Origin of the sequence: Geobacter sp. DSM 9736 (genome assembly GCF_900187405.1) — a bacterium.
In the GTDB taxonomy this organism is placed as follows: domain Bacteria; phylum Desulfobacterota; class Desulfuromonadia; order Geobacterales; family Geobacteraceae; genus DSM-9736.
Map to the genome: position 1 here is coordinate 745,811 of NZ_LT896716.1, position 57,043 is coordinate 802,853.

At 55.2% G+C, this 57,043-nt stretch carries 54 protein-coding genes and 1 tRNA gene (2 of these 55 cut by a window edge); 34 read left to right on the forward strand and 21 right to left on the reverse strand.

Annotated elements, in window-relative coordinates:
- From CFB04_RS03475 to CFB04_RS03510, 8 genes are all read left to right on the forward strand, one after another.
- Positions 1–1,955, forward strand: partial view of a bifunctional diguanylate cyclase/phosphodiesterase gene (locus CFB04_RS03475; RefSeq protein ID WP_172825430.1) — the 3' portion only. It extends 373 nt beyond the left edge of the window; only the last 1,955 of its 2,328 coding nucleotides appear in the window; its start codon lies beyond the left edge, outside the window; the stop codon is at positions 1,953–1,955.
- A 184-nt stretch (positions 1,956–2,139) separates the two neighbouring features.
- On the forward strand, positions 2,140–3,456 hold the full coding sequence (locus CFB04_RS03480; protein ID WP_088533987.1) for a hypothetical protein: 1,317 nt from the start codon (positions 2,140–2,142) through the stop codon (positions 3,454–3,456).
- A gap of 93 nt (positions 3,457–3,549) precedes the next feature.
- Positions 3,550–3,909: a hypothetical protein gene (locus tag CFB04_RS03485; protein WP_088533988.1), complete on the forward strand. Its 360-nt coding sequence runs from the start codon at positions 3,550–3,552 to the stop codon at positions 3,907–3,909.
- 224 nt (positions 3,910–4,133) lie between these two features.
- The gene (ettA, locus tag CFB04_RS03490) at positions 4,134–5,810 is read left to right on the forward strand and encodes an energy-dependent translational throttle protein EttA (protein ID WP_088533989.1); all 1,677 of its coding nucleotides are present in this window, start codon (positions 4,134–4,136) and stop codon (positions 5,808–5,810) included.
- 53 nt (positions 5,811–5,863) lie between these two features.
- Positions 5,864–7,102 carry an exo-beta-N-acetylmuramidase NamZ domain-containing protein gene (locus CFB04_RS03495; protein WP_088533990.1) on the forward strand — a complete coding sequence of 413 codons (1,239 nt, stop codon included), beginning with the start codon at positions 5,864–5,866 and terminating at the stop codon, positions 7,100–7,102.
- Positions 7,103–7,264: 162 nt separating this feature from the next.
- A complete protein-coding gene (locus CFB04_RS03500; RefSeq protein WP_088533991.1) occupies positions 7,265–8,209 on the forward strand; it encodes a class 1 fructose-bisphosphatase in 945 nt (314 codons plus the stop codon).
- 11 nt (positions 8,210–8,220) lie between these two features.
- Complete coding sequence (locus CFB04_RS03505; RefSeq protein WP_088533992.1) at positions 8,221–8,493, forward strand: hypothetical protein; 273 nt, start codon at positions 8,221–8,223, stop codon at positions 8,491–8,493.
- 130 nt (positions 8,494–8,623) lie between these two features.
- Positions 8,624–10,075: a sigma-54 dependent transcriptional regulator gene (locus CFB04_RS03510; RefSeq protein ID WP_088533993.1), complete on the forward strand. Its 1,452-nt coding sequence runs from the start codon at positions 8,624–8,626 to the stop codon at positions 10,073–10,075.
- Positions 10,076–10,143: 68 nt separating this feature from the next.
- Here CFB04_RS03510 and CFB04_RS03515 read toward each other — a convergent pair whose 3' ends face one another.
- Together CFB04_RS03515 and CFB04_RS03520 are read right to left on the reverse strand one after the other, a co-directional pair.
- A complete protein-coding gene (locus CFB04_RS03515; RefSeq protein WP_088533994.1) occupies positions 10,144–10,617 on the reverse strand; it encodes a hypothetical protein in 474 nt (157 codons plus the stop codon).
- A 28-nt stretch (positions 10,618–10,645) separates the two neighbouring features.
- On the reverse strand, positions 10,646–11,236 hold the full coding sequence (locus CFB04_RS03520) for a cytochrome c3 family protein (RefSeq protein ID WP_088533995.1): 591 nt from the start codon (positions 11,234–11,236) through the stop codon (positions 10,646–10,648).
- A gap of 361 nt (positions 11,237–11,597) precedes the next feature.
- Between CFB04_RS03520 and CFB04_RS03525 the strand changes: the two genes are divergently transcribed.
- From CFB04_RS03525 to hisS, 4 genes are all read left to right on the forward strand, one after another.
- Positions 11,598–12,761: a hypothetical protein gene (locus tag CFB04_RS03525; protein WP_088533996.1), complete on the forward strand. Its 1,164-nt coding sequence runs from the start codon at positions 11,598–11,600 to the stop codon at positions 12,759–12,761.
- Between the two features lie 7 nt (positions 12,762–12,768).
- Positions 12,769–15,159 (forward strand): DNA internalization-related competence protein ComEC/Rec2, encoded by a 2,391-nt coding sequence (locus CFB04_RS03530; RefSeq protein ID WP_231934356.1) that lies wholly within the window; start codon positions 12,769–12,771, stop codon positions 15,157–15,159.
- A 102-nt stretch (positions 15,160–15,261) separates the two neighbouring features.
- Complete coding sequence (locus tag CFB04_RS03535; protein ID WP_088533997.1) at positions 15,262–16,671, forward strand: diguanylate cyclase; 1,410 nt, start codon at positions 15,262–15,264, stop codon at positions 16,669–16,671.
- A 5-nt stretch (positions 16,672–16,676) separates the two neighbouring features.
- Positions 16,677–17,939 carry a histidine--tRNA ligase gene (hisS, locus tag CFB04_RS03540; protein WP_088533998.1) on the forward strand — a complete coding sequence of 421 codons (1,263 nt, stop codon included), beginning with the start codon at positions 16,677–16,679 and terminating at the stop codon, positions 17,937–17,939.
- A gap of 47 nt (positions 17,940–17,986) precedes the next feature.
- On the opposite strand, the gene CFB04_RS17780 is transcribed toward hisS, so the two are convergent.
- Positions 17,987–18,250 carry a hypothetical protein gene (locus tag CFB04_RS17780; protein ID WP_157698703.1) on the reverse strand — a complete coding sequence of 88 codons (264 nt, stop codon included), beginning with the start codon at positions 18,248–18,250 and terminating at the stop codon, positions 17,987–17,989.
- 292 nt (positions 18,251–18,542) lie between these two features.
- Between CFB04_RS17780 and acnB the strand changes: the two genes are divergently transcribed.
- Together acnB and CFB04_RS03555 are read left to right on the forward strand one after the other, a co-directional pair.
- Positions 18,543–21,092 carry a bifunctional aconitate hydratase 2/2-methylisocitrate dehydratase gene (acnB, locus tag CFB04_RS03550; RefSeq protein WP_088533999.1) on the forward strand — a complete coding sequence of 850 codons (2,550 nt, stop codon included), beginning with the start codon at positions 18,543–18,545 and terminating at the stop codon, positions 21,090–21,092.
- 128 nt (positions 21,093–21,220) lie between these two features.
- Complete coding sequence (locus CFB04_RS03555) at positions 21,221–21,688, forward strand: aminoacyl-tRNA deacylase (protein ID WP_088534000.1); 468 nt, start codon at positions 21,221–21,223, stop codon at positions 21,686–21,688.
- Between the two features lie 31 nt (positions 21,689–21,719).
- Here CFB04_RS03555 and CFB04_RS18285 read toward each other — a convergent pair whose 3' ends face one another.
- Positions 21,720–22,265 (reverse strand): hypothetical protein, encoded by a 546-nt coding sequence (locus CFB04_RS18285; protein ID WP_088534001.1) that lies wholly within the window; start codon positions 22,263–22,265, stop codon positions 21,720–21,722.
- A gap of 153 nt (positions 22,266–22,418) precedes the next feature.
- Positions 22,419–23,135 carry an MBL fold metallo-hydrolase gene (locus tag CFB04_RS03565; protein WP_088534002.1) on the reverse strand — a complete coding sequence of 239 codons (717 nt, stop codon included), beginning with the start codon at positions 23,133–23,135 and terminating at the stop codon, positions 22,419–22,421.
- A gap of 324 nt (positions 23,136–23,459) precedes the next feature.
- On the opposite strand from CFB04_RS03565, the gene CFB04_RS03570 reads away from it, so the two are divergent.
- A complete protein-coding gene (locus CFB04_RS03570; RefSeq protein WP_088534003.1) occupies positions 23,460–23,972 on the forward strand; it encodes a lipocalin family protein in 513 nt (170 codons plus the stop codon).
- A gap of 112 nt (positions 23,973–24,084) precedes the next feature.
- On the opposite strand, the gene CFB04_RS17785 is transcribed toward CFB04_RS03570, so the two are convergent.
- Entirely contained in the window at positions 24,085–24,237 is a 153-nt protein-coding gene (locus tag CFB04_RS17785) for a hypothetical protein (protein ID WP_157698704.1), read from the reverse strand.
- 245 nt (positions 24,238–24,482) lie between these two features.
- Here CFB04_RS17785 and CFB04_RS03575 point away from each other — a divergent pair, with 245 nt between their 5' ends.
- Positions 24,483–26,180, forward strand: coding sequence for a TrkA family potassium uptake protein (locus CFB04_RS03575; protein WP_088534004.1), 1,698 nt, complete (start codon positions 24,483–24,485; stop codon positions 26,178–26,180).
- 46 nt (positions 26,181–26,226) lie between these two features.
- On the opposite strand, the gene CFB04_RS03580 is transcribed toward CFB04_RS03575, so the two are convergent.
- The 9 genes from CFB04_RS03580 to CFB04_RS03620 all read right to left on the reverse strand — a co-directional run bounded on the left by CFB04_RS03580 (position 26,227) and on the right by CFB04_RS03620 (position 32,984).
- A complete protein-coding gene (locus CFB04_RS03580; protein ID WP_088534005.1) occupies positions 26,227–26,658 on the reverse strand; it encodes a pyridoxamine 5'-phosphate oxidase family protein in 432 nt (143 codons plus the stop codon).
- 90 nt (positions 26,659–26,748) lie between these two features.
- Positions 26,749–27,624 (reverse strand): AraC family transcriptional regulator, encoded by an 876-nt coding sequence (locus CFB04_RS03585; RefSeq protein ID WP_088534006.1) that lies wholly within the window; start codon positions 27,622–27,624, stop codon positions 26,749–26,751.
- Positions 27,625–27,708: 84 nt separating this feature from the next.
- Positions 27,709–29,232, reverse strand: coding sequence for a tetratricopeptide repeat protein (locus CFB04_RS03590; protein WP_088534007.1), 1,524 nt, complete (start codon positions 29,230–29,232; stop codon positions 27,709–27,711).
- A 71-nt stretch (positions 29,233–29,303) separates the two neighbouring features.
- Positions 29,304–29,465 (reverse strand): alpha helical protein, encoded by a 162-nt coding sequence (locus CFB04_RS03595; protein ID WP_088534008.1) that lies wholly within the window; start codon positions 29,463–29,465, stop codon positions 29,304–29,306.
- A gap of 112 nt (positions 29,466–29,577) precedes the next feature.
- On the reverse strand, positions 29,578–29,829 hold the full coding sequence (locus CFB04_RS03600) for a peptidoglycan-binding protein (protein WP_088534009.1): 252 nt from the start codon (positions 29,827–29,829) through the stop codon (positions 29,578–29,580).
- 46 nt (positions 29,830–29,875) lie between these two features.
- A complete protein-coding gene (locus CFB04_RS03605; protein ID WP_088534010.1) occupies positions 29,876–30,709 on the reverse strand; it encodes an alpha/beta fold hydrolase in 834 nt (277 codons plus the stop codon).
- Between the two features lie 186 nt (positions 30,710–30,895).
- Positions 30,896–31,300, reverse strand: coding sequence for a hypothetical protein (locus tag CFB04_RS03610; protein WP_088534011.1), 405 nt, complete (start codon positions 31,298–31,300; stop codon positions 30,896–30,898).
- A gap of 177 nt (positions 31,301–31,477) precedes the next feature.
- Positions 31,478–32,545 carry an ACR3 family arsenite efflux transporter gene (gene arsB, locus CFB04_RS03615; protein WP_088534012.1) on the reverse strand — a complete coding sequence of 356 codons (1,068 nt, stop codon included), beginning with the start codon at positions 32,543–32,545 and terminating at the stop codon, positions 31,478–31,480.
- A gap of 100 nt (positions 32,546–32,645) precedes the next feature.
- Positions 32,646–32,984: a metalloregulator ArsR/SmtB family transcription factor gene (locus CFB04_RS03620; protein ID WP_088534013.1), complete on the reverse strand. Its 339-nt coding sequence runs from the start codon at positions 32,982–32,984 to the stop codon at positions 32,646–32,648.
- 70 nt (positions 32,985–33,054) lie between these two features.
- On the opposite strand from CFB04_RS03620, the gene CFB04_RS03625 reads away from it, so the two are divergent.
- The 6 genes from CFB04_RS03625 to CFB04_RS03645 all read left to right on the forward strand — a co-directional run bounded on the left by CFB04_RS03625 (position 33,055) and on the right by CFB04_RS03645 (position 41,342).
- The gene (locus CFB04_RS03625) at positions 33,055–33,369 is read left to right on the forward strand and encodes a cytochrome c3 family protein (protein ID WP_231934358.1); all 315 of its coding nucleotides are present in this window, start codon (positions 33,055–33,057) and stop codon (positions 33,367–33,369) included.
- A 141-nt stretch (positions 33,370–33,510) separates the two neighbouring features.
- A complete protein-coding gene (locus CFB04_RS18010) occupies positions 33,511–33,678 on the forward strand; it encodes a hypothetical protein (RefSeq protein ID WP_172825431.1) in 168 nt (55 codons plus the stop codon).
- Positions 33,679–33,703: 25 nt separating this feature from the next.
- Positions 33,704–34,477, forward strand: a complete 774-nt coding sequence (locus CFB04_RS03630; protein ID WP_088534014.1) for a 4Fe-4S dicluster domain-containing protein — start codon at positions 33,704–33,706, stop codon at positions 34,475–34,477.
- Between the two features lie 170 nt (positions 34,478–34,647).
- Positions 34,648–37,884, forward strand: a complete 3,237-nt coding sequence (locus CFB04_RS03635; RefSeq protein ID WP_088534015.1) for a molybdopterin-dependent oxidoreductase — start codon at positions 34,648–34,650, stop codon at positions 37,882–37,884.
- Between the two features lie 137 nt (positions 37,885–38,021).
- A complete protein-coding gene (locus CFB04_RS03640) occupies positions 38,022–38,789 on the forward strand; it encodes a substrate-binding domain-containing protein (RefSeq protein WP_088534016.1) in 768 nt (255 codons plus the stop codon).
- Positions 38,790–38,861: 72 nt separating this feature from the next.
- A complete protein-coding gene (locus tag CFB04_RS03645; protein WP_088534017.1) occupies positions 38,862–41,342 on the forward strand; it encodes a methyl-accepting chemotaxis protein in 2,481 nt (826 codons plus the stop codon).
- Between the two features lie 170 nt (positions 41,343–41,512).
- Here the strand turns inward: CFB04_RS03645 and CFB04_RS17790 are convergent, their stop codons facing one another.
- Positions 41,513–41,680, reverse strand: coding sequence for a hypothetical protein (locus tag CFB04_RS17790; RefSeq protein ID WP_157698705.1), 168 nt, complete (start codon positions 41,678–41,680; stop codon positions 41,513–41,515).
- A 174-nt stretch (positions 41,681–41,854) separates the two neighbouring features.
- Between CFB04_RS17790 and CFB04_RS03650 the strand changes: the two genes are divergently transcribed.
- Positions 41,855–42,952 (forward strand): AAA family ATPase, encoded by a 1,098-nt coding sequence (locus CFB04_RS03650; RefSeq protein WP_088534018.1) that lies wholly within the window; start codon positions 41,855–41,857, stop codon positions 42,950–42,952.
- Between the two features lie 124 nt (positions 42,953–43,076).
- Entirely contained in the window at positions 43,077–43,580 is a 504-nt protein-coding gene (locus tag CFB04_RS03655; protein ID WP_088534019.1) for a hypothetical protein, read from the forward strand.
- Between the two features lie 29 nt (positions 43,581–43,609).
- Here the strand turns inward: CFB04_RS03655 and CFB04_RS18015 are convergent, their stop codons facing one another.
- A complete protein-coding gene (locus tag CFB04_RS18015; RefSeq protein WP_172825432.1) occupies positions 43,610–43,774 on the reverse strand; it encodes a hypothetical protein in 165 nt (54 codons plus the stop codon).
- A gap of 237 nt (positions 43,775–44,011) precedes the next feature.
- Positions 44,012–44,296 carry a hypothetical protein gene (locus tag CFB04_RS03660; protein WP_088534020.1) on the reverse strand — a complete coding sequence of 95 codons (285 nt, stop codon included), beginning with the start codon at positions 44,294–44,296 and terminating at the stop codon, positions 44,012–44,014.
- A 408-nt stretch (positions 44,297–44,704) separates the two neighbouring features.
- Between CFB04_RS03660 and CFB04_RS03665 the strand changes: the two genes are divergently transcribed.
- Positions 44,705–45,199 (forward strand): response regulator, encoded by a 495-nt coding sequence (locus CFB04_RS03665; RefSeq protein WP_088534021.1) that lies wholly within the window; start codon positions 44,705–44,707, stop codon positions 45,197–45,199.
- A 24-nt stretch (positions 45,200–45,223) separates the two neighbouring features.
- Here CFB04_RS03665 and CFB04_RS03670 read toward each other — a convergent pair whose 3' ends face one another.
- A complete protein-coding gene (locus CFB04_RS03670; protein WP_088534022.1) occupies positions 45,224–46,948 on the reverse strand; it encodes a SulP family inorganic anion transporter in 1,725 nt (574 codons plus the stop codon).
- A 56-nt stretch (positions 46,949–47,004) separates the two neighbouring features.
- Positions 47,005–47,511, reverse strand: coding sequence for a MarR family winged helix-turn-helix transcriptional regulator (locus tag CFB04_RS03675; protein WP_088534023.1), 507 nt, complete (start codon positions 47,509–47,511; stop codon positions 47,005–47,007).
- Positions 47,512–47,776: 265 nt separating this feature from the next.
- Here CFB04_RS03675 and CFB04_RS03680 point away from each other — a divergent pair, with 265 nt between their 5' ends.
- Positions 47,777–48,289: a VOC family protein gene (locus CFB04_RS03680; RefSeq protein WP_088534024.1), complete on the forward strand. Its 513-nt coding sequence runs from the start codon at positions 47,777–47,779 to the stop codon at positions 48,287–48,289.
- A gap of 53 nt (positions 48,290–48,342) precedes the next feature.
- Here CFB04_RS03680 and CFB04_RS03685 read toward each other — a convergent pair whose 3' ends face one another.
- The gene (locus tag CFB04_RS03685) at positions 48,343–48,843 is read right to left on the reverse strand and encodes an Hsp20/alpha crystallin family protein (RefSeq protein WP_172825433.1); all 501 of its coding nucleotides are present in this window, start codon (positions 48,841–48,843) and stop codon (positions 48,343–48,345) included.
- Positions 48,844–49,134: 291 nt separating this feature from the next.
- Between CFB04_RS03685 and CFB04_RS03690 the strand changes: the two genes are divergently transcribed.
- The 8 genes from CFB04_RS03690 to pheT all read left to right on the forward strand — a co-directional run.
- Positions 49,135–50,265, forward strand: coding sequence for a glycosyltransferase family 9 protein (locus CFB04_RS03690; RefSeq protein WP_088534026.1), 1,131 nt, complete (start codon positions 49,135–49,137; stop codon positions 50,263–50,265).
- Positions 50,266–50,298: 33 nt separating this feature from the next.
- A tRNA-Val gene (locus CFB04_RS03695) sits at positions 50,299–50,373 on the forward strand.
- Between the two features lie 72 nt (positions 50,374–50,445).
- Complete coding sequence (gene thrS, locus CFB04_RS03700; protein ID WP_088534027.1) at positions 50,446–52,356, forward strand: threonine--tRNA ligase; 1,911 nt, start codon at positions 50,446–50,448, stop codon at positions 52,354–52,356.
- A gap of 11 nt (positions 52,357–52,367) precedes the next feature.
- Positions 52,368–52,883 carry a translation initiation factor IF-3 gene (infC, locus tag CFB04_RS03705; protein WP_088534028.1) on the forward strand — a complete coding sequence of 172 codons (516 nt, stop codon included), beginning with the start codon at positions 52,368–52,370 and terminating at the stop codon, positions 52,881–52,883.
- Positions 52,884–52,903: 20 nt separating this feature from the next.
- Entirely contained in the window at positions 52,904–53,101 is a 198-nt protein-coding gene (rpmI, locus tag CFB04_RS03710) for a 50S ribosomal protein L35 (RefSeq protein WP_088534029.1), read from the forward strand.
- A gap of 73 nt (positions 53,102–53,174) precedes the next feature.
- Positions 53,175–53,528, forward strand: coding sequence for a 50S ribosomal protein L20 (gene rplT, locus CFB04_RS03715; protein ID WP_088534030.1), 354 nt, complete (start codon positions 53,175–53,177; stop codon positions 53,526–53,528).
- 74 nt (positions 53,529–53,602) lie between these two features.
- Positions 53,603–54,619, forward strand: coding sequence for a phenylalanine--tRNA ligase subunit alpha (gene pheS, locus CFB04_RS03720; RefSeq protein ID WP_088534031.1), 1,017 nt, complete (start codon positions 53,603–53,605; stop codon positions 54,617–54,619).
- A gap of 56 nt (positions 54,620–54,675) precedes the next feature.
- A protein-coding gene (gene pheT, locus CFB04_RS03725) for a phenylalanine--tRNA ligase subunit beta (RefSeq protein ID WP_088534032.1) crosses the window boundary here: on the forward strand, positions 54,676–57,043 show its 5' portion. The gene runs 38 nt beyond the window's last position; only the first 2,368 of its 2,406 coding nucleotides appear in the window; the start codon lies at positions 54,676–54,678; its stop codon lies beyond the right edge, outside the window.

Below are 57,043 nucleotides of genomic sequence, written 5' to 3' on the forward strand. Positions count from 1 at the left end.
TGCAGAACCTTCTGGGAAACCATGTAGGCAAACACTGTTTTCAAGCCTATCGCGGCAAAACTGAGGTTTGCGGAGACTGCGTTCTCGGAGATATGTTCAGGGACGGCAAGACACGAAGGATCGAACGCACCGCGATCATCGGGAATAAGAAATTCTATCTCGACAATACCGTCTCCCCGATCCGCAATGCAGAGGGTAATATTGTCGCGGGTCTGGAGCTGATCAGGGATGTAACGGATCGCCGTAATTCCGATGAAAAGCTTCGCACGACCCAGGAATTCCTTGCTAACCTCATGGAACTCGTGCCTATGCCCATATACGTGACCGGCACCGACGGAAAGCTCCGCATGGTCAACGACGCATGGGAGAAATTCACCGGAATTTCACGAGAAGAAGCGGTTGCAAGCCCCATCGGCCGCTTCTTTCAGAACGAGGTCGCACAGCAGTTCATGAGGACAGAGCCGGCTACGGGTGACGGAACCCTGCCTGTGACTACCGAGCAGTTCGTGAATTCCGGGGCCGGCCGGCAGTATTTCCATACGGTGAAGTTTCCTCTGCACGACTCGGCCGGATGCGTCGAGGCAGTAGGAGGTATCCTCGTCGATATAACAGAGCGCAAGAGGTTCGAAGAGCAGCTGGTATATCAGGCTACCCACGATTACCTGACGGGGCTCCCCAATCGCAACCTTCTCCATGAGCGACTCGATCAGGCCCTCGAATTCGAGTATCACAACAAGGGGCTGTTGGCGCTTCTTCTGCTCGATCTCGATAACTTCAAGATGATCAACGACACTTTTGGCCATCCGGCCGGCGATCTGCTCCTCAAGGATGTTGCAGACAAGTTGAAGCACAACCTGCGTCAGTACGACACTTTTGCGCGGCTCGGAGGGGACGAATTCGTAATACTCATCCGCGATACCGAACGGAATCTGGACATAGGCAGAATAGCCGCCCGCATCCTCTCCATGTTCGATCATCCCATTACCCTTAAAGGGCAGGAGGTTTTCGTTACCGCAAGCATAGGGATAGCAATGTTCCCTGAGGATGGTGAGAGTGGGGAACTGCTTCTCAGAAACGCCGATGCCGCCATGTTTCATGCTAAGAAAAAAGGAAAAAACAACTACCAGTTCTTCACCGAGGCTATTAATGCGGACGTTCACGAGCGGCTTGCCATGGAAACCAAGCTGCGTCGGGCACTTGAGCGGGAAGAATTCTCATTGCACTACCAGCCGCGGATCGAGATGTCTTCGGGGCGAATCAGCGGCATGGAGGCGCTCCTCAGATGGCAACCCGACGGCGGCAAGTTAGTCTCCCCTGCAGAGTTCATTCCGCTGCTAGAAGAAACCGGACTTATCGTACCGGTGGAAGAGTGGGTGCTGCGGACCGCTTGCAGCCAGGCGAAGGCATGGCAGGATGCCGGGATGCAGAGGCTGCGGCTTGCCGTCAATATTTCCGCCCGCCATTTTTCCCAGGAAAACCTCCCTGACAAGATTTCGCAGATTCTGTTCGAAACGGGGCTGGAGGCTGAATCTCTTGAAATCGAACTGACTGAGAGCATCATCATGAAGGATGTTGCCGAGTCCGTCCGCAAGCTCGATGCACTCAAGCGGATGGGGGTGACCTTTTCCATCGACGATTTCGGCACCGGCTACTCTTCTCTCAGCTACCTCAAGCGCTTTCCCATCGACGTACTTAAAATCGACCGTTCCTTCGTGGACGGAATACCCCATGATTCCAGCGACACGACCATCGCAACGACCGTCATCGCAATGGCCCACAACCTCAACATGTCGGTTGTGGCCGAGGGGGTCGAAACCATGGAGCAACTCGCCTTCCTCGCCGAGAACAGCTGCGACGAATACCAGGGGTTCTATTTTTCCAAGCCACTCACCGCGCCGGACTTCGCACGATTTCTCACCACTCGGAAGCCTGTAATGCGTCACGCCGCTACCTAAGCCTTTCCAGCTCCTTTCTTTCCATCCAGACTTTACGCCCTTTCGCTTTAACCACGGCCCCAGCGTTGACAATCGCCATTCCTTTCGACTACATTGCTGCCACCTGACGCTTCGCCAACGGTACGGAGTTAGTGGACCGGACCAAATTCCAGAGGGCCGCGGCACCGCCGCCACGTGATCTTCAATGAAATCAAGGTACATACATACGCAGATTACTGAAATCGAGCGGAGGCGTAAGGAGTTCCATGCCGCCGAACGCCACCTTGTCCGGGCGGAGCGTGAGCTTGAGGAGCTGCGGGAGGAGATAGCCGAATTCGAACGATCATATGTCGAGAGGATGAAGGAGCGCCTCGCAGAGCTGGAAGCTCTTGAGCGAGAGATCAGGAAGCTGCCTGTTACAGATGCCGATAAAGGGAGTGCGGAGCGAACTTCAAGCCGCCGGCAGAGCCGGGTGCTCCTTGGTGACGATGCTGACGAGGAAATGCTCGTGCAGCGGCCTCATCGCAGGGAGGAGAACCTAAAGGAGCTCTATCGGCGGGTAGCGAAGACCATTCATCCCGATCTCTCATTGCAGGATTCCGAAAGGAAGAGACGGCAGAAGCTGATGGCCGACGCGAATCGTGCATACGCAGAGGAGGACATGGCTACCCTCCTGTGCATCCTCGACGAGTGGGAGAACCTTTCGGAGGAGGACATTCCCCCTTCTGAAGAAAGCGTCCTAGCCATGCGGACCTCCAGGGTAAGGGAAAGGATCCGGGAGGTAGAAGCTGAGATCCTGGGGCTCAGAAAAAGCGATGTATATACGCTGCTTAGGCAGGTCAAGCAGGGGAAGGCACAGGGACAAGAAGTGCTGTCACATATGGCCGCGAAGATCGAGGCCGATATTCTGGCTGCCTGCAGGAAGCTCAACCACGCAGCTAGAAGGCGAGAAGCGATCCAGTGTCCAGAAGGGGTGCGGAGCATGCTTTTTCCGTTTCTCAGCCCGATGGGATCGGTGTTCGTCCGCACTGCAGGATCCCGCAGCTTTCTCGACTGGCGTAGGTTGGGGGATGCGGTGGGGAGAGTGACGCTGCCTGCCGACAAGTCGGTGCGGCTCGATGTAGTGCCGGGGAGGGCGGCTGACCTTCATGCTGTAGAATGCGTGCCTGCCACGGGACTGAATGCTTGTTTCCTGTATGGTGCCTGCGATGGCGATGTACCTCATCTTCTCAAGTTTAAGGGACTGGAGGAGGTGTACCTGTCAGGATCGGATATTTCTGGTGACGGGCTCATTCACCTTCTGGAGCTAACTAAACTGGAGAGGCTGTATCTCTACGATTCAGGGGTGGATCAGGAAGGGGTGCAATGCCTCAAGTATCTGAAGATGCTCAAGCACCTCACCATCAGCAATGGCCCTGCCGGGAATCTTTCAGTAGCTGAGCTCCAGAAGCTACTTCCCTCCTGCTCCATAATAAATCTTACTTTACAAAGACAGGCCGCTCCGGCAGTTGCAAAATCCTAGTTTTGAGCTACATTTTTCATGAGTGGAGCGTTCGGATGGAGCTCTCAGGGCTCTATGCCGCATGCTCACAGCGCGAAGAGAAGGAGGCGCGACATGAAAGGGTACGAGATAACTAGAGAGTTAAGGGAGCGCCGCACCGGGAATGACCAGTTCATAAAATGGTGGCGCAAGGAAAACGACTTCCTGGATTACGACCTCATCGACAGATTCACTACCAATTTCCGTGACAGCGAGGAAATCTACGGTTTCGATCTTCTCGATACGGAAGAGATGTGGAATGAGGTAAAAAAGATCTGCGGGAACAGAGTGACCCGGATTACCCGTGACGGCAGTGATTATCTGTCGTGGCAGCCCCCCCGGCCCGGGAAACAGAGACAGGAGTGTCTGTTCACTCCACAGTCGCTGATCAACATCTTCGACGCCGAGACAAAGGGTAACCCTGTGGATTCCTGATATGCGTTAAGGCCGGCCGGACATTTCCGGCCGGCTTCTCATTATAACCCCCTCCATAAATGCCGCTTTACGGGAAACAGCTGTTGACACCGCCTCGCCGGTAAGTGTACAAAAGGGCGACTTTCACTTCAAACAACGCCGTGAGAACATTGCACCCCCAAGCGCATGTGCGGGCCTGTTCCGCAGCAGTTTCTCACAGCCTGTATTTTCCCGGGAGGCGGCACATGAGTACCGAACCGAACAAGATCATCTATACCATGATGCGGGTTTCCAAGTATTACGACAAGAAACCGGTCATAAAGGACATTTCACTCTCCTATTTTTACGGGGCGAAGATCGGTGTCATCGGACTTAACGGCTCCGGTAAGAGCTCGCTTCTCAGGATCATGGCAGGGGTGGATAAGGATTTCAACGGCCAGGCCGTTCTCTCCCCCGGTTACACAGTTGGGTTCCTGGAGCAGGAACCGCAGCTGGACGAGAAGAAGACGGTGCGGGAGGTGGTCGAGGAGGGATGCCGGGAGACGGTAGATCTGCTTCGGGAGTTCAACGAGATTACAGAGAAGTTCTCCGATCCGGATGCGGATTTCGACAAGCTCATGGAACGTCAGGCGCAGGTGCAGGAGAAGCTCGATCATCTCGATGCCTGGGATCTGGACTCCCGGCTTGAGATGGCCATGGACGCTCTTCGGTGTCCTCCTGCCGATACGCAGGTGAGCGTTCTGTCGGGGGGAGAAAAGAGGCGGGTTGCGCTGTGCCGGCTCCTTCTCCAGAAGCCGGACATTCTGCTTCTCGACGAACCGACCAACCATCTCGATGCCGAGTCTGTAGCTTGGCTGGAGCATCACCTTCAGAGTTACGAGGGGACCATTATTGCCGTCACCCATGATCGTTACTTTCTGGACAATGTTGCCGGGTGGATCCTGGAACTCGACAGGGGTGAGGGGATTCCCTGGAAGGGTAACTACTCGTCCTGGCTCGAACAGAAGGAAAAACGCCTGGCGACGGAAGAGAAACAGGAAAGCGAGCGGCGAAAGACTCTCCAGCGAGAGCTGGATTGGATCAGGATGTCCCCAAAGGGTCGTCATGCCAAGAGCAAGGCACGTATTGCCTCGTACGAGCAGCTCCTCACCCAGGAGAGCGAAAAGCGTGCGCGGGACCTTGAAATCTACCTTCCGCCCGGGCCAAGGCTCGGGAATGTGGTTATCGAGGCTGAAGACGTAAGCAAAGCCTATGGCGATCGTCTGCTCGTGGAGGGGATGTCCTTTCGCCTGCCTCCCGGGGGGATTGTCGGCGTTATCGGCCCTAACGGTGCGGGTAAGACAACGTTGTTCAGGATGATAACCGGTCAGGAAAAGGCGGATTCCGGAGCGATACGTGTGGGAGATTCGGTAAAGCTTGCTTATGTGGACCAGAGCAGGACGCTTGATCAGGATAGGACCATCTGGGAGGTTATAACCGACGGTCAGGATACCCTTCAACTCGGGAAGCAGCAGGTAAATTCGCGTGCCTATGTCGCTCGGTTCAACTTCTCCGGCAGCGATCAGCAGAAGAAAGTGGGACTCCTTTCGGGGGGGGAGCGGAACCGGGTGCATCTTGCCCGGATGCTAAAGGAAGGGGCAAACGTTCTGCTTCTCGATGAGCCGACCAATGATCTCGATGTCAACACCATGCGGGCACTGGAGGAGGCTTTGGAGAATTTCGCCGGATGTGCTGTGGTGATCAGCCACGACCGCTGGTTCCTTGACCGGATCGCCACACACATCCTCGCATTCGAGGGGGAGAGCAAGGTTGTATGGTTTGACGGCAACTACTCTGAATATGAAGCCGACAGGAAAGCGCGGCTTGGGGTGGACGCGGACCAGCCGCATCGGATAAAGTACCGGCAGCTGACGCGGGGTTGAGAGGAGCCGGCACTTGGTGCCGGCTCCTTTTTTAACTTTATGAGGTTAGGTTGATGTACAAAGTCCTGTTGGTCCTGTTTACCTGGTTCCTTTTCAGCTACCCGCGCAGTGCTGCCGCGGGAGTTAGGACTGGTGCCGAAATTCTTGCTGACAGCGGGTTTGCGGAACTTGCCGGGAAGCGCGTAGGGCTGGTCACGAATCACACAGCCATGGCAGGGGGCCGGCACCTGATTGATCTGCTGGCGGATAGCGGAAAGGTGACGCTTGCGGCCCTTTTTGCCCCGGAACACGGCCTGCGTGGGCTGCAGGAGGATGGCGTCGCCATTGCGGAGGGAAGAGACGAGCGGACCGGGGTGAAGATATTCAGCCTCTATGGGAAGGACAAGAAGCCCACGCCTGAGATGCTCAAGAATGTTGATATTCTGCTGTTCGACATACAGGACATAGGCGCTCGTTTCTATACCTATATTTCCACTATGGGGCTTGCTATGCGGGCAGCTGCCGAGGCCGGCATCCCCTTTGTCGTTCTGGACCGTCCGAACCCCCTCGGCGGTCTTTACGTCGGCGGTCCTGTGCTGGAGAAGCGCTTCAGCTCATTTGTCGGTCTCTATCCCATTCCTGTAGCACATGGCCTCACGTCCGGAGAACTGGCCCTGATGATTAAAGGGGAGGGCATGCTCGAAGGTCTGGCAGGGCTCGATGTGCGGGTAGTGAGGATGGCCGGATGGCAGAGGGAAATGCAGTGGCCTGATACGGGCCTTCCCTGGATCCGAACGAGCCCCAATATCCCTGATTTCGAGACTTCGCTTCTTTACCCTGGTCTTTGTTTCATTGAGGCCACCGCAGTGAGCGAGGCGCGAGGAACCACTGAGCCTTTCAAGATGAGCGGAATCCCTCGACTTGATTCCACCGCGGTAGCAGCGGCTCTCAACGGAAAAGGCCTCCCAGGTGTAAAGTTCGAGCCTGTCAGCTTTACTCCCCGTTCACTCCCGGGAATGAGCAGCAGACCGAAGTTTTCCGGTACAGCTGTAAACGGCGTTCGTCTGGTTGTCACGGATCGACGTCTGTTTCAGCCGGTGGAGACGGGCGTCTATCTGCTAGAAGTAATGCATGCGAGTACAGCTGTTAACAAGGAGAAATTTTTTCAGCTTCCGGGCTTCGATCTGCTGGCTGGAACGGACCGTTTGCGATTGTCCCTTAAAGACAAGACACCGGCAGGGGAGATTGTCGCAAGTTGGAGGAGTGGACTCGTGAAGTTCGGTGAAATGCGGCGCAACTATTTACTCTATTGATCTTTCTCAGCTTTACCCTGTACGACAGCTTGCTTTATTTAATAAATAAAAAATAACAATATTGCCATCACTAGGCGAATGCGGATTTTTTCTTGCGTTGGCGTTATTCTTACATTAACCTTAAAAACGCCTTGTCATTATAGTCTTTTGGGAGGGAACACAATGCCATATGCCGAGCCGGGAAAAACAAAATTCCAGATTGATCTCCGTAGGCATCTGCGCGATCAGGACATATGTGACAATCTTGTACATCTGATCTGTGAAATTGCAGAGGCGAGCAAATACGTGATCAACGCGGTGAGAACCGGGGATCTCGGCGTCGCTGGTACCTCAAATCTTTATGGTGAGGAGCAACTGGCCCTTGACGTACTGTCGGATCGCATAATAAGGAAGCGTCTCATTCATTCAGGGGTGGTCTGCAACATTGCGTCGGAGGAAATGGAGCAGATCTATGAGGTCAAGGGAAATGCGGACGGCCTTTACTCGGTGGCATATGATCCGTTGGACGGATCATCTCTCGTGGACGTCAATCTTGCTGTAGGTACCATCGTGTCGATTTACCGGGGGTGCGAACTCCTCCAGGAGGGGCGTCACCAGGTCGCCGCCATCTACATCCTCTACGGTCCAAGGGTGTCAATGGTTTATTCCGTCGGCAACGGAGTACATGAGTTTACGATGAATCACTTGATGGAATACACCCTTACGCGGGAAAATGTCAGGATGAAACCGATGGGAGACATCTATTCTCCCGGCGGTCTGCGGAACAAGTACACTCCCGGGAACGAGAGCTTCATACGTCACCTGGAGGAGAAGGGGGCGAAGTTGAGATATTCAGGAGGATTCGTCCCTGACATAAATCAGGTGCTTATGAAGGGGAAGGGGCTTTTTATGTATCCGGCGCTCAAAGGCTCCCCGAACGGGAAGCTTCGTCTGCTGTTCGAGCTTAATCCCATGGCGTTTCTGGTTGAAAACGCCGGGGGTGCCGCCAGTAACGGCCGATGCCGAATTCTGGACATCAAGCCGGAGAGTCTTGACCAGCGAGAGCCGGTTTACATAGGATGTAATGATGATGTAAATAAAGCAGTGGAATTCGTTGCCAACGGATAAAGGAAAGGTTCATGGAAAAGGAAGAAAAGAAACCGCAACGGCTGTGTAGCGAGATTCAGCTGTTCGATCTCTGCACGAAAGATGTGTGTAATCATCGGGATGGCCGGTACTGCACCAAGGGTGACATCCTCGCAAGGTTCGAGGCCATCAGCGAAGAAGAAGAACGTTCTCCAGAAATGATAATGGCTGACGAACTCGATGAAGTCGAAGGCGCTGATGAAATCGGATATGACGAAGCATTCGGTGTCGATGAGTACGGCGAGGAATCAGACGAAGAGTACTGACATCAGAAATAGTCATGGATGTGTAAAAGCCGCTTTTAGAGCGGCTTTTTGCTTGATGGAGCCGGGCAAACTAAAGGTGCCTTATTCGATGCCGATATGAACATGAACTCTCATCGAAACGGGGTGCCTCATGAAACCTAAACTACTCATACTCGATGACGACACGGCAATCTTGCAGATGCTGAAGGCAGTTTTCTCGGGAGACGATCTGGAGCTCATCCTCGAGAGCGACAGCGACTCCGCCCTCAAACGTGTCATAACCGAGCATCCGAACGCAGCCATTTTCGATATCGGACTTCCGGTGAAGTCCGGGATCGAGGTCCTGCGGGAAGCGAAGAAGATGGACCCGGCATTGTCGGTGATTGTCGCAACGGGAAACAAAACGACGCAAAATGCTATCGAGGCGATGCGCCATGGGGCTTATGATTATGTCACAAAGCCCTTTGATCTCAAGAAGCTTAAGACTCTCGTCTCCAAAGCCGTAGAGTGCAACCTCCTCAACCGGAAAGTGAGGTTCACTAAAGATCGAGAGCAACTGACTGAATACAGCGCAGAAGAAGATATCATGATCGGTTCATCTCCCGAGATGATCGAAATCTGGAAAATGGTGGGTAAAGTCGCTGATTCCGATGCGACGATTCTGATTCAGGGGGAGAGTGGCACTGGGAAGGAACTCCTGGCACGGGCGATTTATGACAATTCACGCCGCAGGAATCGTCCCTTTCTTGCGGTGAACTGTGCTGCCATGCCTGAATCTCTTCTGGAGAGCGAACTCTTCGGGCACGAGAAGGGGGCCTTTACCGATGCTCACTCCCGTCGGATCGGGAAATTCGAGCAGTGCAATGGGGGCACCATCTTCCTGGATGAAATAGGGGAGATGAGTATGGCGAATCAGGGGAAGCTTCTTAGGGTGCTAGAGAACCAGGAGTTCGAGCGCGTAGGTGGAAACGAGACAATCAAAGTCGACGTGCGTGTCATTGCCGCTACCAACCGCACACTCGTAAATTCGATCAAGGAAAAGACGTTCCGGATGGACCTGTTTTATCGGCTCAGGGTCGTCTCTTTTTATCTGCCGCCGCTGCGTGAGAGGGTAGAGGACATACCGCTGATGGTTGACCTATTCATCCGCAAGTTTTCCACAAAGTACGGAAAGAAGATCAAGGGAATTGCACCCGACGCTCTCGACATGCTCATCGCTCACCCATGGGAAGGAAATATCCGCGAGCTTAAGAATGTCATCAACTCCGCAACTGTTTTCTGCAAAGGCGACATTCTGATGCCCGATGACTTCGAATCGTTTCTTCAGGCGAAGGCAGGTTTCAAGGAGGTCGATCTCGATTCGGCGGGCGAAGACTACTATGCCGTCTTCTGGAACATGCTGGAGCCGGTGTTCGACGGGATCTGCATGAAGAACAAGGGGGCCATTTACGAGCACATCAACATGGGACTGGAAAAGGCGCTGATACATATGGCGATGGAAAAAAGCAACAACAACCAGGTTCTGGCTGCCAAGCTGCTCGGTATCAGCAGAAACACCCTGCGAGACCGGCTTGAACGATACAAAATCGGCGCTTCAGCTTAACTTCGATTAAAGACTTAAAAAAGGCAGGCTCTCAGGGGGCCTGCCTTTTTTTCTTACATTTGTGCAACTCATGCGGCTTGGCGGTGTATCTTTAATCCACAGAGGTTCATCTCCCTTTCCAGCTTGTCCTGCGTTATCCCTAGCGCTTTGCAGATCGATTCAGTGTCACTCTTGTAACGATCCATCGCCATGAGGATCAAGGCCTTCTTCAGAGAGTTTGAAAGCTTGTCAAGAATGTGCGTCTTTGATGTCTCTGAAATGATGGAAAAGAGCGGCTGCAGGTTCTTTTCGAAAAGTTGCGCACTCTCATCGATTTTTCTGCTGGTATCTCTAGTCATCTTGTTCACCTTGATCATGTTGCTTACGAAATCGTTCATGTGCTCCTGAACGTATCGCAGTGTATCCCAATGGTTATCAACAAGCATTACCCTTGATGTGGAAGTTTCCTTCCCTCCACCCATTTTTTCGACCATCACCACTTCCATCATGCGGAATGAATAGTCGCCGTCTCTCTCAGTAGGAATTACGTATCGGTGTCCCATATATGTATCCTTTCCGTCTGCTCCGAACCTAAACCTGATGGCAGGCATAGCAGAGTTTGCTACGTTCTTTATCTATAGCCAGATGATTTTTCTTCTTGTTAAGAGGGTTGTGACAGGTCAGACAGCCTATTTTGCCGTCAACAAGAACCATGTTGGGGTCCAGTTTTTCCAGGCGCTTATACTGGGGACTCGCATAGGCATAGCTACCGTAGTCCATACCTATCGGATGGCTCCCAAGGACGCTGTTGAGGTCGATCCTGCGGTTGACACTATCGTTTTTATAACGTATCTCGCGCCCAGGAGCATTGATTCCGTCGTGACATGCAATGCAGTCAACTGTAAAGGTATCGAGTTCCATCACTTCACCAGTCCGGAGTCGGGCTTGAACGGTATTAACGAATATCTCACCGTATGGGGATTCTGATGCTTCTTTGGCCATCCGCAGTTTGTTGATGTAATCCATCTTTTCCTGATTGTCTTGAAGTTGTGTAGAGAAGGCGCAGTTTCCGTACTCTTCATCCTGTTGGTCGTCATAGGCCAGCACGGTGCTGCAGCCCAGCAGCAGGGTCGATATGACAATCATTGTGAGGTTCTTGTTCCGATATCGCCGTGGTGACATGCCCTTCTCCTTCCCTATTCTTTTGCTCTTGATGTTACAATACTGATACCAATGGGAGGCCTCATAGAGGTAAAAGATGAAAGTGGCCGATATCTTTCATTTTAATCTTCAAGATGAAAGGTGCTTAAGGGGTGATTCAGGCAGGGTGTTTTGATGGAACTCTGAACATCAAATTTCTGCACATTCGAATAATTGGTGAAATTCCGGACGCTTGGACATAAGGAAGAGATGCTGAACATGGTGGCGAAATTGAACAGGGGGAATTCGCTCGAAGGAAGCTTCCAACATTTGTGATGCTATGGTATAAGTACGACCTACCGTGCATGCTGCATGGTGGCTCCATTCCTGGAAGGAGGACTAGATGAAAATCCGTCAGATCCGAACCCTGCCATGGCTGTTCATATTATTGATGTTCATACCTACCCACCTCCTGGCGGCTGTTAAATCCACCACCGGCATCACACAGGGCCAATTTGCGGCTATGCTCGTATCCACATTCCGCTGGGAACAGGCTTTGCCGGATGTACCGCGGGAGGCTGACTATCTTTCCATCCTTGAAGGACGACGCATATTTCGTATGGAAGCAGAAGAGTATTATGACAAAAGAAAAGATAATGCATCTGTGAAAGAATATCCTCTTTACGGTTCATTTACAGGTTCGGGTTGGGTAAGCGGTGTCTCTACCCCCACAACGGTACACTTTCACCTGATACTTCCAAACGAGGGAGACTACATGCTGATCGTCTCCAGCAAAGGTGAGAGCCAGCAATGGAAAGCGGGAGGAAAGACGTTCTTAGTGAATGCCGGGGACCGTCTAAAGGAGAACGTTGCAGGGACTGTTCATCTGAAGGCGGGTGCACAGGAGATTTCCGTGGTATTGCCGCCGGAAGGAGCAATAGATTATCTGGTTCTCGAAGCTCCCCCCCTGGCACCGATTTCTCCGCTGAAGGGGTGGAAGTTCAACGAGCCTGTTACCATGGGAGATGTGGCGGAGGTAGCGGCTTCCCTGCTCGGGTGGGAGGGCCTGCTCCCCGACGACGGGAACAAACCTGTTGATATGGCAGTAGCGGAGGCAGCCAAGCTTCCCCCTGCGGCGACTACTACGGATGTCCAGTATCTGGGGCCGTTTCATGCAAAACAGTGGGTGCGGGCGGGGTTTGCGCCCGTATGGCTGCACGTGCCGTTTACAGTCGAGGCACCCGCCGTATACCGTATAAAGCTAAACGCCCTCGGCGAGAGGCTGGCGGTAGAGCTGGACGGAAACAGAATGGTTAAGGAAGGAAAGCCTTATCTTGACTGGATCGATCTCGGCCTGCACCGTCTTTCCGAAGGAACCCATACAATTGGCATCGATCTCGGACCGCGAGGAGGAGCAGACGTGGTAAGGCTGGAGAAGAAGAAATCATCCCCCGCCGATTATCTTGCCGCAACCGGACTGCAGGGAAAACCGTCAGACCCCGTCACCAGGGAGCAGGCGGACAAGATACTTACATCCCTGGCGGAACGTTTTACAGAACGAAAGTAACCTCCTGATGGAGAGGCCGCTTCTTCTTCCCCTGCTGTCCGTGATTGCCGGCCTCTCCCTTGCTTCATTCTCGTTTTTCATCCCACCTCTAGTGTCGTTGCCGCTCCTGGTTGTTGGAGTGGCAGCGCTTTTTCCCAAGAGCCGCGTACCGTTTTCAATAGTGATCTCCCTCCTGTTTCTCCTATGGGGAAACCTTACGCTCATTCCGTTTTTGAACCCCCAGTTGCCGCCGAGACACATTTCCCATTTCATTACGGATCAGGAGCAGATTGTCGAAGGGGTGGTAGACACCCGCCCGCAACGCACCGAGTACGGAAGCAGACTGTTCATTCAGGCTGAGAAAATATGCAGAAGAGACGGTTACTTCCCGGTTTCAGGGCGCCTGCTCGTTACGGTTGAGGAGGGAGGTATACCCTATATTTCCGGCGACAGGGTCAGATTTTTTGCACGTTTGCGCGCACCCCGGAACTATGGTCTGCCTGGTGAATACGATTACGTCCGGCATCTCGCCCTACGCGACGTCTTTGTCACAGCATTCGTGAAACGACACGACCAGATAATCCTTATGCAGCAGGAGGCGGCGTTTCCCCTTCAGCGTCTTTTAGACCGAGTAGCCGCTCGGATCGGCGGCTTCTTGGACACTCATGCTCCTCCTGTGGAGGCCGCAGTGCTAAGAGCGCTCCTGATCGGCGAGCAGGGGGCTGTCCCGAGGTCCCTCAATGATGCGTATGCACGTAGCGGCGTCAATCATATTCTTTCGATATCCGGTTTTCACATGGGTATCATTGCCCTCGTTTCGTTCCAACTCCTCTTTCAGCTCGCTGCCAGGTCCGAATATCTGCTCCTTCACTGCAACCTGCGCCGCTTCATACTGCTCAGTACGCTGCCTGTGATGATCTTCTACATGCTGCTGAGCGGCGGAGCTCCAGCTACACTCCGTTCGGTCATAATGCTTGCTGCTTTAATGTTAGGCCTTGCGCTGGAGAGGCACACCGAGCCGCTCGACTCTTTTGTGCTGGCTGCTTTTACCATTCTTCTTCTAACTCCTGCCGCGCTTTTCGACATCTCATTCCAGCTTTCCTTTGCGGCCCTCTGGGGATTGCTGGTGCTTACGCCCATGCTGATGTCTCCTTTCCATAATCTACAGGAAGGGGCGCCGCGGAGACTCCTTCTTTTTCTTGCGGCTTCTGTGGCGGCTACCGCCGCCACCATGCTTCCCGTCGCTTACTACTTTCACAGAGTTTCTCTAGCCGGGTTACTTTCGAACTTTTTCATCGTGCCTCTCATGGGTTATGGTGCCGTGGTTACGGGGTTTCTGGCACTTCCCCTGATCTGGATCGCGCCTCCGCTTGCTTCATCGCTCGTTACCGTGGCCTCCTTCTTTGTCTGGCTTTCAAACGTGATCATAGGCCGGCTCGCTGCTCTTCCCGTTATCAACTCTCTTAATCCCACGCTCCCTGTGCTGCTCCTCTTTTTTCTCTTCGGACTAGCGCTGACTTTTCTCAGAGGTTGGGCCAGAACCGCCTGCTGCACTTTCGCCGGTGGGGCCTGCATCTTTTTTCTCACCGCCGGACATTTTCGTGGCCAGGGAGAGATGCAGATCGCCTTCCTCAGCGTAGGGCAGGGAGAGGCTACCCTCATCACTCTTCCCGACGGGAAGCACATGCTTATCGATGGCGGAGGGCGGCCTATGGGTGGCTCTTCTGACGGGAGGTCCGTGGGAGAGCGCCTGCTGGCGCCGGCTCTCCGTTCGCTTGGAGCAAACAAAATTGATTACCTTGTGCTCACTCACCCTCACCCGGACCACACGCAGGGGCTTCTTTACGTTGCGGAAAACTTTAGTATCGGGGAATTTTGGGAGGGGGAAGCTTCGGTTCCATCTTCCGAGTACCTGGAGCTTAAGCGAATTTTGGAGGTGCGCAGTGTACCTGCGCGGAGGCTTAATTCTGCTTCGGGAGCTCACCGCCTGGGTGAGGTTCTCATAGAGCCGCTTTCGCCGTCCCCACGTGTGCTCCGGGGGGATATAAACGAGGATTCCCTGGTTTTCCGGCTTTCATGCCGCGGCGTCAGCGTGCTTTTCACCGGAGATATCGGTTTCTCCACCGAAGAAAAGCTTCTACTTCGCCCGGAGCTGCTGAAGTGCACTGTGCTCAAGGTAGCGCACCATGGAAGCAGGCACTCAACCTCGGAGAAGTTTCTGGATGCCGCAGCACCTAAAGCCGCACTGATCTCGGCGGGATACCGTAATGTGTTTCATCTTCCCTCTCAGCAGACCGTCGACCGTCTCAGCCGGAAGGGGGTTACCATCTGGCGGACTGATCGTGACGGCACCGTATACCTGTCCTGCGACGGCAGCAGCGGCCGGTGGACGCTTGGCGGCACCCGGCAATTTGATTGACACTCCCTCACCCATCTGTTATTTCCATAGCAGGTTTGACGCAGGCACTTTGGTTCTATAAGCTTGTATAGCCGCTTCACCAGCCGATTCATGGAGTCTTCTATGGAAAGGATACTGATAGTCGACAGCGATCCCTTCTTCCGGGATGTTTTTTCAGGACTTCTCCGACACGAAGGGTATTCTACGGATACAGCTGCGTCCGGTGCCGAGGCATTCGCGAAGCTTCAGGGCGGCGATTATCAGGTCGTGGTAACAGAGCTGGTGCTTCCGGACGTCACGGGGCTGGATATCCTTTCGCGCGTCAAGGAGCATGATCGCTCCATTGAAGTCGTAGTAGCCACCGGCCATGCAAATGTCGAAACGGCGATCCAGGCCCTGAAAAACGGTGCCCGGGATTATCTAGTAAAGCCCGTGAACCATGATGAGTTCAGGCACAGCGTCAGCGTCTCACTTGAACAGCGCCGGCTTCTCGACGAGAACCAGGAACTGAAACGCCTCGTGAGCCTCTTCCAGGCGAGCCAGGCGATAGCCAATTGTCTGGACGTCGAGCGGATAGGCGAGATGGTTGTTAGCGCGCTTTCCAGAGAAACAGGGGTCGAGCGCGGGCTTGCTTTTTTTCCCGACGATGAAGGTTACTTATCGCTCAAGGGACTCAAGGAGCTGGACGAGGCGGCCGGCCGTGCCCTCGCGGAGCTGGTGGCGGCGGCTTTCGGGCGCAGAAGCGCCAAGTCCGATCCGATCCTTTTTCTCCGTGACTTCCTGCCGCAGGATGATCATCTCGCCCCGGCCCGGCAGGCGGATTTGCGCGAGGCTCTCCTGCTAGCGGTGAGGACCAAGGGGAAGCTGCTGGGGGTTGTGGCGCTTTTCAATGACCGGGGCAAGACGCTTCCTTCGGACGTGGAGCGGAAGAACCTGAACTTCCTGCTTGACCAGTCCTCCCTCGCTTTCGAGAACGCGGTGCGCTATACCACCGCCCGCAATCTCGTGAACATCGATGAGGTCACAGGGCTTTTCAACTACCGGTACCTGGAGACCGCCCTTGACCGGGAGATCAAGCGGGCAGAGCGGTACCGCTCCTCACTCTCCGTGGTTTTTCTCGACATCGACCAGTTCAAGGATGTGAACGACACCCACGGGCATCTTATCGGCAGCTCGGTGCTCAGAGAAGTGGGTGCTCTGATCAAAAGACTCGTACGAGAGGTGGATACGGTAATCCGCTATGGAGGAGACGAGTACACGATAATCCTGGTGGAGAGCACCAACGTGGGAGCTGCCAGCGCGTCCGAGCGTGTACGTAAGGCCGTCGAGGAACATGTCTTCATGGCGGAAGAGGGATACAACATCAGGCTCACCGCGAGCCTCGGCTACGCCTGTTATCCCGATGACTCGACATCTTACCGGGAGCTCCTCGAAATGGCCGACCAGGCGATGTACAAAGGTAAGTTCAGCGGAAAGAACGTAGTGTTTCATATCGGGCAGCAGACGGGCGGGGATAACGAGCAAGGAGAGTGACGGGCGTGGCGATTACTGGCATCAAGGGATTCAACGACATACTTCCGGGGGAAGTGGAGAAGTGGCAGCACATCGAGGCGACGGCGCGGCGGATTTTCGAGCTGTACGGGTTCGCCGAGATCCGGATTCCCATCCTGGAGAAGACGGAGCTGTTCGCCCGCTCCATAGGTGATGCCACCGATATCGTCGAAAAGGAGATGTACTCCTTCGTCGACAAGGGCGAGAACCGCGTCACCATGCGCCCCGAGGGGACGGCGAGCGTGATGCGCGCCTTCATCGAACACAAGCTATACGCGGCGGACCAGGTTGCGAAGCTCTACTACATGGGTCCGATGTTCCGATACGAGCGCCCGCAGAAGGGGCGCTACCGCCAGTTTCACCAGATCGGCGCCGAGGTGACCGGAGTCACCGACCCGAAGATCGACGCCCAGGTCCTCTCCATGCTCTGCCACTTTTTCGCGGAACTCGGGCTCAACGAGCCGCGGCTGGAGATCAATTCCCTGGGGTGCAAGGAGTGTCGCCCTGTTTACCGCAACGCTCTCAAGGAATTTCTCGCAAGAAAGATCGACCAGCTGTGCGAAGACTGTACGAGGCGCTACGACACGAACCCGCTTCGCGCCCTCGACTGCAAGTCCGCCGGGTGCAAGGAGGCGACCGCAGGAGCGCCTTCCGTCCTCGACCACCTCTGCCAGGGGTGCGCCGACCACTTCGCCTCCACCCGCCGGTACCTGGAAGGGGTGGGGACCGCCTACGCCATCAACCCGCGTATGGTGCGGGGGCTCGACTACTACACTCGAACCACTTTTGAACTCGTCACGGGACTTCTCGGCGCCCAGAGCGCTGTGGCCGCAGGCGGGCGCTACGACGGTCTCATCTCCGAGCTAGGCGGTCCGCAGCTTCCCGGGATCGGCTTCGCAATGGGGGTCGAGCGGGTAGCCCTTCTTCTTGACGGGCGCGAGTTCCGCAGACGCCCCGACCTCTTCATCGCCGCCATCGGCGAAGCGGCACAGTTCGAGGCGTTCCGGCTGATGAACAGCCTCCAGCAGTTGGGGGTGTCAGTTGAGATCGACTACGAGGGGAAGAGCCTCAAAAGCCAGATGCGCCGCTCCGACAAGTTCAACAGCCGCTTCACCCTTATCATCGGGGAGGACGAACTAAGTCGCGGGACGGCGGTTATCAAGAACATGGACGCGGGGGTGCAGAAGGACGTCGAGCTAGATGCCGAGCGGGTGGCGGAAACTATAAGTAAAGGGTCAGCGGCTTGTTGATGCTATGAGAAGAGGGGGCCGCAGCCCCCTCGCGACACTCGGTAATCCTACTTCTCCTCCTGCGGCCCTTTCGGGTGCGGCGTCCACGATTCGGTCTGCTTGGTGTCCACCATGTCCGCCCCGTCCCCCATCCATGCGATATCGGGTAGCTCCCGCGGGTCGCAGACGTTTTCGGCGGCCTTCGCCTTGGCTAGGCAGATGTTGCACTGCACCGTAGGCTCGGACGAGAGGGCGTGGACCAGATCGATCTTGTTCTCTGCGTTCAGCACGCACATGTGTTGATTGTGATGTTCCTGGTCGCTGCAGTTCATGAGCTCCTCCTTCCGGGAATTTCATTTCTTCCCTTCTTCAGTTAACCACATATCCTCCTCTTTTCAACGATTCCGCTCCTCGCAAAGCAGCTCATTATAGGCTGTCCACGTCCGATCACCTCTTCGGATGGATTGTTGAAAGATTAGGTTCTTATTAGGTAATATTTATTCTTCCGAATTGACAAATGAGGGGGAAGAGTGTATACAGTATGCACCCGTGGACCGGGTGAAATGAGTATTTAAGTCCCTTATTGCGGTAATTTCAGGGAACCATACAGGAGGAGGATGAGAGATGATTGAAGCGTATCTGCAGCACGAAGCCGAAAGAAAGGCGCAGGGTATCCCGGCGCTCCCTCTTAACCCGGAGCAGACAGCGGAGCTGTGCAAGCTGCTCGAAAATCCCCCGGCAGGGAAGGAAGCATTTCTTCTCAACCTGCTCAAGGAGCGCGTTTCCCCCGGCGTCGACCCCGCCGCCGAAGTGAAGGCGAAGTTCCTTGCCGAGATCGTGAAGGGCGCCAAGAAGTCCCCCCTCGTCTCAAAAAAGGAAGCGGTCCAGATCCTCGGGACGATGATGGGCGGCTACAACGTGGCACCGCTGGTCGAGGCGCTGAAGGATGCCGAGCTGGCCGACGAGGCTGCCTGCGCTCTCTCCGGAATGACGCTCGTCTATGACGGTTTCGATGCCGTTGTCGCGCTCTCCAAGTCCAACGCCGCTGCCAAGAAGGTCGTCGAATCGTGGGCCAACGCCGAGTGGTTCACCAAGCGCCCGGCCGTTCCCGAGACAATCAAGGTGAAGGTCTTCAAGGTCGAAGGGGAGATCAACACCGACGACTTCTCGCCTGCAGGCGACGCCTGGAGCCGTCCCGACATCCCCCTCCACGCTCTTGCCATGGGCAAGACCCGCTTCCCGAACCGTCTTGCCCAGATCGCCGAGTGGCGTGCAGCAGGCAACCAGGTTGCCTTCGTGGGCGACGTGGTCGGCACCGGTTCCTCCCGCAAGTCGGCCTGCAACAGCGTGCTGTGGCACATCGGCCAGGAGATCCCGGCCGTTCCCAACAAGAAGACCGCAGGCGTCATCATCGGCGGCGTCATCGCCCCGATCTTCTTCAATACTGCCCAGGATTCCGGCGCCCTCCCCATCAAGGCGGACGTGACCAAGATGAACGACGGCGACGTGATCACCATCAACACCAAGAAGGGTGAGATCACCAACGAGAAGGGTGACGTCATCTCCACCTTCAAGCTCGCCCCCAACACCATCGCCGACGAGTTCCGCGCCGGCGGCCGCATTCCGCTCATCATCGGCCGTGCAGTCACCGAGAAGGCCCGCAAGGCTCTCGGCCTCGGCGACACCGACGTCTTCACGCTGCCGGTCAACCCGGCTCCTAAAGCAGGCCAGGGTTACTCCCTTGCCCAAAAGATGGTCGGCAAAGCCTGCGGCGTAGCCGGCGTTCTCCCCGGCAGCGCCTGCGACCCGATAATGACCACTGTAGGAAGCCAGGACACCACCGGCCCGATGACCGCCGACGAGCTCAAAGAGCTCGCCTGCCTCAAGTTCCTCTCGCCGATGTTCATGCAGTCGTTCTGCCACACCGCGGCCTATCCGAAGCCAGCCGACGTGAAGATGCACAAGAACCTGCCGAAGTTCATCACAGAGCGGGGCGGGGTGCCCCTCAAGCCCGGCGACGGCGTCATCCACAGCTGGCTCAACCGTCTCCTGCTCCCCGACACCGTGGGGACCGGCGGCGACTCCCATACCCGTTTCCCGATCGGCATCAGCTTCCCGGCAGGTTCCGGCCTCGTTGCCTTCGCCGGCGCGATGGGGTTCATGCCCCTCGATATGCCGGAGTCGGTCCTCGTCCGCTTCAAGGGCAAGCTCAACCCGGGCATCACCCTGCGTGACGTGGTGAACGCCATCCCCTACTGGGCGATCAAGCAGGGCAAGCTCACCGTGCCCAAGAAGAACAAGGTCAACATCTTCAACGGCCGCATCCTGGAGATGGAAGGTCTTCCCGACCTCTCCGTGGAGCAGGCCTTCGAGCTCACCGACGCCGCCGCCGAGCGCTCCGCCGCAGCCGGCTGCATCCAGCTCTCCAAGGAGTCGGTTGCCACCTACCTGCGCTCCAACGTGGCCCTCATGAAGAAGATGATCGCCGAGGGTTACCAGGATGCCAAGACCCTCCAGAACCGCATCGACGCGGTGAACGAGTGGCTCAAGAACCCGCAGCTCCTGGAAGCCGACAAGAACGCGCAGGAGACCGGCGCTTACGCCGACGTGATCGAGATCGATCTCGCCGAGATCACCGAACCGATCCTCGCCTGCCCCAACGATCCGGACGACGTGAAGCTCCTCTCCGAGGTGGCCAACACCCCCATCCAGGACGTCTTCATCGGCTCCTGCATGACCAACATCGGCCACTTCCGCGCCGCCGCCGAAATCTGGCGTGGCCAGAAGTTCAACCCGGCCGTACGCACCTGGATCTGCCCGCCGACCCGGATGGATCAGGCCCAGCTCAAGGACGAGGCATACTTCGCCGTGTACAGCGCCATGGGCGCCCGCGTCGAAATCGCCGGCTGCTCGCTCTGCATGGGTAACCAGGCACGCGTGCCCGACGGGGTGAACATGTTCTCCACCTCCACCCGTAACTTCGACGACAGGATCGGGGACGGCGCGAAGGTCTTCCTTGGCTCCGGCGAGCTCGGCGCGATCATCACCAACCTTGGCCGCATCCCGACCAAGGAGGAGTATTTCGCAGCGATCAAGGAGAAGGTCGAGCCGAAGAAGGACGCGATCTACAAGTACCTGCAGTTCGACGAGATGCCTGAGTACGCGGGTGCCTAAGCACCGCGTGTGAGACGCTAGGTATAATCTGAGATGCAATCGACCCCCGTCCGGGCTTTCCCGGCGGGGGTTCTTTTTGATTTGCTAGATGCTGCGTCTAACGCTCAATGCATTGAAGGAATATCAATATGAACTATGAAGAGAAGCTGAATATTTTCATCGCCGCGCAAGGCCTTGCGGCGGAGCACCTTGTATTCGAGGCCTCCTGCCATTCGGTGGCCGAAGCGGCGGTGGCCGCCGGGATAACGGAGCGCGACCTGGTGAAGAGCATCTGCATGATCGGGCGCACCGGTCGCCTTATCGTTGCGATAGTGAAGGGGGAGGACCGGGCCGACCGGCGGCGGGTCGGGGACCTCCTGGGGGAGAAGGCGCCGCGGCTGGCGAAGAGCGAGGAGATTCTGGAGCGCACCGGCTACCCGTGCGGCGGGACTCCCCCCTTCGGATTTGAGGCGACCTTCATTGTGGATGAAAGGGTGATGGAGATGCCGCTGGTCTATGCTGGTGGCGGTACCGCAACGTCGCTTGTCAGGGTTGCACCGGCGGAGATTGTTCGGCTGGGCGGGATCGTGGGGGCGGTCAGGGTGCGTGAGGTGTAGCAACCGAGTGGCTAATTCTTGAATCTTGATCTCAACGTACCTCCGGATTACCTCCGGTACTAGTCCCAGCGCCCCCGTTGCCGGTGCCGCCTGTTCCGGTCCCGGTGCTGCCTTCGGAGGCCGTACCGGTGCCTGGCTGCTGGGGTTCGGTGCCGCCGGTACCGCTATCGGTCCCGGTGCTGCCGGCTTCTGTATCCTCGCTGCCGCCAGTGTCTGTGCCCTTGTCGCGGTTGTCTGTTTCCTTCTCCTTGGTGCTTTTTGCGGGTCCGGTGCCGCCAGCTCCCGTACCAGTGTCACTTAAACCGGTGCTCGGCTCGATCTTGCCGGTACTGGGGTCTTTTTTTACAGGGCCAGTTCTGACGGTGGGACTTGAAGCAGGGCCGGGCGGGGTGGTCCCAGTGGTTACACCAGGTGCAGGCGCGGGTGGTGGGTTCGTTCCGCCACTGGTGGTCCCGCTAGTGCCGCTGCCGGCCATAATGCCCCCCCAGGTCCCACTGTTAGCACCCGCGTCCAAGGCGAGCCCGGATAATGCTACCAGTGCCATGGTACTGAATATGATTCGTATGGCATTGAACATCAGGTGCCTCCTTTCGCAGGTCTTCCGTAAGAATAAGTATAGGCCGTAATCCTTAAGCTACAAGAATCCATCGGTGGTGGTTGAATGGATGTCACCGCCGCGTGCGTTCACCGATCACAATTGTCCAGTTCCTTATCCGTAGTTCCCCGCCCCTCAGTAACCCCCAAACAGCGGCCCCTCATCGAACCTGCGTTTCCAGTCGTCGTACCCGATGACGTAATTGTAGCCGCAGACGGTGGAGAGTCGCCGTCCTTGGAGGCAGTCGCGTATCCGCATGCCTCCTGCGACGGTCTGCCCCGCCAGGCCGAAGGGGTTGTACTTCATGGCGTCGCCATCGAGAAAGACGTAGTCGCAGATGAAGAGCACGTCTTCGAAGACGTACAACGTGAAGCCGGGGGTATGGCCACCGATGTGGAAGGCTTCGATGCCGTTGTGGGTGAAATTCTGTTCGAAGGTGACGTCGAAAGGGAAGGGGCGGCTGATGTCGTGGAGCGAATCTTCGCGGTGGATATGCACCTCCGCCGAAAAGTGCTCCCGGTAGAGGTTGGAGGCGCCGAGAAAATGGTGGTGGGTGAACAGGATCGCATCCGCCCGCTTCAAGGAGCTGTCGAACGATGAGGGACAGTCGACCCAGCAGGGACCGTGTGCTGTCTCGATGTGATAGGCCGCGTGCTCGAGGCCGAGCGGCGGCTGGGAGTTCAGTCGGGTTACCTTGTCGGTCACCGGCGTCCCTATGACCTTATACCGGCCGGAGCACTCCTCGGCAGTGATGAAACGGCTGCTCGCCGCACCGCAGAAAGGACAGCGGTCGGGATGAAAGCCGATCATGTTGAATCCGCAAACGAGGCAGACATACTGCTCGACCTTCATACGACCTCCTCTGCAACCGCGTCTTTCCCAGTTTTATTGCAGTTTCCCGACAACTCCTCTGAATTCCTCCTCCGTAAAGGCCCGCATCGTCTCCGCGCGAACGTTTCCGAGAGCCCCGAGCGCCAGAGAGCAAGGGAAAGTGTTGTCAAAGCAGCGGCAGAGCAGAGCCGCCAGTGGCCTGCCCCGGAACCGGTTTTCCAGCGTCACGTCTGGGCCTGACACCCTCCACCCTGAACACAAAGTATGGTGGTCAGGCTTTGCATTTGCCGTTTGGCCGCTATACTCTCTAAACTGTAATTTATCCTCCTGAAGGCAGAGGCTCCGATGCAAAAAATCCTTTTTCTTTCCCTCCTCCTTCTCACAAACGATCTTCTGGGTTCCGATCTCCCTGAGGTGCGCACCGTCCCCAGCGTCAATGTTTCCCGCTACATGGGAGAGTGGTATGAAATTGCGCGGTACCCCGCCAGGTTCCAAGAGGGATGTCTCGCTTCCAGCGCCACGTACAACCTCCGTCCCGATGGTGAGATTGATGTAATCAACAGATGTCGGGATGAAGAGGACGGGAGGCTGCGGGAGGCGAAAGGGAAGGCATGGGTTGTTGATTCGACGAGTAATGCCAAGCTCAAGGGCTCCTTCTTCTGGCCGTTCCGCGGGGATTACTGGATCATTGATCTGGGGAAGGAGTACGAGTATGCAGTTGTCGCCACCCCTGATCGAAAATATCTCTGGATCCTCGGAAGGAAGCCTGCTTTGGGAAAGGACGTCCTCGATGGAATCCTGCAGCGGCTGAAGGAGCAGCGGTTCGATCCGGAGAAGCTTATTTGGCGTAGGGATTAGGGGAGGGGAGGTATCTCCTGCAAGCGCGAGTTTGCGCGAACTCGTAAAAGGACAGGCTGCCTTGCCTGTCCTTTCGACTCCGTCTCGCGTTACATTTCACGCTTACGGTTCATCATTTCTTGAGAACTCCCCCGAGGATCTTAAGCCTCAGGATCTCGTGCTCCTCCATCCAGTGCAGGCGATGCGCCTTCACCGGGGCCGGGTGCCTTTCATCCTTTGGATGCCTTTTGAATAACCTCTGCAGCGATTTTACGAAAGATGCCATGGTGCTACTCCTTTTCCTTCCTCTCCGAGAGGCTTGCCCTGTTACTATTCTGTTTGAATTGTGTTCCTATTCTACCCCTCCTTCTCCTCCGAATTCCAGTTGTTTCAGCGGAGCGTGTCTGGAAAGTAAGATATGTCGGCTATAATTATTCCAGCCAATACTGTCGTTCCCTCGCTCCTTAAGCGCCGCCGACGTCATGTGCAGGGGCCTGGACGTCAACGCCTGCATCCTCAACAGGAGAGGCCGTGAAAACAATTGCCGGCGAGTTTGCGTTTTTCATGCGGGGAAAGGCACGTCAGAACCTGAAGGTTCTGCTCCTGTACTGCCTGTTTCTGCTTGTGATGGCCCTTACGTATGCAAAACTCTTCCAGCATTTCATGTGGACCCTGGAAGGGCGCCATTACTCCTACATTGCCGGAATCTACTGGGTGATCACGGTGATGACGACCCTCGGCTTCGGGGATATCACCTTCCATACTGACGAGGGGTACATTTTTGCCGGGATCGTGACGGTTTCAGGAGTTGTCTTCCTGCTGATTTTGCTGCCCTTCGGAATCGTCAGCATGTTCCTTGCCCCATGGATCGAGCATCGCTTGAGATTTCGTCCGGCATTGACGGTTCCGGAGGGGACAAAGGGTCACATTCTCATATTCGGAATGGATTCGGTGACGAGGGCTTTGATTCGAAAGCTTCAGGCACAGGGCATACCTTTTTTCATTACGATGGAAAAGTTCGAGGAGGTGCAGCGCCTGGAGGAGGACGAAGGGATACGGGCGGTGTACGGCAACCCTTCGGACGCGGAGGTGTTGAAGAGGCTCCTGGTTTCGCAGGCGCGGCAGATAATTGCCAATCTCGGAGATACGGATAATACCAACCTCATCCTCACCGTTCGAGCCCTCTGTGCGACGCCGATTGCGGCGATTGTGGAAGAACCGCGCTATGCGGATATTCTGAAACTGGCGGGAGCGGATCAGGTGATCCCTCTGAAACAGATTCTCGGGCACTACCTGGCTATCCGGGCTACCACGAAGGGGGCATCAGCGCACGTTCTCGACTCGTTCGGCGAACTTCTCATTGCCGAACTTCCCGTGTACGGCACCCCCTTTGCCGGTCTCCGGCTGAGCGATGCGCGCATCAGGGAAGATACGGGCATGACGATAATCGGCGTGTGGGAGCGGGGCAAAATGGTTGTTCCTACGGCGGAGACCCTCCTTCCGGAGGATGGGGTGATCGTGCTGCTGGCAAAACAGGAGCAGTTGGATGCGCTGGAGAAGATGGTGGGGGGGAGGGCCGAGGATGACCTCGTCGTGATCCTCGGCCATGGCCGTATCGGCTGCTCTGCCGCAACGTTCCTGGACAACAGGCAGATCCCGTTCGTTCTGGTGGACAAGATTGCGAGCACCGACTGCACCGAACATATCGTGGTCATGGGTGATGCTACGAGCCCTTCGCTCCTCAAGGGTGCGGCCATCGAGGATGCCAAGGGACTGATCGCCACGACGAATGACGACGGAGTGAACATATTTTTCACGCTCGCTTCACGTCACATCAATCCCCACATCCGGATCGTCGCGCGTGCAAACAGGGAAGAGAACGTGGACGAACTCTACGCGGCGGGCGCCGACTTCGTCGTTTCCAACGCCTCTGTGGGGGCTACCATCCTGATGAACATCCTCGAGAAGAAGGAGTCGGTGTTCCTTTCCGAAGGCATGCAGATCTTCCGCTATCGTGTGCCTGCCGCCATGGACGGAATGACCCTTGCCTCGTCTCGCATCCGCACGCTTACCGGGAGCACCGTCATAGCAATCCTTCCATCCGATGACACCGAAGCCGCAATTCTGCCTCCTCCGGAGACGGTGCTGAGGCAGGGGATGACATTGATGTTCGTCGGCACCTCGGAACAGGAAATTCGCAGCCGGACGCTCTTCAGGGGGAAGAGCTGAAGCAGAGATCTCTGCCTTTCGTTGCCGTCTCAATGCAGCTTTTTTATCACGGTGACGAGAGCGGCACAAACTCCTTCGGCTCGAAATTCGTCTCCATGCTCCAGGTCTGGGCGAGACATCCCTCCACCCTGAATACAGCCAGGATGTCCTTCCCCATCTGCTCCACCCATGGTTTCAGAAACTCCCGGCCGGGGCTGTTGATGATTTCTTCCGTAAAATGCGGATCCTTTATCTGTGCGGCCCTTCCTCTTACCCGCACCTGTATGTTCTTCTGCCAGTCATTGAAGCACAACTCGACCGCAGGGTTGGCGACGAGCTGGTTGCAGAGGTCTTTCATCGTTCCTGTATGGAAGACGATGCCCCTATCGTCGGCGCGGTATAGGAGCATCCCGCGTACCCGCGGTTCTCCATTTTCGGTGGTGGCGAGGAAAAACGCTGGATTTCTGTTGATGAGGTCGAGCAGTTCGTTCCGGTTCACAGTCTGCCTCCTGGTCTGTTTTTGCATCAGGATATGACGGCGGTCCGGAATTGGCTTTCGGTATTCTGCCCGATTTTTACGGAATGCTGCTCAACCTCGAGTCCTGCGGTATTCGGAGGGGGTGGTGGCGTAATGCTGCTGAAAACAGGTGGCGAAATGTGAGGGGGTGGCAAAGCCGCACCGCAGGCCGATTGCAGTGATGTTCTCGTTTCCGGCGAGAAGCAGCAGGCGGGCCTTCTGGAGACGGAGGCGGATCAGGTACTCGAGCGGAGGGTGCCCGGTCTCCTGCCGGAAGACGCGGCTGAAATGGGCGGTGGACATGGCGGCGATTCGGGCCATGTCGGCCACTTGCAGTTTTCTGTCGTAGTGGCGGTGGAGGTGCTCGATGACCCGGTGGATGTCGATGCGCTCGCCGATCCGGTCGGCCTTCTCCGGAAGGGGAAATGCCGCCCGGATGATGGAGTGGACGATCCTTGTCCCGATGGCGTCGAGCAGTACGTCGCGCCCCGGCAGCCGGGCGTCGGCTTCCTTCATGAACTCCTTGAGGAGGATGATCAGTTCCGGCCCCGGGGAAAAGCTGCGAAAGTCGAAAGGCTGTCGCGGGATCGCGGGATACCGGTAAAGTTCTTCCTCGAAGTGCTCCCGTTCCACCATTATGGCGATGTAGCGTGGGGGCGTGTCGGAGATGATTTCCTGGTGCTCCGCATCCGGGTCCATTGCCATGACCTGCCCCGCTTGGAGGATTCGTACCTCTCCGCCTGCCACCATCTTCGTCTGATCGTCGAAACCCATTACGAAAGAGTAGGCGGGATGCGAGTGGTCGGGGGTGACCGCGTAGAAACAGGGACCGACGGCGGGGACGAAGAGGGCGACCCGGCGCCCGACGAAGCACTCGACGTAGCGGAGCTGTTCCGGCGAAACGTCCCCCACGAGACTCCTGATGCAGTTGATCTCTTCGGCAATCATGCAACCCTCCAATAGTACAAACAAGCCGAACGGAACATCCCGATATATCTGATCGGGAGAATCCGAAGGCACCGGCTAAGCGATCTACCGCTGTTCCTGCGCCCTGCGCTTGAGTTCCTTTGCCACCTCGATATTCGCTCTCGCAGGCGCGGAGGTCGGATCGATCCTGAGCACCGTATCGAAGAGCTCTATCGCCCGGTCGTACTGCTCCTTGCGTCCGTAACAGATTCCCAGCTCGTTGTATGTCTCGACATTCCTGGGATTGAGTTCGAGGGCTCTTGTCAGTGCCGTTATCGCCTCGTCCACCTGATCGTCCTTCAACAGTGCGCATCCGAGGCCGTGGTGGGGGAGGTAGTGGCCGGGGGCCTTCCCCGCCGCGTCCCGCCAGAGGGTGACGCTGTTTTTCCAGACGCCGTTTCGCTCCACCGTCAAGGCTCCCCAGAAGAGGATCAGAATTGCGAAGACGGCTCCTGCAATCGTCTGTCGGTTCACCTTTGTCTGGGCCGGTGCGGAAGGCGGCGGCATGAGGAGGGCGCACAGGAAGGGGGCCGCGCCGAGGAGCGGAAAGTAGAGGTAGCGATCGTTCATCAGCGTCATGAGGGGCACGATCTGGGAGACGGGGATGAGTCCGATGAAGAAGATCGCGTACCAGAAGAAAATGGTGCGCCTGTGCAGCCACAGAGCCAATCCGACGGCGGCGAGAGCCGTGAGCAGAAGGAAGGAGAGGGCGACTTCCGCATCGATGCCGGTGCGCACGGGGGGGGCGTACCAGGCGCTCAGTTCGGTCGGCCAGAAGATCATCCCCAGGTAGCGGGCTAGTACAGGCAACATGGTGAGGGCGGTGGTGTAAAGGCTCCCTCCCGGGTAGTGGTACGCCTTGCCTCCGTCGAACTCAGGGTTCTGTGACTGCATGGAGAGGAGGGCGACAACCCCGGCGGCGGCGATGTAGGGTATGAGGTCGATCCATACGCTCCTGGATCTGTCCCTGCGGAAACAGAGGTTGTAGAGGAGCAGGATCGGCGGGAGGATCACTGCCACCGACTTGGCGAGGAGCGCGAGTATGAATGCCGCGATTGAAAGCAGGTACCAGGCGGTTCCTTTCCTTCCCCGTTGGTCGCGGTGAAGCACGTACCAGTAAATGGCGGGGAGAAAGAAGAGCATGGCCAGCACGTTCTTTCTCTGGGAGATCCACGCCACCGATTCCACCTGGAGGGGGTGGACGAGGAAGATGAGTGCGGCGAAGAAGGCCCAGAGGTGGCGGCTGTGCAGGCGGGTCAGCAGCAGGTAGAGAAGGACCCCGTTTCCCGCGTGGAGTAGGATGTTCGTGAAGAGAAAGCCCGACGCGTTCATCCCGAAGAGGGTGTAGTCGAGCATATAGGAAAGGATCTGGATCGGCGCGTAGTTCCCCGCATAATAGGTCGTGAAGGCGGTGCGTATGTTGTCCCAGGAGAAGCCGCGGACAGCCTCGTTTTTCGTGACGTAGGTGGGGTCATCCCACCCGGTGAGGAATTCGTGGTCGAGAAGCGAGCCGTAGATGGCGAAGGAGACCGCCACTAGGAGAAGGGGGGGCAGGAGCAGGCGGAGGAGTTCATAATGCTTTTCACGCATGCCGAGAACTATATTTCCGCCTGCGGAAACAATCAATCAATTTGTGCGTAAGATTCGAAGACGATAAGGGTTCAGTGGCCTTTCGGTGGTCTGTCCCGCCAGCTGAAGGTAGTGTTGCCGCAGCCCGGGCAGTTCGGTACCGTCAGTCCCTCTTCCACATGAACAAGCTCACCGCAGCGCTGACATCGAAAATCGCCGCTGTTATGGATCTCTTCACCGGCCTTTACGGTCATTGGTGTCACTCCTTCCCACGTATCAACGTGATGTCGTAATAACCTCTGCGCCGGCCCCTTCCCGGCGTGCAGGTCCGTTCTTCACCGACTTGCCGCGATGGAATTTCCCGCACTATTCGCCGAGAGATCGCTGCTGCACCTCGGCGAGCTTTCTCCAGGTGGGGCCTTCGGCTTCTATCAGGCCATTGGGGTTAGCGCTGAAGCGGCTCTGAAAATCTTTTATGGCCCTGATAGTTTCGTTCCCGCAGAGGCCGTCATCAGGTCCGGGGTCAAGGCCGGCGGTTTTAAGAAGTCGCTGCACCCTCATGACATCCTGTTTCAGGTTAGCTCCATTCTTGCCCACAGAATCCGTCAATGCGCCCATTGTATTCCTCCTGATAATCTGCAAGGGGAAGGACCGCGGGTATAGTCTAACCCTTCAGGAAATCCAGCAGTGCCCGGTTGACCTCCTCAGGGTGTGTCCAGTTAAGGCCATGGGGACCTCCCGGCACAACGACGAGCCGACTCTCTTCCGCGAACTGTTTCATCCTTGCCGCTGTGGCAGCCAGCGGCAGAGTGCGGTCGTCGTCCCCATGTATTACGAGTGTTGGAATCCGGATTTTCTTCAGATCGGACCGGAAGTCTGTCAGCCAGGAACGCACGCACTCGAAGGTACCCACAGGGGATGCTGCAGCAGCGATGTTCCAGCTGAGGTGAAGCGCTTCTTCGCTGATCCGCGTGCTCCCCAGGGATTCGGCACTGTAGAAGTTCTCCAGAAACGTGGAGAGAAAAGCGGGACGGTCCTCGATGATCGACTTCTGGATTCCGTTGAATACGCTTTCTTCTATACCCTCCGGGTTGTCCGAGGCTTTCAGCAGGCAGGGTGTGATGGCCGCCATGAAGACGGCTTTGCTTATCCGGTCGGAGCCGTGGGTGCCAAGATAGCGGGCCACTTCACCTCCTCCCATTGAGAACCCCACCAGGGTTACGTCCCGGAGATCGAGCTTCGTGATGATGGTGTGGAGATCGTTGGTGAGGGTGTCGTAGTCGTAGCCGGAAGTCGGCTTGGACGAATGGCCGAACCCTCTACGGTCATAGGTAATGACCCGGTAGCCCGAGTTCACCAGGATCGGCAGCTGCCTCTCCCAGGAGGCGCTGCTGAGCGGCCAGCCATGAATTAGCACCACCGGTTGCCCCGAGCCGTGGTCTTCGTAGTAGATGTCGATGTTGCAGGAGTTTTCCCTGCCGACCGTTATGAAGTTCATAGGCATCTCCTTTCCTTTACCCTACCTCAGAAGGGTATCACCTCCCAAGGGGAGTTCAAATGCGTCCCGGCATAGAGTCGGTGTAGGAGGTTCAACCGATCAGCCGCCGCTGCGGGTGCCGGTCGGGAGAGACGAAAAAGGGACAGGTTTTCGCCCGTCCCTTTTTTCACCCTCATTTCTTCTCGCTCAACCGCAGTTGCAGGCAGCGCACGTTCCCGTAGCGCATTTGTCGGGAATCATCCCTTCCTTGGCCCATTCGGTGATGTCTGCGGCGAAATGGAGGTATAGCTCTTTACTTCCGGAAAGAGGGATCCAGTAGGAATCGAGGACACCCCCGGCGAAGTCGAAGTAGCCGACGACCCGCTTGGCCGTCTGCTCCGAAAGCGCCTGGTTGGCCAGGCACCCTTTGTGATGTTTTTTCTCTCCCATGTCGACGCAGCGGATGCCGGTGGGATAGCCGGCGGTCTCGCCGGCGCGGTTTACGGCAAGAATCGTCCGGTCCTTGTGGACGAGCATTACGGGGAAGGGGAAGTTGTCGGTGAAGAGGTGGAAGTTACTGCGGATTTCCTCGGTGATTTCGTGTGCTGCCATGAGTGCTCCTTTTGAAGCCTTCTTTTGTACACGGGGGTACCCCGCGGTGGAAGGTTACGGTTTTGTGAGGACGGTGGAGAAATGCAGATAATTCAGGAGCACCTGATGGGCAGCTGCCTGGGGCTTAGTCGTGATGCCAGAGACGAAGAGCCTACAGGACAACTTCTTGCTGTCGATTCAAGGTTCGACTTTCAGTCCATGCGGACTGAAATGCCGGCGCTGGAACCAGAAGGCGACGTTCACGAGCCCTATCATCACAGGAACCTCCACGAGAGGCCCGATGACGGCGGCGAAGGCAGCTCCGGAATTGAGCCCGAACACAGCCACTGCCACGGCAATTGCCAACTCGAAATTGTTGCTCGCGGCGGTAAAGGCAAGGGTCGTAGTTTTGGAGTAATCCGCTCCGAGTTTTTTTCCCATCCAGAAGGAGACGAGGAACATGACGACGAAGTAGATCAGCATCGGGATTGCGATCCGGATTACGTCGAGAGGGAGCTGGACGATGAGGTTCCCCTTGAGGCTGAACATCACGACGATCGTGAAGAGGAGTGCAATCAAGGTTATCGGGCCGATGCGCGGGACGACTTCGCGGTGGTATCGATCCACGCCCATAGCCTTGACGCCAACGAACCGCGTCACCGCTCCCGCAATACATGGGATGCCGAGATAGATGAAGACGCTTTCGGCGATCTGGCCAATGCTGACATCCACGACAGCCCCGGAAACCCCGAGCAGCGGCGGGAGGATGGTTATGAAGAACCATGCATAGATGCTGTAGAAGAGGACCTGGAAAATGCTGTTGAAGGCAACAAGTCCGGCAGCGTATTCGGTGTTACCTTTGGCCAGTTCATTCCATACGATGACCATGGCGATGCAGCGGGCAAGGCCTATCATGATGAGGCCGACGAGGTACTCCGGCTTGTCATGGAGAAAGACAATGGCGAGGATGAACATCAGGACCGGACCGATCAGCCAGTTCTGCACGAGCGACAGTCCGAGAATCTTCTTGTTGTGGAATACCTCGGGCATTTCCTCGTACTTCACCTTGGCAAAAGGGGGATACATCATAAGAATGAGGCCAGCTGCGATAGGTATGTTCGTAGTCCCAACCTGAAAGAGGTTGATGAAGTGTTCAATGCCGGGGACGAAGTAGCCGAGGCCGACACCGAGAGCCATGGCTGCGAAAATCCAAAAGGTCAGCCAACGGTCAAGAAAAGACAGCTTTCGCGAGATACTTTCAGACATTACACTTCCTCCCAAATTGTCACGTAATTATATTTATTCAATGAGCTGTTTTTCCTTATTGCAATATTCGTCTGGGCGAATATACTGGCGCAAAAAAAATTCAGGCGCACCTGTTGTCGCTGCCGAATCCCGCTAACGTTTCGCGGTCTGCGATGGTTGTCTTGTTCTTGAGGAGCTGCTTTTTCAGGATGGGTATGAGCTCCCTCTGAATATCCCCGCTGCCTGCAATCGAATAATAGATCCAGAGTCCGCAACGGCGATCGTTAACCCAACCAGCCTTCCGGAGATGGCCAAGGTGGCGCGATATGGTTGGCTGAGGGAGTTTGAGCGCCGCAATGATGTCACACACACATAACTCCCCTTCCGCAAGAAGGAGAGCCAGTATTCGAAGCCGTGTCTCATCGGCCAGACTTTTGTAGAGTTGAGCGTCCTGTTTCATGGACGGAAATATATTCGCATAAGAGAATATAGTCAAGGCTATTGGGCAGCCGGATAAGGGGGAGACTAAGATGAAAGGCCTTAGGTCAAATATTGCGGGAGTGGGGTTTTTGATGTTTGCGGTCACTGCGTTTGCGGTCGTTGGCGGGGGAGACATCGTTCTCAAGGGAGGCAAAGCTGGGCCTGCGCATTTCAGTCACAGTGTACACGTCGAAGCGGCTAACACAGGCTGCAAGGAGTGCCATCCCAAACTCTACTTGGACGTGAAACAGCACAAGTCCGTAAAGATGGCAGATATGCAGAAGGGAAAATCCTGCGGAGCCTGCCACAACGGCAAAAGGGCGTTCGGCGTCAAGGGAGACTGCGCCAAGTGTCATAAAAAGTGAGGAGGAACATATGTTATCCAAGAGACAGCAGGAAGCTTATGTAAATTTTTATGATTCCGCTCGAAAGAATACTTCCTTGAGCCAAAGGTGACCTTGATGGTCCATTTTGCAGCCGCTATTTCTCAAGGATGCTACCCGTGAATGGAGCACTACCTTGGCGTTGCCAAGGAAGAAGGGTTAACAGAAGATGAGATCGGTGCGGTCCAGGCAATTGTGATGGCAGTTTCTGCAGGGAAAGTTAATGCCCAGGTGCGAGAGGCCGCGACTCGGCAGGCCGCTAAAGAAAAGAAAAGATCATTGCAGTCATAGATAAGAAAACAACCAGGAGGGCTTCATGGAGAAGGATGTTTTGGTCAGGATGCAGGAAGACCTGGAGCGGGCTCTGAAAAAACCTGCCGAGAAGCGACGATGGGCGATGCTTCTCGATACGCGCAAGTGCACGAAATGCAGCGCCTGCACCGTTGCCTGCGCGTCTGAAAACAAGCTTCCTCCGGGGCAGTGGTACCGCCCGGTATGGGAAGAAGAGAAGGGAACCTACCCGAAATTGCAGCGGATAGCACTTCCGAGGCCCTGTCTCCAGTGCGACAAGCCGCCATGCGTATCGGTATGCCCGGTGAAAGGTCCTGACGGCGCGACATGGAAAGAGACCAAAGGGATTGGCGCCGGCATCGTTCCGATCAACTATGCCAAATGCATCGGATGCGGCAAATGCGTACCCGGCTGCCCTTACGGCGCACGGTTTCTCGACAATGGAAAATTCCATACTGAGGGAGCACCCCGGATCGAGAAGTATGAAACAATGCCTTCATTCGAATATGGCAAGAACTGGCCTCGCCAGGGAAAGAACCAGCCGGTGGGTAACGCCCGCAAGTGCCACTTCTGCATGCATCGTCTTGCGAACGGTATGCTTCCGCAGTGTATCAGTTCCTGCGTCTGCCGCATGGGATACTTCGGTGACGAGAATGACGCAGAAAGCCTCATCGCCCAGACCATAAAGGCGAACAAGGCAAACCTTCAGATCCTCAAGAAGAACCTGGGAACGCTCCCCCGCGTCTACTATCTGGGGCAGACGGACCTGTCCATCTTCAACAAGCACCTGAAAGCCTGACAAGGCTGTTGAAAAACAGCCGTCTCGCCGGCGTCCTTGAAAGGCGCCGTTTGCGTCGTAGCGGTGCACTGCTGTGCTTGCGTGGGGCTTCTATGGGTCGACGATCTGACTGTTTTTGAACAGCCCGACATTTGAATAAATGGGCTGTGACATAATTTGCGGAGGGAAAAATGGCTGACAAAATGGCTGATACTATAAAAGAAGAAAAAGCAGGCGTCTCACGTAGAAAATTTTTAAAAACTTCGGCAGTGGTTGGTTGTGGAGCACTCGTCGCATCGCAGCTCGACTTCGCGCGTGGCCTGATCGCGCGGGTAGAGGCGGGAGAAATCTCGCCGTTCGACGCGTACGAATTGATGAAGGCTGAGAATACGCTCTACACCGTGTGCCTGAACTGCAATACCGGCTGCGGGATCAAGGTCAAGATCATGGATGGCGTCGCGGTCAAGATCGACGGCAACCCCTACAATCCGTTCACGCTGCATCCGCATCATCCCATGAAGGCCGAACTCTCTAAAATGGCCAAGGTGGACGGGGCGATATGTCCGAAGGGTCAAGCGGCGCACCAGGGTGCCTATGACCCTTACCGGATTCGCAAGGTGCTGAAGCGTGCCGGGAAGCGTGGTGAAGGGAAATGGATTTCAGTCCCCTTCGATCAGGCAGTGGACGAGATAGTGAATGGCGGACTCCTTTTCAAGCACGTTCCGGGAGAGGAAAACCGGCTCGTGACGGGTCTGAAGGACGTATATGCGTTGAGGGACCACAAAGTGTACGAGGAGATGGCAGCCGATGTAGCCGCGATCCGCAAAAAGAAGATGACGGTTGCAGATTTCAAGGCGAAGCACGCCGCAAACCTGGACAAGCTCATTGATCCGGAACACCCCGATTTCGGGCCCAAGAACAATCAGTTCGTCTACTTCTGGGGGCGAAAGAAGGGCGGACGCAGCGATTTTTCCAAGCGCTTCACGGAGCAGTTCGGTACCGTCAACACCCACGGACACACCACCGTGTGTCAGGGCTCCCTCTACTTCGCCTGCAAGGCTATGAGCGAGCAGTACACCGGCAGCGACTTCAAGGAGGGGCAGAAGTTCTACTGGCAGACCGACCTTGAGAACGCCGAGTACGTTCTCTTCGTCGGCTCAAACCTCTTCGACGGGAACTACGGCCCACCGAACCGCACCCCGCGGCTCATTTCGCGGCTCGTGGAAGGGAAGACCAAGTGCACTGTCCTCGATCCCCGTTTTACCAAACTCGCCGCCAAAGGAAACAGGTGGGTTCCCATCCTCCCCGGCACCGATGCCGCCTTCGCCATGGGGATGACTCGGTGGATACTGGAGAACAAGCGGTTCGATGCCAGATACCTTGCAAACTGCAACAAGGCTGCTGCGGCTGCGGACAAGGAATCGACCTGGTCGAATGGTGCTTGGCTCGTGAAGCTGGACAAAGAGGGCAAGCCGACGACATTCCTTCGGGCGTCGGAAATCGGGCTGAAGGCCAAGGAAGTGCGCAAGGACAAGGACGGGAAGGATTTCGACTTTGAATACCTCGTGGCGATGAAGGACGGGAAGCCGGTGGCCTTCGATCCCAACGACGATAAGGAGGCGGTGGAGGGAGAACTTTTCGTCACGGCAGAGATCCCGGCGGAGAAGGGGCCTGTTAAAGTTAAGAGCTCGCTTCAGATCATGCTGGAGGCTGCGCAGGAGAAGAGTCTGGCCGATTACGCCAAGATCTGCGGCATCGATCCGGGCGTCATTGAGGCGACGGCAAAGGAATTTACATCATTCGGGAAGAAGGCGTCGGTGGATATGCACCGGGGGCCTGCCCAGCACACCAACGGTTTTTACAACATCGGGTCGTTGATGAACCTCAACCTTCTGGTGGGCAACTTCGACTGGAAGGGGGGAATGATTGCCCCTTCGACCTACAATGCCGACGGTACCAAAACCGAGAAGCAACCCTTCAACTTCAAGAAGATAACTCCTAAGGGGCCAAAGGCATTCGGGCTTTCGGTCATCCGCCATGATGCCAAGTACGAGGAGTCGACGCTCTTCAAGGGGAAGGAGAGCTATCCCGCCAAGCGCAACTGGTGGCCGCTTGCGTCAGATGTGTATGAAGAGATCCTCCCCTCCATCGCCGATGCCTATCCTTACCCCGTAAAGGTAATGTTCTCCTACATGGGTGCGCCAACCTATTCACTTCCGGCAGGTCATACGAATATCGACGCACTCACGAATCTCGACAGGCTTCCCCTTTACTTCGCCAGCGATATTCTGGTCGGTACGACTTCCATGTACGCCGACTATATCTTCCCCGACCTTCACTTTCTGGAGCGCTGGGAAATGCAGGGCTCACACCCCAACATGCCGGTGAAGGTCCAGCCGCTGCGGAATCCGGTCATTGCTTCCCCCAACGAGGTGGTGAAGGTGTTCGGAGAAGAGCAGCCGATCTCCTACGAGACGCTGTGGCTTGCTCTGGCCGAACGGTTGGGGCTTCCCGGCTTCGGCCCGAACGGCTTCGGCCAAAGGCAGCCGCTTGCCCGTCCGGACGACTTCTACCTGCGGATGGTGGCGAACCTCGCCAATGACGGGAAGGAGCCGGTTCCTGATGCCTCTTCGGAAGAGATCGAAATATTCCTGAAAGGGAGGCGTCACCTGCCGAAGAACGTGTTCGATCCGGAGAGATGGAAGGCCGTCTGCGGAGGCAACTGGGCCAAAGCCGTCTATGTTCTTAATCGTGGCGGACGCTTCGACACCCAGGAGAACTCCTATAAAGGTGATCACGTAGCCAACAAGTACGGCAAGCAGATCAACCTCTATCAGGAGAAGACGTACAAGTGCAAGGATGCCTTCACCGGGAAAAACTACTACGGTATGGCGCGGTATGTGCCCGTCGCGGATACGCTGGATAAAGCCCCGACCGAGCTTTCCAAAGGTTACGACCTGCACCTCATCACCCAGCGGGACATCCGGATGACCAAGTCCCGTACTATCACCCATCAGTACCTGACGGAGATGATGCCGGAGAACGAGATCATTCTTAATACCGGGGATGCCAAACGCTTGGGAATCAAGGACGGGCAGAAGGTAAAGGTGGTCTCGGCTACGAATCCGGAAGGTGTGTGGGACCTGAAAAACGGGACGAAGAAACCGATGGTCGGCAAGGTGAAGGTGACTGAGACTATCCGGCCCGGCATCATCACCTTCACCCTCGGCCACGGCATGTGGGCTACCGGGGCGGACGACATGGAGATCGACGGCAAGGTCGTGAAGGGTGATCCGCGCCGCGCCCGTGGGGTGCATGCAAATGCCGCAATGTGGACCGACCCGCATCTGAAGAACACCTGCATGATAGACAAGGTGGGGGGTAGCGTCTCCTTCTACGACACAAAGGTGAAGCTGGTAAAAGTTTAGTAACGGAAACGTTAAAAACCAGTCACTTGACGGGCTCCTGCATGGGGAGCCCGTTTTTTTTTAAGTATGGAGCTAAAGTCGAATGAGTATACACCGATTCGCCTTAAAGATATTTTATCCTAAGGAGGATGTCATTGATGAAAAAGTACATCTCATTACTTGCCTGTGCCCTGCTCGCGACTGCCGCTGTCGCCCAGGCGGAAACCGTCAAGCTGCACGGTTCGACTACCTGCCAGAAACGTATCTTCGAGCCGGGCAAGGAGGCACTAAAGAAAGCAACCGGAATCGATCTGGAGCTCGTCGGTAACGGCACCGGCAACGGACTCGAAGACCTAGTGGCAGGCAAGGCTGATGCATCCATGGCTTCGGAAGAACTGGCGGACGCCGTGGCAAGCATGAAGGCCGCCACCGGCAAGGATGCCCCGGCCGACCTCAAGCCCAACGTCATAACAAGCGACGTCATCAAAGTCATCGTCAACCCGGCCAATCCGGTTTCGAAACTTTCCAAGGACCAGCTCAAAGGGCTTCATACCGGAACCATCGACAACTGGAAAGAAGTCGGCGGTGCGGACCAGCCCGTCATCGTCGTTACCTCTCATGCCGGGTCCGCTACCCGCAAGGTGTTTTCCAAGGTAATGATGGATAACGCCAAATACGTCGACGGCGCCATCGAGGTGAAAACCACCCGTGAAGAAATCGATAACGTCGGTCAGCTCCCGGAGGCGATCGGGGCGGTGAGCATGGGATTCATAAACCTGCCTGGTAACAAGGAGAAGGTGAAGATAGTGGAGACTCCGGAGATCAGCCGGCCGCTGATGCTGATTACCCGTGGCGAGCCTTCGGCAAAGGTGAAAAAGGTACTCGACTTCTTCACGGGTGAAGGGAAGAAGTACATCAAGGATTAGTGAACCGATGCCTTAACGCAGGGGGGGCGGCAACGTCCCCCCTCCACGCAATGTAGTCTGGGAAAGAGCTCGATGACCATCAAGACAAAACTTTTCGCCAATATGTTTCTGACAATCGCCGGCATCGTGATCATCGCCGGCTTCAGCTTGGCCGGCATGCGCTTCGTGCAATCCAAGCTGTCTGTTCTGACGGAAAAGTCGACTCCATATCAGCTGAAGACCATCGAGTTGCAACGCGCAGTGCAGGAACATACCTCTAACCTCCTCAAGCTGGTCGGCTCCACGTCACCTCAAGAGCTGGCTGCAGCACGAAGCGATCTGGAAAAAACGCTGGCGGAGGTAACGAATATTTCTACGGAGCTCGCCTCTTTCAAGGGAAATGCGTCCGTCGAAGGAACGGAGAAGCAGCATCTTGATGAACTGGCCGCCATTACGGCCGATCTTATCCGGACCGTAGGTGAGAAGCTCAAGGCACGGGAAGAGGCCGGGAAGGCCGATCTTCTTATGAAAGGAAAGCTTCAGCAGATCAGCCAGAAGCTTAAGGAGATGGACGGAGCCATGAAAAAGCTCCAGAAGGGTTCCATGACCCAGCTCTCCACCTCCAACGAAAGCGTGAAGCAGATCAGCCAGCGTGTGAAGAATGTCCAGGCCACGATGAACGCCATCAACGACGTCAAGATGGCCCTGCTCCAGGTTGCCGCCGCCGAGAACAAGACCGGGGTCACGGTCGCCCGTAGCCAGTACACGGTGGCCTCCCGGTGGGTGACGACAGGCGCCTTGGCTAAAGCCGAAAAGGACACCGCTGCCGTAAAAAGTCTTATGGATGGCATCAACGAAATAACGAAGCAGGTAACCGGCCCTGGTGGCCTTATCGAGACCAAGAACGCCATCATCGCAGCTCCTACCGAAGACCTCAAGAAGCACTTCAATGAGACACACGCGGCAGCCTTGCAGAAGCTGGCCCAGATGACGGTCATCATGGGGGACCTGGTCGAGAAGGCGGCGGAAGTCAACACAAGTGAGAACAAGCGGTTCGAGGACTCTTTAAAGGGCTCCGAATCTGCAAGTTCAGTAATGTCGATGAACTCCGACCTCGTAGCCATAGGAGGGGATATCAGAAGCCTCACCAGGGAACTTTTCGATGCGGAAAATGCGCAGGAACTCGCAACGGTGCGTGCCGAGCTTGAGCGAAAGTTCGCCCAAGCTGATGCAGTGCGTGCGAGAGTGCAGTCCGGCTACGGGTCTCAGGTGCGCCAACTTCGGGATGTGCTCGGCTCGCTCCAGGAGATACGCAGTCTCCTGCTGGCCAAGGACGGGGTTGTCGTCAAGCTGCAGCATTCCCTCGACGTAACTCGGCAGGCACAGGCCCTAAACGAGAAGCTCAAGGGTGTTGTGGCTGCCCAGCGGGAAGAGGGCAGGAAAGGGATGACGAGCGCCCAGGAGGAACAGAGCAAAGCTGTTAAATCCGTAAATACGGTCTTCCGTTCCAACATCGCCACGGTAAGCATCATCGGTCTGGTGGTGCTCATACTCGGGATTGCCTTCAGTGTCCTCCTCGTGAGAAGCATCACTAAGCCGATCAAGGCATTGAGCGATATGGCGGAAAAATTCGGCAACGGAGATTTCAGTGTACATCTTGATGACAAGCGCAAAGACGAGTTCGGTCAGCTGGCAAGTCATTTCAACAGTGCTGTGGTGCGGCTGAAGGAAATCACGGGAGGATTGCGGCAGGCGATCAACAATCTTGCGGATCATTCCAGGGATCTCACGCAGACAGCGGAGGAGCTGAACCGCGGAGCCCAGCAGCAGGCAAGCCAAGTCGCCCAGGCGGCCACGGCAATGACCGAAATGAACCAGACTATCCAGGAAGTTGCTGCCAATGCTGGCAATGCTGCGCAAGCGACCTCCAACTCTCTTTCCATAGCTTCAGGGGGAAAGGAGACCGTCGGGAACACAGTGAATGGTATGGAAGAGATAGCCAAGGCGGTTCGGGATACTGCCCAGAGCATAAGCCAGCTCGGTACCAGCTCCGAACGGATCGGCGATATTGTCAACACAATCAACGAGATCGCGGACCAGACGAACCTGCTGGCGCTGAACGCGGCAATTGAAGCGGCCCGCGCCGGGGATGCCGGTATGGGGTTTGCCGTGGTTGCAGATGAGGTGCGAAACCTTGCGGAGCGAACTACGCAGGCAACCAGCGAGATAGGCGGCATGATCCGGGAGATCCAGTCCCAGACTAAGCAGTCGGTGGTTTCGATGCAATCCGGAACTCGGCGTGTCGAGGAGGGAGTAGCTCTTGCAGGCGAAGCGAAGGACGCCTTGGAGAAAATTGTAGATGCCTCGAGCCAGGGAGCCGATATGGTTACGCGAATTGCCACTGCTGCCGAGCAGCAGTCAGCGACTGCTTCCGAGGTCTCGGCCAGTATGGAAAAAATCGAGGACATTACCCGTTCGACGGAATCAGCTACGGGGGAAATCAACCGTGCGGCACAGGAGCTGGCTGGGTTGGCGGATAACCTTAACAAAATGGCAGGTTGGTTTAAATGTTGATTCCTTGAATAAGAGAGATTTGTAACTTAAAAGACCGTAAAAGGCCCGTGAGTTCCACGGGCCTTTTCACGCTTTAAAGGTCTCACCGAAGCATTCCAGCGAGCCGCCCGTAAATTACGCTCCTCATCGCCGATACAGGACGCACTCCCGTGGCGGCTTGCGGTTAGCACCTAGTCGAACATGGCAATGCATGGTTCCATGAACATCATTTCAAGTTCGGTGGTATCAAGTTCATCCTCTTTTCCGGGAGTGGTGTCCGTATCTGCCAAATAGGTGCACCCGCCTTCGAAACACCAGTTGAGGTTCAGATCTGTGCTTTCAATGTTCATGTCTCTCATGGCTGGCCCCTCCTTCCTTTGAAATGATTATAGCACAATTTGAATATCAATTTCACACCTCTCGCTTTGCCCATCCGAACTGTATACCGTAACTTCGGTATACATTATTGTCTTCCGAATCCAGCCGCTTTATCGTATCGATACAACAGTAAAGACGCGTAGGGGGAACACGTAATGTGCAAAAAGATTTTCGTCGCTGCTACCGGGCAGCATTGCGGCAAGACAACTATCAGCATCTCTCTGCTTCACCTGGCCCGGCAGATGTACGGCCAGGTAGCTTTCATGAAGCCAATAGGCCCGAAATGCATGACATTCAACGACATTGTCGTAGACAAGGACGCTGCCCTGATGGCAGGCATCTACGGGCTGGAGGAGGATATCGCCTTCATGTCTCCGGTGGTTCTGGGCCGCGGGTCGACAAAACAGTACCTAGACGGGCTGCAATCCAGGGAGGCTGCTGAGGAGCGGATACGGGAAGCCTGCAACAAACTTGAGAGCAAGTCGGAGTTTCTCGTGGTGGAAGGGTCGGGGCATGGCGGAGTCGGGTCAGTGATCGGGCTCAATAATGCACGTGTTGCGCGGGCCGTGGATGCCCCGGTGGTGATGGTCGCCGGTGGCGGTATCGGCAACGTCATAGACGCAGTGGAATTGAACCTTCCCCTTTACGAGCGGGAAGGGGTGGAGGTGAAGCTTCTCCTCGTGAACAAGCTCTTGCCGGAGAAGCGTGAGGAGTCGCTTTCATACCTGCGGAAGGCTTTTGCCCCAAGGGGTCTTATGGTGGCAGGCGCCTTCGATTTTTCTCCAGTGCTCGCCGATCCGACCCTCGCTCACATCTCACGGCTTCTCGGGCATCCGCTTCTAGGCGACACCTCGCAGCGAAACAGGATCATTCACCACATCCAGCTCGGCGCGGCATCCTCGCAAAAGGTAGTGGACGGGCTCCTCCCCTCGACTCTACTAGTCACCACCAGCTCCCGCGATGAACTCATCGTCACCATCTCCTCCCTCTACCACATTCCCGAATACCGAGAGAGGATTGCCGGGCTCGTCATCCCGGGGCACGCGCCGATCTCCCCTATAACCCAGCAGATCCTCACTGAGAGCGGGGTCCCGTATTTAAGGATTGTCGAGACGACGGCGGAGGTTTTTTCAAAGGTGACTGATCATGTATCGAAGATAAGTGCCGATGACCGGGAAAAAATCGATCTCATCAGGTCTTCTGCGGAAAGGGTCCTGCGAGGGGGGGTGGTGGAGGAGCTCCTTAAGGCGTAAGTTCTTCCGGGAGTCTGTGGATCAGATTGAATCTCTATCGAAATAGAGTGGGGTGGGAGGCGCAGTTGCGACTAAGGTGTTACAATTTGCGTGTTAGTTTCGAACTTTCATCAGGAGGCCTGTCGTGACGAGGAACCTAGAGACGAGACGGGTAAAGGAGGCGGTGGAGCTACAGGTCACTGCGGTCAAGATGTTTGCTGCACGACTCTCGGCACGCGACACTGCGGGGCTGGAATCTGATTTCGCGGAGCTCGAGCGGGCAGTGGCCGACCTTCGGGGGGTGGTGGAGTCCCTTCCGCACGTCCACCATTCGGGCAATGGAGGGAAGGGGATCGAGACCGGTGGCGGCAAGGATGCGCTGGAACCTCAGGTAAGCGCGGTGCAGGCGTCGGCATCGCGGCTGTCGGCACAAGATACCGACAGTCTCGACTCCGATCTCTTCCAACTGGAGCGGGCAGTCGCAGGGCTTCGCGGGGTTTTCGAATCAATGCCGGAAACCCACCTGCGGGAGTCCTCCCCCGGGGCTCCGGCAGCCTCGCCTGCAACGACTCGTCCCGAGCGGGAAGCTAAGGGTGCGGAGACTGCGGACGGAACTCAGAGGCACCGTGACAAGCCAAATGAATTCTGAGCATTCTCCCTGCTTCCGGGTCGGGATGGTTATCTCTTCGAGCCGGTGTGTTTTACGCCTGTGATGATCGCGATGCCGACGAGGATCAGGACGGCGATGCCGATGTGGCTAGATTTCACCCCGGCAAGGAGCAGAGCCCAGACGATTCCCCCGATGACGAAGGCGTAGCCGATGAGGTAGAGGACGAGCGACATTGCGACTTCTCCACATAAGGATGTGTGGTATCTGCTATGGACCAGCCGGTACGGGTACTGGTTGAATAAACTATATCAACCCTTCACGAGTGGTCAAAGCAGGCCGAACAGATTCTCTCTTTGCTGAGGGAGTGTCAATAACAGGTTCAGGTTGAATCAACGGTGCGGAGTGGGATTGAAAAGGGAGAGTGCTTCGGCAACAAGCCTCTCCCGTTTTTCAATATTGTGCTGATTCCATCAGCCTCCCAGTGTAAGATGTCCCAATGTGGCTTCTGCATCATCCAGTTTTTGCTTCAATATTATCAACTCTCTGATAGTGTAGACAGCTGTACCCCTGGAGATTTCTAAATTAAGCTTCGATATCCGGGACTGGATGCTGTCCACTTCCTGTCCACAGTTTCTGACTAGCATCTGACATTCCTTTATGCACTTCTCGTCATGCCCTACATGAGCATGCTCAACCGCCATAGCCGTACCTGTTCCAATAAAAGATGCCGCCAGAAGCATGATGATCTTTTTCATTTTTCACTCCTTGTAAATATTTTTGGCTGCTAATTCAGCACCCGTTTACTACTTATAAAAGCATCAGGCGTGCCATTTTCCAATTACCTGAAATTGCAGCCATTTTTCTGTCTTGTTTCGTTTTATGAACAATAATCTTCTTTACACTGGATGATATTCGACAATGGATTTTCAGGGATCACATATCGCTGAGGTCGCTCCCGGCTGTTCCACTCCTTTTCCCCCATCCATACAAACACCTCTCCATCCTTCCTGACATAGGTCGTGCGGCCTTTACTGCTGTTCTGTTCTTGCGGTTTCGAGCTGACGTGCTGTCCACTACCTCCCCTCCTTTTTACCGGTCTCTTGGTGGACGGTATCCAGAATCGAGATATTATTAGGAAGGAAATCGGAAACAGACTTTCCTTTATGGGAAGACGCCTCGATGTTTTCGTGCCGAAATGGGGAGGGCTCCCTTCGTCAGCGCAGGGATTGCGGGAGTGGAAGTGGATGGAAGAGCAACTTGCATGCGAGACGGTAAAACCGCTGATTCTTGTGGCGGAAGATGACGCCATGGCAGGCGAGCTTGTCAGGGATGTGCTCGAAATGTGGGGGTTCGACACAAATCTGGCACGTAACGGCGAAGACGCAGTGGACCTGTGGGAACAGCGGCATTACGACTTGATACTGATGGATATACAGATGCCGAAGCTTGATGGTATCAGTGCGACCTCGTTGATCCGGCAGAAGGAAAAAGAACGCGGAGGTCATACACCGATTGTGGCATTTACCGCCTTCGCCTTTGGCAAGGACAGGGAGAGATGTCTCGCTGCCGGTATGGATGCATATCTGACCAAGCCGCTTGACTTCTCCGAAGGAAAGCGGGTCATAACGGCACTTATCGGCAGGTCCGGGACTTCCTGATTCGGCTGATCCTATTTCATCCGCTTACACCGGCGCCCCCGCCAGGGTGAGTGCCGCTTCTTCTCCGACCCCTCCGAATCTTTCATGGATCTCCTCCGCCCGCCTTAGCGCTGAACCTATATTTGGAAGGATGTTGCGTGCTCCCATGATTCTGGGGAGGTTCGATGTATAGATGATTCTTTTCGGTTGACGTCGTGCGCCGCAAAGGATGAGGGTACGTCCCGAGGCGTGGAGCCTTTCGTAGAAGCGCTCGATGGCATGCAGTCCGGTCCCGTCGACGGCGGTAGTGTGGCGCAGGCGCAGGATCACTATATTCGTAAGGCCATCGGTGGGAATGTCGTTTAGCTTTTCGGCGGCACCGAAAAGAAGGGGTCCCTGGATATAGAACATGCTCACGTAGTGCGGGATGCTGTGGTTTTGGACAATGTGCCGCCGCGCCTCTTCCAGCGCTTCCGGCGTCACCGGAGCCACCACCGTGGTGCGGGAGACCTGATAAATGTAGAGCAGGGCCGCAAGCGTCATTCCGACTTCGACGGCTATGGTGAGATCGGCAAAGACAGTAAGAAGAAAGGTGATGACCCAGACTGCGATGTCCTTCATTTCCAGCTTGAGGATCATCGGGACTTCGCGCCATTCCCCCATGTTGTAGGCAACCACGAGCAGAACTGCGGAAAGAGTGCCGAGCGGGATGAACTGGGCTAGGGGCGCAGCTATGAGGATAACGAGTAGAAGCGTGAACGCGTGGATCATCCCCGCGACGGGGGTGCGGGCGCCGGAACGGATGTTTGTTGCGGTGCGGGCGATGGCGCCGGTGACCGGAATTCCCCCGAAAAGCGGTACTGCAATATTCGCTACTCCCTGAGCTACCAGTTCGACGTTGGAGTTGTGCCGGTCTCCGCTCATGGAGTCGGCAACGACTGCTGACAGGAGGCTTTCTATGGCTGCGAGGAGTGCTACGGTGATTGCCGAGGGGAGTAGCGGGAATATGAGGTCGACGCGGAATTCGGGAAACGCGATATCAGGAAACCCTGTGGGAATACCGCCGAACCGGCTTCCGATTGTTTCAACCGGCAGGTCGAAAAGCGCCACGGCCGTCGTAGCCCCTATTAGGGCGACTATCGAGCCCGGAACCCGCTTAGTCAGCCGTGCCACTCCGATCACGACCGTAAGGGAAAGGAGCGCAAGGAGGATAGTGCCGGGACTGACGGCGGCAATGTTGTTTCCGATCCACACCATGCGGTGCAGGAATTCGCTCGGAACTACCCCCGGTCCGGAGATGCCGAGAAAATCTTTGATCTGGGTCGATGCTATGAGGACGGCGATGCCGTTTGTGAAGCCTATGACGACCGGTCGCGGGATAAACTTCACTGCATTTCCAAGTCCCGTTATGCCTAAAATGAGGAGGATTACCCCTGCCATCATAGTTACCATCAGCAGTCCGGAGAGGGAGTAACGGGCTATTATGGCGGCGATGACCACGACGAAAGCTCCCGTGGGACCACCTATCTGTGTCCGTGAGCCACCCAGCGCGGAAATGAGAAAACCCGCGATGACGGCAGTATATATTCCTGCCTGAGGGGTTACGCCTGATGAAATGCCGAAAGCCATTGCTAGAGGAAGGGCGACAAGTCCGACGGTGATGCCGGCCGTGGCGTCCGCGGCTAGATCGGAGCGGGTGTAGTTGCGAAGCGAGATGAGAGACTTGGGGGTCCAGGATGAGCAATTGGGCGTTGATCGTCGAGTTTCCATTGACTCCTCAGGATCTGCGGAAGGCCGCAGCGACCTTCCCAGGGCAGCCGTCTGTTTCAGTCTTCTTTTGATACGTTCAATTCTTCTGCGCCTATCAACCGCGGAGGTACTCCCTGTGCGCCTAGAATCGTCACGAGCTTTTCAAGTCCGTGCATAATTTCCGCCCGCTCCTGCTGGGGGAGTGTCTCCAGGCCACGTGCTATGGTGCTGGTGGCAACTTCAGGCGAATGTTCGACAAGTGCCATTCCTTCTTCCGTCAGAGTTATCTCGACCACCCGACGGTCTTCTTCGGAGCGCGTCCGCGCCACCAAGCCGCGTTTTTCAAGTCGGTCGAGGATTCCTCCTACTGTCGCAGGGTGAAGATACATGCGGCGGGCAAGGCTCGTGAGGCTCAATGGACCTAACCTGGCGATTGTCATTATGGCCCATGCCTGTGGGCCGGTTAGGCCGGTTTCCTTTTCTACCTTTTTCGACTGTTCATTTACCACTTGAAAGACTCTGCGGATATTGTCAAGAATTTCGGCAACTTCTAGCTCGGCGGGCGTAGGTGTGAGTCCTGGCATAGATACCTTTGCTATGCAAAAATTTTGTATACCGTGCATTTTTGCATATCTAACATTGTATAACAACGTTTTTTTATTCTAATTTGTGGGCATTTAGTTTCGTAAGTGGCAGTGGGAAACAAGGCTGCTCTTTATTGAGGGCGGCCGTTGCGTTGACTGAGGGTTCAGCCGTGGTAAACAGATAACTAACAGTATGTAAAATCATTCCGGTCGCAATCGGCTCAGACGGGGCGACCGAACCGTGCAGATGGAAAGGAGAGCCTAGATGTCGACACGCATTCAGAAAATCACCCCCTTTCTGTGGTTCGAGAACCAGGCCGAAGAGGCTGTAGGTTATTATACGTCCATTTTCAATAATTCCCGGATTACCAGCACTACTTACTATAGTGCGGAAGGGGCAGAGGTTTCTGGACGGCCAAAAGGGACAGTCATGACCGTTGCATTCCAACTGGAAGGTCAGGATTTTATAGCCTTGAACGGCGGGCCATACTTTACATTCAACCAGGCGATATCGTTCGTTGTGAACTGCGAATCTCAGGAGGAACTGGATTACTTTTGGGAGAGGCTCTCGGAAGGGGGGGACCCAAAGTCGCAACAGTGTGGCTGGCTTAAGGACCGATACGGCGTCTCCTGGCAGGTTGTGCCGACCGTTCTGGGAGAACTCCTGAATGGTCCAGATGCCGACCGATCGCGAAGGGTTATGAAGGTGATGCTGCAGATGACCAAGATCGACATAGAGGATCTTATGGCCGCAGCTCAGGGCGCGGGTGTCACTTAGAATTGTAAAAAAAAACCTTCCATTCCTGGAAGGCTTTCTGCACTTACACAGTCTCAGTGAATCGTAATTTTTTTAACTTTCTCTTTTGATTCTTCCGTTCTGGGGATTCTGATTTCAAGTACCCCATCCTTGAATGTGGCCGAAGCTTCCTCCGTCTTCACTTCAGTAGGGAGGAAGATGCTCCGGCTGAATGAGCCGTACGACCGTTCGAGCTGGTAGTAGTCCTTGTTTTCCACCTTCTCTTCTTTTTTCTTCTCTCCCGAAATAGTGAGAACGTTTTCTTTGAAAGTGACATCTATCTCCTCTTTTGAGATGCCTGGAACTTCTGCTTTGACCACTACGCTGTTCCCCTCTTCAAAGACATCCACATGTGGTGCATGAACCTGTTCGAACTCGGAAAAGGACCTTGACCATGGTGTCCGAGTCAACAGGGAGAAAGGATGCTTGAAGAATTCGTCGAACATCCTTTCCATCCTTTCCATCTCATGAAAAGGGGATAGCGCCATTTGCGGAGTCCTTGGACCAAGATCTTTAGTTCCTCTTCTTTCTGCCATGGCTTGTTCCTCCCTTCTCCTGATTCATCTCCCTGACTAAATATTATCAAAAGATGAGAATGAATTTCAACGTGTAAGTTTTGTTTTCATCAACGATAATAGGTGACTAGGGGTTGAGGGGGCGTCAGCAAGCCTCTGAAATGTGGTGAGGAACCCACATGAGCTTGGAACCGGAACGAAGGCTTTGACAAAAGCATTCATAATGCTTGTGTTGTCATTTCATTACGTCTGGAGTATCTTCCAGATTTACGTGTACAGGCGATTAAGACCCGCCATGGAGTGGATCGGGATATGAGGGCTTCGCAGAGGTTGCTAAAGAAGATGGATCGGCTTGTAGGTAAGCCTGCCGTTGCACTTCTTCCTTCGCCTCCCAGACGGGAGATTCCGCAGCATCCGCGGAGAATACTGGTTATACGCCCCGGCGGCATAGGTGATGCGGTACAATTGATTCCCACCTTGGGTACGTTGCTTGATCTATTTCCGGGAGTAACCATAGATGTCCTGGCAGAGCGACGAAACGCGGGCGTCTTTGCTCTCTGGAGCGGAGTCGGTACGGTATACCGCTATGATACCCTTTCGGACCTTTTTGCCCTCCTTGGCCGTGAATACGATGTGGTGATAGATACGGAGCAGTGGCATCGCCTTTCCGCAGTGGTTGCAAGATCTATACGTGCCCGAGTATCCATAGGGTTCGGGACGAACGAGAGAAAGCGGCTCTTTACAGAAGTGGTGCCTTACTCTCAAGAGATGCATGAAACCTTCTCATTCCTGAATCTGCTCCGTCCTCTCGGGCTGCACGAACTACATGAAATTCCCTCTAAGTTTCTTTCGGTTCCTCCTTCGGCAAAGGCGCGAGCGACGGATATGCTTGGATGTTACGTCACTAAGCCGTTTGTGGTTCTGTTTCCGGGTGCGAGCATCCCTGAGCGCCGCTGGGGGGCGGAACGTTTTCGTGCTGTTGCTGAGGCGTTGTGCTGCCGCGGGATACCTATAGCTGTGGTTGGTGGCAATGAAGACCGAAACGCAGGGACGGTAATTACTGCGGGAAATGTCGGACTGGATCTCACCGGCAGGAGTTCACTCATTGAAGCTGCTGCCATTATTGAAAAAGCCTCGGTTCTGGTCTCAGGCGATTCAGGTCTTCTTCATATAGGTGCGGCTCTCGGCATTCCCACAGTCTCGCTCTTCGGGCCGGGGAGAGCAGACAAATGGGCGCCGATGGGCGAAAGTCACATTGTCATCAACAGGCGGTTACCTTGCTCTCCATGTACGATCTTCGGCTATACTCCGAGATGCACGAGAGGGGTTCAATGCATGTCTGAGACAGGCGTGGACGAGGTAGCGCAGAGTGTCCTTAAGCTGGTTCAGCATCAGAGCGCCCGCTGTAACGAAAGAATTCCAACAAAACCCTTGACACCTTGAGTTTGAACTGGTATCAGTGTTGTGTTTTTACGCAGGCGCGTAGCTCAGGGGGAGAGCGCTACCTTGACACGGTAGAGGTCGGCGGTTCGAGACCGCCCGCGCCTACCATTAAAACAGTGCGAAGTCGGAGGAACTGCAGGGGCATCGAAGTTCGATGCCTCTTTCTGTTACGGGGCATCCATGAGTGAAATCACGATAACGCTGCCGGATGGTTCATCCAGGACGCTGCCAGAGGGCGCAACCATCTTTGACGCCGCCGCATCCATAGGCGCCGGGCTTGCCAAGGCTGCCATCGCCGGAAAGGTGGATGGCCAACTGGTAGACGTAGCTGCTGTGGTGCCGGACCGTGCAAAGGTCGAGATAATAACGGAGAAAAGCCCGGAGGCACTCGAGATCATCCGCCACTCCACTTCACACCTCATGGCCCAGGCGGTCAAAGAGCTTTTTCCTGACGCGAAAGTGACTATCGGTCCTGCTATTGAAACCGGCTTCTACTACGACTTCGACGTCCAAAAGCCCTTTTCCCCTGAAGATCTTGAAAAAATTGAACGAAAGATGGCCGAACTTGCAAGCGCAAACCTTAAGATAGAACGCCAGGTTCTTTCGAAGGCGGAAGCGCTCGAGCTTTTTGGCCGGATGGGGGAAATCTACAAGGTTGAACTGATCGAAGATCTGCCTGCTGAGACAGTGTCGGTGTATCGTCAGGGCAGCTTTGTCGATCTCTGTCGAGGTCCCCATCTTCCCTCCACGTCGTGGTGCAAGGCTTTCAAGGTAACATCCATAGCCGGAGCGTACTGGCGTGGCGACGAAAAACGGAAAATGCTCCAGCGGGTCTACGGCACTGCGTTCATTGATAAAAAAGAGCTTGATGCATATCTGATGAGGCTTGAGGAGGCAAAGCGTCGCGACCATAGAAAGCTGGGGCGCGAACTGGACCTCTTTTCCTTTTCTGACGAAGTGGGCGCAGGACTCGTAATCTGGCATCCCAAGGGGGCCATGCTGCGAACCGTCCTCGAGGATTTCGAAAGAAAGGAGCATTTCCGGCGGGGATACGATATTGTTCTGGGCCCCCAGATTCTGAAAACAGAGCTGTGGCAGCGGTCCGGGCATTACGAAAACTACCGCGAAAACATGTATTTTACCGAGGTGGATGAGCAGAGCTACGGTGTGAAGCCTATGAACTGCCTCTCCCACATGATGATATACAAGTCCCAGCTCCGCAGTTATCGCGACCTGCCCCTGCGTTTCTTCGAGCTTGGGACTGTTCATCGGCACGAGAGGGCCGGAGTGCTTCATGGACTCCTTCGTGTCCGCGGTTTTACCCAGGATGATGCACACATCCTCTGCACACCGGAGCAGCTCGATGAAGAAATCAAGGGAGTCATATCATTTGTTAATGATGTGATGGGCATTTTCGGCTTCGAGTATGAGATGGAACTTTCCACCCGTCCGGAGAAATCCATAGGCTCCGATGAGGATTGGGAGCGAGCGACGAACGCTCTCCTGGGTGCGCTACGTGATACCGGTCGACCCTTCGAGATCAATGAAGGGGATGGTGCTTTCTACGGGCCGAAGATAGATATCAAGCTGCGCGACGCTCTTGACAGGAGATGGCAGTGTGCTACAATCCAGTGCGATTTTACCCTGCCGGAGCGCTTTGATCTTACCTATATAGACGCTGGGGGTGAAAAAAAGCGCCCGGTCATGGTGCATCGGGTTATTCTCGGTGCCATTGAACGGTTCATCGGTGTCCTTATCGAGCACTACGCCGGAAGTTTCCCCGTTTGGCTTTCTCCTGTGCAGGCGATAGTGCTGACAGTAACGGATGCTCAGCAGCCCTTCGCGGAAGAGGTGTTTCAGCAGTTGCGCCAACTTGGAATCAGGGTTCAGAAGGATTTTCGAAATGAAAAGCTAGGATTCAAGATTCGGGAAGCCCAGTTGCAGAAAATCCCGTACATGCTTGTAATCGGAAACCAGGAAGTGGAATCTGCCACTGTAACCCCGAGGCAGCGGGATGGACAGAACCTTCCTGCAATGAAGATTGATCAGTTCTGTGAACATATAGAGAAGGAAGTCCGAAGTTTTCATTAGGAGGTGGCACCATAGCTAAACCTACAGTTAACATCAATCAGGCAATCCGAGCACGGGAAGTTCGAGTCATCGGTGCCGACAGCGAACAATTGGGGATTCTTCCCATCGGGGAGGCGCTGTCACTGGCCGAGAGCCAACAGCTGGATCTTGTTGAGGTGTCGCCGACTGCCGTTCCTCCGGTTTGCCGAATCATGGACTTCGGGAAATACAAGTATCAGCAGAGTAAAAAGCTTCAAGAGGCAAAAAAGAAGCAGGTGCAGGTACAACTTAAGGAAGTCAAGCTTCGTCCGAAAACAGACGAGCATGACCTTCAGTTCAAGATAAAGCATGTCCGCCGATTCCTGGAGGAAGGGAATAAAGCAAAAATAACCCTCGTATTCCGCGGGAGGGAGATTACCCACATGAACCTGGGGCAGAAGGCCCTTGACAGGTTTACCGAGGAATTGCAGGATATTGCGGTAGTCGAAGTAAAGCCTAAAATGGAAGGGCGCAGCATGTTCATGATTGTCGCCCCGAAAAAATCATAGAGACTGCAGAGGAGAACAGAATGCCTAAGCTCAAGACCAACAGGGGCGCTGCCAAACGGTTCAAGAGGACCGGTTCCGGTAAGATCAAACGCAGCCATGCATTTACAAGTCATATCCTGACTTCTAAGACCCGGAAGAACAAGCGGAACCTTCGCAAGGGAGCGATTGTTGAAGCTGTAGATCACAAGAATGTCGCACGTCTGATTCCCTATCTGTAGAATACAGTGTCCGTGAACCGTGAGGAAACGTCTCCCCTTGCGGATCCGGCAAAATTCACTAAAGGAGTAGTAAATGCCAAGAGTAAAACGTGGATTCAAAGCGAGACAGCGAAGAAACAAGGTCCTGAAACTTGCAAAAGGTTACCGGGGTGCTCGTTCGAAGCTTTTCAGAAGCGCTACTGAAGCTGTTGATCGCGCCCTTAATTATGCGTTCAGAGACCGTCGAGTTAAAAAACGCGATTTCCGTTCTCTATGGATTACCCGCATAAATGCTGCCTCTCGGCAGAACGGGCTTTCCTACAGCAAGCTCATCCATGGGCTCAAATCTGCAAATGTACAGATAGACCGTAAAGTACTTGCTGATCTTGCGGTTTCGGATCCACGAGGATTCGCGGAAATCGCCGTACTTGCCAAGGCGAAGATCTAACACTCTATCTACTGGTGGACATAAGGAAATGGGCTTGGGCTCATTTCCTTTTTTTATCGGAAAAAGGTTTGATAATGAGAGAGAAACTCGAGGCGCTTCTCGAAGCTGCAGTGTCAGAAATTCAGAAGGCGACGAGCGAAGATGCCCTTCAGGAACTGCGGGTTAAATATCTCGGGAAAAAGGGAGAGCTCACCACCATCATGAAAAGTATTGGTGCGCTCTCGCCTGACGATCGTCCTGCCATGGGACAGGTCGTCAACTCTGTAAGGGACCGGCTTGAGGAGCAGCTTCAGCTTAATCTCGGCATCGTTCGGGAATCGCAGAAGGCGGCAAGGCTGCGTGAGGAGCGAATCGACATAACTTTGCCCGGGCGCCGCAGGCCTATGGGGAGCAAGCACCCGGTAACTCTCATAATCGAGGAGATATCCGAAATATTTGCAGGGCTGGGATTTCAGGTGGCGGAAGGGCCGGAAATCGAGCTTGATTATTACAACTTCGAAGCTCTGAATTTCCCTAAAGACCATCCCGCACGTGATATGCAGGATACTTTCTTTGTTGATGAAAAGCGCCTGCTTCGCACGCACACTTCTCCGGTACAGATCAGGACGATGCTGAAGCATGCTCCTCCGGTACGGATCATAGCACCGGGGACAGTTTATAGATGCGACTCTGACGCTACGCATTCTCCTATGTTTCATCAGATCGAAGGGCTCATGGTTGACAAGGGTATTACCTTCGGCGACCTCAAAGGCATCCTTACTATTTTCATAAATCAGCTTTTCGGAAGCGGGACGGGAGTGCGGCTGCGTCCCAGTTTCTTCCCTTTTACTGAGCCGAGCGCGGAAGTCGATATCGCTTGCGTGATATGTAAGGGAAAAGGGTGCCGGGTGTGCAAGAACTCGGGCTGGCTGGAAATTCTGGGAGCCGGCATGGTGGACCCCGAGGTGTTCAGGCATGTTAAGTATGATTCTGAAGCGGTGTCGGGTTTTGCATTCGGAATGGGAATCGAAAGAATAGCAATGCTCAAGTTTGGAATCAGCGACATGCGATTGCTCTTCGAAAACGACATCCGGTTCCTGTCCCAGTTCTGATTGCGATCTTTTGTATTGCTTTAGGAATATGACTATAACTCCATGAAAGTGCGAATATGATCGTTAGCTATAATTGGTTGAAGGAATTTGTCGAGTTCGATCTCCCCCCCGAGGAGTTGGCACATTTGCTGACTATGCTTGGGCTCGAGGTCGAGGGGATGGAGCGCCGTTTCGGCGATCTAGACAACGTAGTCGTCGCACAGGTTATCGATAAGCAGCAGCACCCCAACGCCGACAAGCTTTCCCTTTGCAAGGTGGACAATGGCGCAGAGATACTCGGCATAGTCTGCGGTGCTCAGAATTTCAAGGCGGGAGACAAGGTCGCCCTGGCGCAGATCGGAGCAGTTCTGCCCGGGGATTTTCGCATCAAAAAATCGAAGATCCGTGGAGAAGAGTCGAGTGGTATGCTCTGCTCGGAGAAAGAGTTGGGCCTGGCAGAGGACTCGGCTGGCATCATGATCCTTCCCCAGGATCTCCAGTTGGGCACCCCTGTTTTTGATGCTCTCGGATTAAAGGATACCATTTTTGAGGTCGGACTAACGCCAAACCGTGCGGATTGCCTTAGCGTCGTGGGGATCGCCCGTGAAGTAGCTGCAAAGTTAGGGAAACGCATTTCGTATCCCGTCCAGAAAGTTGTGGAGAGCGGCGCACCCATTGATACCGTTGCCTCGGTGACAGTTGAAGATCCTCATGGCTGCCCACGATACACAGCGCGCTACATTTCAGGTTGCACAATCGGTCCTTCCCCCCAGTGGCTGGTAAACCGGTTGCAAGCGGTAGGTATGCGCTCCATCAATAATGTGGTCGATGTGACGAATTACGTACTCCTTGAGTATGGGCACCCGCTCCATGCATTCGATTTCGATCTTCTCACCGCGCGAAAGATCGTCGTAAAACGAGCATCTGACCAAGACAAATTCACTACCCTCGATGGACAGGAACGCGTCCTTATCTCCACCGACCTTACGATCTGCGACGGGGAAAAGGCTGTTGCACTAGCGGGAATAATGGGGGGAGGGAATTCCGAGATCCGTGATGTGACGCGTAATATTCTGCTTGAAAGCGCATATTTTGCTCCTTCCGGTATCCGGCGCACTAGCAAGCGCCTGGGCCTTCATACAGAGTCCTCCCACCGTTTCGAGCGCGGCACCGACATAAACATTCTGACGAGGGCGCTTGACCGCGCTGCCTCTCTCATTGCAGAACTGGCTTCCGGTAGTGTTGCTACTGGAGTCATAGATGTGTATCCTCAGCCTGTCGAGCAACGAAAAATCACCCTTAACTGCAGCAAAGTCAACAAATTGCTCGGCCTTGATCTTTCCGAACAGGAGATAGTTCACTTTCTTGAAAGGCTCGAATTCAAGGCCAAGCAGATCGAACGGGGTGTGTACGAGATCGTTATTCCGACCTTCCGGGTGGATATCGAGCGGGAAATAGATCTGATAGAGGAGGTAGCACGACTTAACGGCTACGAACGGATCCCTGTCACTATGCCGCTTGCACGAGTCTTTTCTGATCGCCCCCCCCGACATCAGCGTCTGGAAACCCAGATACGAAGTCTCTTGGTTGATCAAGGATTCAACGAAGTCATTAACTTCAGTTTCGTATCACCCTCTGCATTGGAAAAGCTGCTGCCGGAGGCTGATGTCGCCCCTCCTGTCCCCATCAAGCTTCTTAATCCCCTGGCAGAAGAGCAGTCGGTTATGCGTACAACGCTTATTTCCGGACTGCTCGAGACAGTAAAGCGAAACTTGAACTTCAGAACCATGACCCTTCGGATCTTCGAGCTTCGTCGTATATACCTTGCTCATCCCGAACGGGAACTGCCCGAAGAACCAATGATGCTCGGTGCTGTTATGGTGGGGCGGCGCAATCCCGAAGGGTGGAATCAGGGGAAAGAAGAGGTTGATTTTTACGATGCCAAGGGTGTGGCTGAGCATTTGCTCGCTTCTCTCAGAATACGGCAGCCTCTCTTCTCCACGAGCGACCTGCCGCCATATTTTCACCCGGGCAAATCATGCCGGATTTTCAGCGGGACTGAGGCTGTCGGTTCTGTCGGGGAGCTGCATCCGACTGTTTCGGAGAACTTCGGGATCGATAAGCAGATATTTTACATCGAATTTAACTTCGAGAAGCTGTTATCTCACGTTGATGCCGTGCCAACCATTGTGCCGCCTCCACGTTTCCCTGATACTTTCCGTGACGTGGCTCTCCTTCTTGACGAGGAGCTTCCTGCGCAGGATGTTGTTGGATATCTGCAGGCTCTGAACGTTCCGGAACTGGAAGGCATCGATATTTTTGATTTTTACAAAGGAGAGCATGTTCCCGAGGGCAAGAAGAGCATAGCTATCAGGATTCGCTACCGTTCTGCCGATAGGACACTGACTGATGACGAAGTAAACCCTATTCACCAGCGTCTGGTTG

Bases quoted from the DNA above. Each gene is read 5' to 3' on its own strand.
- CFB04_RS03480 (WP_088533987.1), top strand. From the start codon at position 2,140: ATGAAATCAAGGTACATACATACGCAGATTACTGAAATCGAGCGGAGG.
- CFB04_RS03485 (WP_088533988.1), top strand. From the start codon at position 3,550: ATGAAAGGGTACGAGATAACTAGAGAGTTAAGGGAGCGCCGCACCGGG.
- ettA (WP_088533989.1), top strand. From the start codon at position 4,134: ATGAGTACCGAACCGAACAAGATCATCTATACCATGATGCGGGTTTCC.
- CFB04_RS03495 (WP_088533990.1), top strand. From the start codon at position 5,864: ATGTACAAAGTCCTGTTGGTCCTGTTTACCTGGTTCCTTTTCAGCTAC.
- CFB04_RS03500 (WP_088533991.1), top strand. From the start codon at position 7,265: ATGCCATATGCCGAGCCGGGAAAAACAAAATTCCAGATTGATCTCCGT.
- CFB04_RS03505 (WP_088533992.1), top strand. From the start codon at position 8,221: ATGGAAAAGGAAGAAAAGAAACCGCAACGGCTGTGTAGCGAGATTCAG.
- CFB04_RS03510 (WP_088533993.1), top strand. From the start codon at position 8,624: ATGAAACCTAAACTACTCATACTCGATGACGACACGGCAATCTTGCAG.
- CFB04_RS03515 (WP_088533994.1), bottom strand. From the start codon at position 10,617: ATGGGACACCGATACGTAATTCCTACTGAGAGAGACGGCGACTATTCA.
- CFB04_RS03520 (WP_088533995.1), bottom strand. From the start codon at position 11,236: ATGTCACCACGGCGATATCGGAACAAGAACCTCACAATGATTGTCATA.
- CFB04_RS03525 (WP_088533996.1), top strand. From the start codon at position 11,598: ATGAAAATCCGTCAGATCCGAACCCTGCCATGGCTGTTCATATTATTG.
- CFB04_RS03530 (WP_231934356.1), top strand. From the start codon at position 12,769: ATGGAGAGGCCGCTTCTTCTTCCCCTGCTGTCCGTGATTGCCGGCCTC.
- CFB04_RS03535 (WP_088533997.1), top strand. From the start codon at position 15,262: ATGGAAAGGATACTGATAGTCGACAGCGATCCCTTCTTCCGGGATGTT.
- CFB04_RS17780 (WP_157698703.1), bottom strand. From the start codon at position 18,250: ATGAACTGCAGCGACCAGGAACATCACAATCAACACATGTGCGTGCTG.
- acnB (WP_088533999.1), top strand. From the start codon at position 18,543: ATGATTGAAGCGTATCTGCAGCACGAAGCCGAAAGAAAGGCGCAGGGT.
- CFB04_RS03555 (WP_088534000.1), top strand. From the start codon at position 21,221: ATGAACTATGAAGAGAAGCTGAATATTTTCATCGCCGCGCAAGGCCTT.
- CFB04_RS18285 (WP_088534001.1), bottom strand. From the start codon at position 22,265: ATGTTCAATGCCATACGAATCATATTCAGTACCATGGCACTGGTAGCA.
- CFB04_RS03565 (WP_088534002.1), bottom strand. From the start codon at position 23,135: ATGAAGGTCGAGCAGTATGTCTGCCTCGTTTGCGGATTCAACATGATC.
- CFB04_RS03570 (WP_088534003.1), top strand. From the start codon at position 23,460: ATGCAAAAAATCCTTTTTCTTTCCCTCCTCCTTCTCACAAACGATCTT.
- CFB04_RS17785 (WP_157698704.1), bottom strand. From the start codon at position 24,237: ATGGCATCTTTCGTAAAATCGCTGCAGAGGTTATTCAAAAGGCATCCA.
- CFB04_RS03585 (WP_088534006.1), bottom strand. From the start codon at position 27,624: ATGATTGCCGAAGAGATCAACTGCATCAGGAGTCTCGTGGGGGACGTT.
- CFB04_RS03590 (WP_088534007.1), bottom strand. From the start codon at position 29,232: ATGCGTGAAAAGCATTATGAACTCCTCCGCCTGCTCCTGCCCCCCCTT.
- CFB04_RS03595 (WP_088534008.1), bottom strand. From the start codon at position 29,465: ATGACCGTAAAGGCCGGTGAAGAGATCCATAACAGCGGCGATTTTCGA.
- CFB04_RS03600 (WP_088534009.1), bottom strand. From the start codon at position 29,829: ATGGGCGCATTGACGGATTCTGTGGGCAAGAATGGAGCTAACCTGAAA.
- CFB04_RS03605 (WP_088534010.1), bottom strand. From the start codon at position 30,709: ATGAACTTCATAACGGTCGGCAGGGAAAACTCCTGCAACATCGACATC.
- CFB04_RS03610 (WP_088534011.1), bottom strand. From the start codon at position 31,300: ATGGCAGCACACGAAATCACCGAGGAAATCCGCAGTAACTTCCACCTC.
- arsB (WP_088534012.1), bottom strand. From the start codon at position 32,545: ATGTCTGAAAGTATCTCGCGAAAGCTGTCTTTTCTTGACCGTTGGCTG.
- CFB04_RS03620 (WP_088534013.1), bottom strand. From the start codon at position 32,984: ATGAAACAGGACGCTCAACTCTACAAAAGTCTGGCCGATGAGACACGG.
- CFB04_RS03625 (WP_231934358.1), top strand. From the start codon at position 33,055: ATGAAAGGCCTTAGGTCAAATATTGCGGGAGTGGGGTTTTTGATGTTT.
- CFB04_RS18010 (WP_172825431.1), top strand. From the start codon at position 33,511: ATGGAGCACTACCTTGGCGTTGCCAAGGAAGAAGGGTTAACAGAAGAT.
- CFB04_RS03630 (WP_088534014.1), top strand. From the start codon at position 33,704: ATGGAGAAGGATGTTTTGGTCAGGATGCAGGAAGACCTGGAGCGGGCT.
- CFB04_RS03635 (WP_088534015.1), top strand. From the start codon at position 34,648: ATGGCTGACAAAATGGCTGATACTATAAAAGAAGAAAAAGCAGGCGTC.
- CFB04_RS03640 (WP_088534016.1), top strand. From the start codon at position 38,022: ATGAAAAAGTACATCTCATTACTTGCCTGTGCCCTGCTCGCGACTGCC.
- CFB04_RS03645 (WP_088534017.1), top strand. From the start codon at position 38,862: ATGACCATCAAGACAAAACTTTTCGCCAATATGTTTCTGACAATCGCC.
- CFB04_RS17790 (WP_157698705.1), bottom strand. From the start codon at position 41,680: ATGAGAGACATGAACATTGAAAGCACAGATCTGAACCTCAACTGGTGT.
- CFB04_RS03650 (WP_088534018.1), top strand. From the start codon at position 41,855: ATGTGCAAAAAGATTTTCGTCGCTGCTACCGGGCAGCATTGCGGCAAG.
- CFB04_RS18015 (WP_172825432.1), bottom strand. From the start codon at position 43,774: ATGTCGCTCGTCCTCTACCTCATCGGCTACGCCTTCGTCATCGGGGGA.
- CFB04_RS03660 (WP_088534020.1), bottom strand. From the start codon at position 44,296: ATGAAAAAGATCATCATGCTTCTGGCGGCATCTTTTATTGGAACAGGT.
- CFB04_RS03665 (WP_088534021.1), top strand. From the start codon at position 44,705: ATGGGAAGACGCCTCGATGTTTTCGTGCCGAAATGGGGAGGGCTCCCT.
- CFB04_RS03670 (WP_088534022.1), bottom strand. From the start codon at position 46,948: ATGGAAACTCGACGATCAACGCCCAATTGCTCATCCTGGACCCCCAAG.
- CFB04_RS03675 (WP_088534023.1), bottom strand. From the start codon at position 47,511: ATGCCAGGACTCACACCTACGCCCGCCGAGCTAGAAGTTGCCGAAATT.
- CFB04_RS03680 (WP_088534024.1), top strand. From the start codon at position 47,777: ATGTCGACACGCATTCAGAAAATCACCCCCTTTCTGTGGTTCGAGAAC.
- CFB04_RS03685 (WP_172825433.1), bottom strand. From the start codon at position 48,843: ATGGCAGAAAGAAGAGGAACTAAAGATCTTGGTCCAAGGACTCCGCAA.
- CFB04_RS03690 (WP_088534026.1), top strand. From the start codon at position 49,135: ATGAGGGCTTCGCAGAGGTTGCTAAAGAAGATGGATCGGCTTGTAGGT.
- thrS (WP_088534027.1), top strand. From the start codon at position 50,446: ATGAGTGAAATCACGATAACGCTGCCGGATGGTTCATCCAGGACGCTG.
- rpmI (WP_088534029.1), top strand. From the start codon at position 52,904: ATGCCTAAGCTCAAGACCAACAGGGGCGCTGCCAAACGGTTCAAGAGG.
- rplT (WP_088534030.1), top strand. From the start codon at position 53,175: ATGCCAAGAGTAAAACGTGGATTCAAAGCGAGACAGCGAAGAAACAAG.
- pheS (WP_088534031.1), top strand. From the start codon at position 53,603: ATGAGAGAGAAACTCGAGGCGCTTCTCGAAGCTGCAGTGTCAGAAATT.